Raw genomic sequence first — 56,718 nt, forward strand, 5'->3', positions numbered from 1 at the left:
GAGCTGCAGACACTCCTCGCGACCTGGACCGGCGCCTGCCCCACCTGCAACCGCGACATAACCAGCCCAACACCGACCTGACCAAGCACTACTAGTTGACGTCGACGGCGACGCCGCCCTTGGTCACCGGGGCGTACTTGGCGGTGAAGAAGGCGTTGGCGAAGCACAGCGACGAGCCGGACACCTTGGTGAACTGCTGGTTGGTGAAGGCGATGCTGTGGTCGGCGTTGCTCGCGGAACCGGTCAGGCCGGGGGCCTGGTAGACGCAGGTGACGCTGCCGAGCAGGGTGCGCAGCTTGACCGTGGACTGCACGGTGGAGCCCGCGGCCGGGGTCACGGAGACGGTGCCGCCGGAGGACACGCTGGTCGTGTAGGGCAGGTTGTCGACCGTGATGCCGCTGACCCCGAGCACGCCGACGACGTTGGTGGTGCAGCCGCTGGTGTCGAAGGTGTGCGAGGTCAGGGTTTCGGTGGCGGTGCCGGGGGCGGCCGGGTTGTCGGTGACGGTGGCGGAGAACGCCGACTTGGTGCAGGAGATGCCGCTGGTGCCGGTCGCGCTGGAGTAGAAGGTGGCGGCGGTGCCGCTCGCCAGGGACGCGTCGAGCACGTCGCCGACCGCGACGGCCGCGCCGTCGGTGGTGGTCAGCACGGGGGTGTCGGCCGCGGAGGCGGGGGCGGCGAGGCCCAGGGCGGCGACGGCGGCGGCGGCGGCGGTGAAGGCGAGCAGGGTGCGCGTACGCATGCGGGTGTACCTCTTTCGATAGCGGGGGGTGAGGGAGAGGGGGTGCGCCGGGCGACGGCAGGCCGGTCACCGGCCGGAGGCTCACACGGGAGGGGGCCTCCGGCCGGGCCGGGCGGGGGGTGGCTGGTGGCGCGGCACGAGGGAAGCGACCGTGCCGTGACAAGGGGACTCGGGCGAGGAAAGCCCGTGCGGACGCACCTGGCGACGGGATGCCCGTTCGGGGACGGGCGGGTCCGGGACACGCGGACGTGCCGGGCGACGGATCCGGCGCCACGGACCCGGTGGGACGAGGAGAGTTGTAGACCTGCGTATCCGCCAACGTCAAGGCCCCGCAAGGGAGTTGTCAGGAGTCTGAGTCTTTCGGAACAGCGGAGACTCACCCGTGCCGCACAATCACCACTCTTTGTCCACACTTCCCTTGACCCTTCATGTAACCCCCGGTAACTTCCTCATCGGCTACTGCGGCGTAACGAGAAAGCCCTTGCAACCGCCGGGAGTTGCGGGCCACGTGCGTACGCGGTCGATGTCCGCGCCAGGGCAACGTGCCACCGAGTCCGATCCGCACCCACATGCACCTGGAGCAGACATGACCTCCGCCGAGCAGACCCCCGAAAGACCGGACGGCGGCGCCGCCCCGGATGCCGGTGACACTCCCGCGCGACGCGGACGAGTCCGGGCCCGCCGGGCCGCGGTGATGGCGGTGCCGGCCACCCTGGCCGCCGCCGGCCTCGCGGTGCTCACCGCCCAGGGGGCGCTGGGCGTGCAGTTCGCCATCTCCGGCATGCCGTTCACCGTCACCGCGACCGAGCTGAACGGCACCGGCTTCGCGCAGTTCGGCGGCCTGGACGAGATGGCCGAAGGCAGCCCCAACGCCGGCGACACCGGCGGCCAGGTGCTGGTCGTCACGTCCGTGATCAAGAACGCGACCCTCACCAAGCTGTGCCAGAGCGTCGACCTGGGCGGCACGAACCTGGTCATCCGGGCCGGTGAGGGCGCGCAGAAGGTCACCGCCAGCGACCTCACGACCGACTCGACCGAGCTGTCCGGCGACGCCGCGTTCAACAACATCGAGATCGGCAACGACGCCAGCACGCTCGACAAGGCCGGCCCCAAGGGCCGGGGGCCGAAGGGCGTCTTCAGCCAGCAGTCCGACACGGTGCACATCGCCAACCTGCGGCAGACCAACTACGCCACGACCGCCGGTGTGTTCAAGCTGCCCGGTCTGAAGCTGGGCTTCAGCGGATCGGGGTGCTGATGTCGCGCGGTCCGCGCGAGGGTGTCCGGCCCGCCTTCCGGCAGTGGCGGGCCGACCGCCCGTTCTGGGGCGGGCTGCTGCTCGCCCTGGGCGGGGCGGAGGTGCTGCTCACGCTGAAGGCGTCGCTGGACGTCATCCTGCATGTCGGCATGCAGGGCCTGGCCGGCTACCTGCTCCCGGTCGTGATGCTGCTGTGCGGGGTGCTGATCCTCTTCAACCCCGCCCAGCGGCTGTTCTACTCGGTCATCGGGGTGCTGGTCTCCCTGGGCACCTGGCTGACCTCCAACCTCGGCGGCTTGTTCGTCGGACTGCTCCTGGGCGTGGCCGGCAGCTGCCTCGCCTTCGGCTGGCTCCCGGACCAGGAACCCCGCGTCAGCCGCAGGCGGCGCCGCAGGGAGGCCGAGGCCGCGCGAACCGCACCACAGCCCCTGGAGCGCAAGACCGGCCAGACCGCCTGAATCAGGTCAGCGATCCTCCCTCCCCTGGCGCCACCCGGCCACGGCCCACTTGGCTGGACCTGCCGCGCGCCCGCCCACCGGCTGGGTGCGCGCCCCGTGACCAGTCGTCAGTCCAGGGAGAGTCAGATGGAGTTCAGCCACCCGACGGTGATCGACCCGACCGGCCGCGACATCCACGGCGAGGCCGCCCGGATCCGCGCACGCGGCCCCGTCACGCCCGTCGAACTCCCCCACGGCGTCCCGGCCTGGGCGGTCAGCAGCGCGCCGCTGCTGAAGCGGCTGCTCACCGACCCGAGGGTGTCGAAGGACCCACGCCGGCACTGGCAGCGCTGGAACGACGGCGAGGTCTCCCCCGACTGGCCGCTGTACACCTGGGTGGCGGTCCGGAACATGTTCACGGCCTACGGCACCGAGCACAAACGGCTGCGCACCCTCGTCTCCAAGGCGTTCACCGCCCGCCGCACCGCCGCACTGCGGCCCCGGATCGAGGAGATCACCGAGGCGCTCCTCGACCGCGTCGCCGAGGCGGGGGCCGGCGGCCACGCGGTGGATCTGCGGGAGGAGTTCTGCTACCCGCTGCCCATCCAGGTCATCGGCGAGCTGCTCGGCCTGCCGGAGGAGCTGGGTGCCGAGCTGCGGGCCGTGGTGGACGGTGTCTTCCACACCTCGGCCGACGCGGCCGAAGTCGCCGACATCTACGCCCGGTTCTACGCCGTCCTCGGTGAACTGGTCGCAGCGAAACGGGCGGTGCCCGGCGACGACCTGACCTCCGCGCTGATCTCGGCCCACGAGGAGGAGAGCGGCACGCGGCTCAGCGAGCAGGAGCTGCTCGACACGCTGATGCTGATGATCAGCGCCGGTCACGAGACGACGGTGAACCTGCTCGACAACGCCGTCCACGCGCTGCTCACCCACCCCGCCCAGCTCGCGCACGTCCGCAAGGGGCGGGCCTCTTGGGACGACGTCATCGAGGAGACCCTGCGGGCCGAGGCACCGGTGGCCAGTCTGCCGCTGCGCTACGCCGTCGAGGACCTCTCCCTCGGTGAACTGGGCGGCCCGGACGGCGCGGTGATCCGCAAGGGGGAGGCGATCCTCGCCGCGTACGCCGCCGCCGGACGCGATCCGGAGCAGCACGGCCCGGACGCCGCCGTCTTCGACGTCACGCGCGCGTCCAAGGATCATCTGGCCTTCGGATACGGCGTCCACCACTGTCTGGGCGCCCCGCTGGGCCGGCTGGAGGCGCGCGTGGCCCTGCCAGCCCTGTTCGACCGGTTCCCCGGCCTCACTCTCGCGGCACCGGCGGACGGGCTGCCGCCGGTGGACTCGTTCATCTCGCACGGCCATCGGTCGCTGCCGGTTCTGACGGGCTGACGGGCTGACGGGCTGACACGCAGCACGGCGGGCGCCGGCGGGGCGGTCGGCCATGGCGACGGCCAGGACCCGCAGCCCGGCGTCCGTCTCCCGGGCGGCGAGGGCGAGCAGCCGCTCGTGCTCGCCGGGCGCGCTCGCGCAGCGTTCCCGGACGGCCTCCGCCGCGCCGGTGAGGACCACCATGTGGCCTCCGGGGCCGCTTCGCAGCTCCGCTGTCGAGGTCCGCCGCACGGGGTCGAACAGCACGGCGTCCACCCCGCCGTACCTTCGCCCGCCGGTCCGGCCGCCTCCCAGCAGGGCCTCGTCGAGGGCGTCGGGAGAGGGCGGTTTTCGCGAGCCGGAGGGTCCACCACGCGCCGATGGCGACCCGGTGCAGGACGTCGGGGCCGTCCCGCCCGGCCCGGTCGGGGGCCCGTTGGACGACCGGGCGGTCCAGGGTGCAGGACAGGCCCAGGAGGCGGCGGCGCGCCGGTGCGGCACGGGCGGTGGGCCGGTCCACCAGGAGCCGTACGACCTCCACGACGCCGGGGGCGTCGACGTCGTACACCTGGCGGGGCCGAAGACCCTCGGCGGCAAGCGTTTCCGTCCGGCGCCAGGCAGGTCCGCACGGGCCGGCCGAACCGCATGGACGGTACGGAAAGCCGAGGTGAGAGCATCCGCGGCCCCGCGTTGTTCGACCGGCCGGACAGATCATCACGATGCGGCAGCATCAACTCACGGCATGTGGCCGCTCACTTGACGACCAGTGGTCACACACGGTTGGCTCCGGGCCAGCGAGAGTCATCCGGGCGGTGCACACCTGCGGCCCCGCCTGCGCTCTCCCCCTGCTCTTGCTCGGCCGCACAGCGAGGTCCGCCCCCCCATGAACAGTCCCCGCCCGCCGCACACCTCCGCGAGAGGCCTGCGTGTCGCGGCCCTGGCGTCAATCCTGTGTCTGCTGGTGTCGGGCTGCTCCGTCCTCGGCGCGGCCGGGGACGGCCCGGACGGGGACGCGGCGGGCGGACGGGGCGGCGGGATGAAGATCGCCCTGGTCACGCACGGCGGCAAGGGCGACGCGTTCTGGGACCTGGTGCGCAAGGGCGCCGAAACGGCCGCCGCGAAGGACGGCGTCGACCTGACGTACACCAGCGACGCCGACCCGGCCGCACAGGCCGCGCTGGTGCGCGATGCGGTCGACGACAAGGTCGACGGCATCGCGGTGACCCTCGCCAAGCCGGCGGCGATGCGCGGGCCGATCGCCCGGGCCAAGGCGGCCGGCATCCCCGTCGTCGGGCTCAACTCCGGCATCGACGCCTGGCGGCCCGCGGGCCTGCTGGAGTACTTCGGCCAGGACGAGTCCGTCGCGGGCCGGGCCGTCGGCGACAAACTGGACGACGTCAAGGCCCGGCACGCCCTGTGCGTGGTGCACGAGCGGGGCAACGTCGCGCTGGAGGCCCGCTGCGCGGGGATGAAGAAGACGTTCCACGGCGACACCGACAACCTGTACGTCGACGGCAGCGACATGGACGCGGTGACCGCCGCGATCGCGTCCCGGCTGCGGCAGGACACGAGCATCGACGAGGTCGTCACCCTGGGTGCCCAGTACGGGCTCAGTGCCGTCGACGCCGTGCGGCAGTCCGGCAGCCGGGCGAAGATCGCCACCTTCGACCTCAACAAGGACCTGGTCGAGGCGGTGAAGAGCGGAAGGGTGCAGTTCGCCGTGGACCAGCAGCCCTACTTGCAGGGCTACCTGGCGGTGGACGCCCTGTGGCTGTACCGGACCAACGGCAACGTCAGCGGCGGCGGGACGTCACCGGTGCTCACCGGGCCCGCCTTCGTGACCAGGTCGAACGTGTCCGCCGTCGCGCGGTTCGCGGCCGCCGGGACCCGGTGACCGGGCATGTCCTGTGACCAACTCGCCAAAGATTCGGTCAGGCCCGGCCCCCATGTCCACTTGTACGGATAACATCCTGCGCATCCCATGTGCCGCACCCGGGACGGCACCACCCCCGCGCCCGTCCCCCACACCCCCCTACCGCTCCCCCTTCCCGCTCCTCTCTCCCCGCTGATCGCCCTAGGACGACGATGTCTCGACGGACAGGTGCCCGGCGCCGCCTCGGTTCCATACGCCTCTCCCTGGTGCTCCTGGCCCTCGTACCCAGCGTCACCCTCGCCGCCATGTGGGGCGTGACGACGATCCAGATGTTCTCGGAGGGCCTCAGGCTGCGCGACCAGACGGAACTCAGCCGGTCGACCGGCGCCATGGGCACCGACGCGACGCTCGCGCTGCAGCGGGAACGCAGCCTGTCGGCCGCCTTCCTGGCCTCACCGAAGAGCTCACGGGCGGCGCTCGACGCCCAGCGCGAGAAGACCGACGAGGCGGTGGCCAAGCTGGTCGGGCAGGCGGACGCCATCGAGAAGGCGCCCGCGCGCGTATCCGACCGGCTGTACTCGGTCCTGGGCTCGGTGGGCAGCCTGGAGTACTACCGGGACCAGGTGGACAACCCGACCGACATCACCGCGCAGCAGGTGCTCGACCAGTACTCGTCGATCATCGACGACCAGATCCACGCGTTCCAGGAACTGTCCCAGGTCGACGACGGCGACCTCACCTCGCAGGCCGGCCCGCTGGTCGGTCTCGAACACGCGGCGGAGCTGGTCTCCCGGGAGGACGCGCAGCTGACCCTGGCCTGGCCGACGGGGCACCTGGACGACAGGACGTGGACCCAGTTCACGGAAATGGTGAACACCCGGCGCTGGCTGGTCCAGGACCAGGTTCTGCCGCAGCTGACCGGCAGCGCCAAGGCGCAGACCGAGCGGATCCTGGCGAGCCCGGAGTGGCGGACGCTGCAGTCCGTCGAGGACCGGGTGCTGGCGTCGCGCAACGCGAGCGCCACCGCCGACCGGATCGCCCTGCCGGACGCGCACCGGCAGTGGTCCGCCGCCATGGACAAGCTGTCCGACCAGTACGCGGGCCTCATCGAGCAGCAGACGTCGGGGCTGCTGCAGCGCAGCGCCGACAAGGCGGACGCCCTGCTGCTCAAGGCGGCCCTGCTGAGCGCCGGCGGGCTGCTGGCGCTGCTGGTGTGCGTCGGCATGTCGTGGCGGATCACCCGCTCGCTGTCCCGGCGGCTGCGCGGTCTGCGCCGGGCCGCGGTCAGCCTCGCGCAGGAGCGGCTGCCCGACGTGGTGGCGCGGCTGGAGCGCGGCGAGACGGTCGACCCGGAGTCGGCGACGACGCCCCTGGACTACGGGCACGACGAACTCGGCCAGGTGGCCAGGGCGTTCAACACCGCCCAGCGCACCGCCGTGCACACCGCCGTCGAACTCGCCGACACCCGGCGCGGCTTCCAGAAGATCATCCTGGGCATCGCGCGGCAGAGCCAGAACCTGGTCAACCTCCAGCTGAGCAAGCTCGACACGCTGGAACGCGAGCACACCGACCCCGACATCCTCAAGGGCCTGTACGAACTGGACTCCACCGCAAGCCAGTTGCGCCGTTACGAGGAGAACCTCGTCATCGTCAGCGGCGAACGGCCCGGCCGCAGCTGGACCGAGCCGGTGGCGCTGATCGACATCCTGCGCAGCGCGGTCGGGGAGGTCGCCGAGTACCAGCGGGTGGAGGTGCTCACCGAGGAGGAGGTGTTCGTCGCGCCGCCCGCCGTCGCGGACGTCATCCATCTGCTGGCCGAACTCATCGACAACGCGACCGCCTACTCCCCCGCCCCGAGCGCCGTCACGGTGCGGGCCGACATGGTGGCCAAGGGCCTGGCCGTCGAGGTGGAGGACCGGGGCCTCGGCATGTCGGAGGAGGACTACACGTCCTTCAACGAACAGCTCGCGGTGCCACCGCAGTTCGACGTGGTGGCCCTCGCCGACGACCTGCGCCTCGGCATGTTCGTGATCGCCCAGCTGGCGCACCGGCACGGCATCGCCGTCACCCTGCGCTCCTCGCCGTACGGCGGGACCACGGCGATCGTGCTGATACCGCACGAGATCGTGGTGCGGGAGCTCGCGGACAGCGGGCCGACGGACGGCGACGCCCCGGACGAAGGGCCGGCGGCCGTGGACGGACGGGGTACGGCGGACACCGAGCCGAGTGCGGAGCCGCAGCGCGGCGGGGCGTCGCGCGCAAGCGACAGCACCGCCGGGGCAGCCCGCGAGCCCAGACCCCTCGTCACGGCCCGTACCGCCTCCGCCGCCCCGTCGGCGGCCCGCGAGGCCCTCCCCCGCCGGGACGGTCTCGCCCCGCTCCCCCGCAGGGTGCCGCAGACCAGCCTGGTGGAGGAGTTGCGCGAGGAGGCCGCGCCCGCCGGCGACGACGGCTCCCTCGACGACTTCACCGCGGAGGCCGCCGCGTCCTCCCTGGCCGGTTTCCAGCGCGGCACACTCCGGGCCCGTGACGACGCGGCCACGCCGCCCCACTCCGACGAGACGCCTGTCGTACCCGGGCAGGCCGCCGCCGGACCCGTCCCCTCGACTCCGCCCGCCGACCGCTGACGAAGGACACCGCAATGACACGCCCCATCCCCGCCACGCACACCCAGCTCGACCAGCTGCTGACCGGACTCGTGGAGCGGGTCGCCGACGTGAACCAGGCCGTGGTGCTCTCCGAGGACGGCCTGGTGGTCAGCAAGTCCACCGGCTTCCTGCGCGACGACGCCGAGCGGCTCGCGGCGACCGCGTCCGGCCTGATGAGCCTCAGCAAGGGCGTCAGCATGGACTTCCGGGGCGGTCCGGTGCGCCAGGCGCTCATCGAGATGGCCAACAGCTATCTGATCCTGACCTCCGCCGGGCCCGGCGCGCACCTGGTCGTGCTGACCGGGCCGGGCGCGGACGTCGGGGTGGTGGCGTACCAGATGAACATGCTGGTGAAGAAGATCGGCGAGCACCTCAGCGCGGCGCCCCGGGGCGTGGCCGGCCCCGTCGTCGGTCCCGGCGTGTGAGGTGGACGTAGGTGATGCGGCGGCCCGGCTCGTCAGACCGTTCGCCCTGACCCGTGGCCGGACCCGCCCGAGCCGCGCCGACTTCACCCTCATCTCGACGGTCACGGCGGTCGATCCGCCGCCCGCCACGGCGGCCCGGTGCCAGCCCGAGCACACCCGGATCCTGCGGCTGTGCGCCGAGCCGGTCGCCGTGGCGGAGCTGGCCGCCCGGCTCGACCTGCCGGTGAGCGTGGTCGTCATCCTGCTGTGCGACCTGCTGGAGGCGGGCCGGATCACCGTCCGCCCGCCCCGCCCGGTCTCCCGTACCGCTCCGGACCTGGACCTGCTGCAGAAAGTGAGGGACGGCCTTGGCCGGCTCTGAGCTTGCCACTGACGCGTCTTCGGCACCCGACACGGTCAAGATCCTGATCGCCGGTGGCTTCGGCGTCGGCAAGACCACCATGGTCGGGTCGGTCAGCGAGATCGTCCCGCTGCGTACCGAGGAACCCCTGACCATGGCCGGTCTGGGCGTCGACGACCTCGACGGGATCGAGGAGAAGCGGGCCACCACCGTGGCCCTGGACTTCGGGCGGATCACCATCAGCCCGGAACTGGTGCTGTACCTGTTCGGTACGCCGGGGCAGCAGCGGTTCTGGTTCATGTGGAACGACCTGGCGCTCGGCGCGCTCGGGGCCGTGGTCCTGGTCGACGTGCGCAGGCCCCGGGCCAGCTTCGCCGCGATCGACTTCTTCGAGCGCCGGGGCATTCCGTTCGTCGTCGGTGTCAACGGCTTCCACGGCGAACACCCGTATCCCGCCGAGGAGATCAAGGAGGCACTGGCGGTGCCGGACCACGTCCGGGTGCTGCTGTGCGACGCGCGGGACCGGGAGTCGTGCCGGGACGTGCTGATCGCGCTGATCGACCAGTTGATCGCGTCGGCGGTACAGGCGTAGGGGCGGCTGCCGGAAGGGTCCGGCCCGGGCGGTCGTGGGAACCGCCCGGGCCGGACCGGTGGCCGCGAGGCCGTCGGACCGCCATGTCCGCCGGGCGTCAGGCCGTCAGGCCGTCAGGCCGTCAAGCCGTCAAGCCGTCAAGCCGTCAGGCCGTCAGGCCGTCAGTTCAGGCCCGCCGACTTCAGCCATGTCGTCGCCACGTCCAGCGGGTCCTTCTTCTCGAGCTGCACCTGCGCGTCGAGTTCCAGCAGGGTCTTCGTGTCCAGCTCGGCGGAGACGGCGTCGAGGGCGTCGACGCCCTTCTGGGGGAGGCCGCTCTTGTTGACCAGCGGGGTGACGTTGGCGAACCCGAAGAGGTTCTGCGGGTCCTTGAGGACGACGAACTTCTTCTTCACGATGGTCGGGTCCGTGGTGAAGATGTCCGCGGCCTGGATGGTGTTCCGGGCCAGGGCCGCCTGGGTCAGCGGGCCGCCCGCGTCGAGCGCCTTGAAGGACTTGAACTCCAGGCCGTACACGGACTTCAGGCCCTTCAGACCCTGCTGCCGGGTCTGGAACTCGGGGGAACCGCCGATCACCAGGTCCGGGGCGGCGTCCTTGAGGTCCGCGAGAGTGGAGGATGCGGTGAGGTCGTACTTCTTCGCCGTCTCGGCGTTGACGGTGACCGAGTCCTTGTTCTCGGCGGGCGACGACTGAAGCAGCGTCAGCTTCTTGTCCAGCTTGGCCTTGACGGCCGCGTTCACCGCGTCGGCGGACTTCTGCCCGGCCTTGGGGTCCAGGTAGGCCAGCAGCGAGCCGTTGTACTCCGGCAGTACGGTGACGGAGCCGTTCTTCATCAGCCCGTACGTCGTCTCACGGCTGCCGATGTTGTGCTTGTAGGTGACCTTGAGGCCCTTGGCCTTGAGCGCCTCACCGTAGATGTCGGCGAGCAGGGTGCTCTCGGCGAAGTTGTTGGAGCCGACGACGACGGTCCCGGCCTTCGCCTTCTCGCCTGCCAGGGGGTTGTCGCCGGAGTCGCCGGACGAACAGCCCGCGAGCAGCGCCGCAGCGGCGGTGAGCGCGACGGCCGCCACGCTGGTGTGCCTCGTCCTGGACCTGCTGCTGTTCGCGGTGAAAGTCATCCACCGATCCAATCCAGCCGCTTTGTGATCAGTCAAGAGCGCCCTGGTCACGGTTTGTTACAGACTCCGCGCAGACTCCGCGCCGGGTCTCACCGTCGGCGCACCCCCGGCGACACGGCCACCCGGCCCGCCGCCCAGAACAGCGCCAGCGTGACGAGGGCCAGGACGGCCACCAGGGTGGCGCCCCCGACCACTTTCTCGTAGTCGCGCTGGTAGAGCCCGTCGACGATGTACCGGCCGAGGCCGCCCAGGCTGACGTACGCCGCGATGGTGGCCGTGGACACGATCTGGATGGCCGCCGAGCGCAGACCGCTCAGGATCAGCGGCAGCGCGACCGGCAGTTCGACCTGGAACAGGATCCGCGACTCGTGCATGCCCATGCCGCGGGCGGCGTCCACCGGAGCGGGGTCGACGGTGCGGACCGCCTCGTAGGTGGTCACCAGGATCGGCGGCACGGCGAGGACGACCAGGGGGATCATCACGGGCAGCAGGCCGAAGCCCATCACGATGACGATCAGCACGAGCAGGCCGAAGCTGGGCAGTGCGCGGGCCGCGGTGGCGATGAAGGCGAGGGCGTTGCCGCCCCGTCCGGTGTGCCCGGTCAGCAGGCCGACGGGCAGGCCGATCGCGGCGGCGAGAGCCAGGGCGAGCAGGGAGTACTGGACGTGTTCCAGCAGGCGTTGCGGGATTCCGTCGTAGCCGTGCCAGTGGGCGCTGTCGCTGAAGAAGGCGTTGACGAAGTTCAGTACGTTCACCGGGTCACGTCCTGCGGGCGGGCGGGCAGCGGCTGCCGCGCTCCGGTCTTGGGGCGTCTGCGGGTGCCGCTCGGCATCCACGGGGTCAGTACGACGCGCAGCAGCACCAGCAGCGCGTCGCAGAGGATGGCCAGGACCGCCGTCGTGATCACGGAGTTGACGGCCAGTTCGGGCCGGTCGTACTTCTGCGCGTCGGCGAGCAGGTTGCCGAGGGCGCCCTGGTTGCCGATGAGGGTGCCGACGCTGACCAGGGAGATGCTGGAGACGGTGGCGACCCGCAGTCCGGCGATGATGGCGGGCACGGCGATCGGCAACTGCACCTGCACGTAACGCCGTACGGGTCCGAAGCCCATGGCGGTGGCCGCGGCCAGGGTCTCCTGGGGCACGGAGCGCACCCCGTCGACGATGGCCGGGACGAGCACCACGAGGCTGTAGACGGCCAGCGGGATCATGACGGTCAGCTCGGTCTGGCCGGTGTAGTCGATGAGGACCACGAAGAAGGCCAGCGACGGGACGGCGTAGAGGATGGTGGTGGCGCCGAGCACGGGCGGGTACAGCCAGCGGAACCGGACGCAGAGCTGGGCGAGCGGCAGCGCGAGGACCAGCCCGGCCAGGACGGGCAGCAGGGCCTCGCGCAGATGCAGTCCGATCAGGCCGGCGTAGCTGTGCTGGAGGTCGCTCGGGATGTCGAAGAAGCCGTTCACGAGGCGACCTCGGCCTCTTCGGCGTGGCCTGCGGCGTGGGCGCTGCGGATCGCCTCGCCGATGGCCGCCTGCGAGACCACGCCGGTCACCCGCCCGGCGTCGTCCACGGCGACGGCCCAGCCGGCCGGGGAGAGCACCGCGCAGTCGAGGGCGGCCCGCAGGGAGTCGGTGCCGGGGACGAACGGCCGTCCGTGCGGCAGGAGCCGGCCGGGGTCGATGTCACCGGCCGACAGGTCGCGCGGCTCGGCCCAGCCGAGGGGTCGGCCCTCGGCGTCGGTGACCAGCAGCCAGGGGGCGTCGGCGGCGGCGATCCGCTCGGCGCCGGCGTCGGCCGGGATGACCGGGCCGGTCGTCAGCGGGAGTTCGGCCGAAGGGAAGAACGACAGCCGCCGGATGCCGCGGTCGGCCCCGAGGAAGTCCTCGACGAAGGCGTCGGCGGGGCTGGACAGCAGCTCGGCGGGCGGGGCGTACTGGGCGAGGTGACCGCCCTCGCGCAGCACGGCGACCATCGTGCCGAGTTTGATCGCCTCGTCGATGTCATGGGTGACGAAGACGATGGTCTTGCCCAACTCGTCTTGGATGCGCAGCAGTTCGTCCTGGAGTCCCTTGCGCACGACCGGGTCGACCGCCGAGAACGGTTCGTCCATGAGCAGGACGGGCGGGTCGGCGGCGAGTGCCCGCGCCACACCGACACGCTGCTGCTGGCCGCCGGACAGCTGGTACGGGTACCGCTTGGCGAGCGCGGCGTCGAGACCCACGCGCTCCATCAGCTCCGCCGCCCGCGCCCGGGCCTTCTGCTTGCCCCAGCCCAGCACGCGGGGCACGGTGGCGATGTTGTCGAGGATCGTGCGGTGCTGGAAGAGACCGGCGTTCTGGATGACGTACCCCATGGACCGGCGCAGGGTGGTGACGGGCCGGCGCTGGATGTCCTCGCCGTCGAGGAGGATCGTTCCCTCACTCGGTTCGACCATCCTGTTGATCATTCGCAGGGTGGTCGTCTTGCCGCAGCCGGAGGGCCCGACGAGAACGGTGATCGAGCGGTCGGGAATCTCCAGGGAGAGCCGGTCGACAGCCACCGTGCCGTCCGGATAGCGCTTGGTGACTGATTCGATCCGTATCAAGGCGCCGGGGCCCTTCGGGTTGGCGGAAGCGTTGGCCGATGGTCGTACGGGCTGTTTCCGGACGAGTCTAGAGGGCGGCTATCACCGGTCCGCAGGGCGTACGCCGCTCCTGGGCAGGCGCACGGTGAACACCGTCGCTCCCGGTGCGCTGTTCACGTCGATGCGGCCGCCGTGGGCGCGGACCAGGGACTGGGCGACCGCCAGCCCCAGGCCGCTGCCCCCTCGGTCGCGGCTGCGGGCCTTGTCGACGCGGTAGAAGCGGTCGAAGACGCGCGCCCGGTCGTCGGGCGGGATGCCCGGCCCGGTGTCGGCTACCCGCACCTCGGCCTCGCCGGGTGTGACGGCCACCGCCACCGACACCTCCGTGCCCGCGGGGGTGTGCACGGCGGCGTTGGTCAGAAGGTTGTCGACGACCTGCCGGACACGCAACGCGTCCATCGGCAGGGACAACGGGCCCGGCCCGGTGAGGACGGTCAGCGGATGGCCGGGGTGGCCGGCGCGGAAGGCGTCGGCGGCCTGCGCCACCAGCTCCACGAGGTCGGCTTCCTCCAGGCGCAGCGGCGTCTCCACCTCCGCCGCGTCCAGCCGGGCGAGCAGCAGCAGGTCGTCCAGGAGGATGCCCATGCGGGCGGCCTCGGCGCGCAACCGGGCCAGGTGCCGGTCGCGTTCCCCGGGGGCGTTGGCGGCGGCGTACTGGAAGAGGTCGGCGTACCCGCGCACCGACATCAGCGGGGTGCGCAGCTCGTGCGAGGCGTCGGCGACGAAGCGGCGCAGCCGCTGCTCGGCCTCGGCACGCACGGCGAGGGAGTCGTCGATGTGCTCCAGCATCGTGTTGAAGGCGGTGCGCAGTTCGTCCACCTCGGGCCCGCCGTCCCGGCCGTCGACCCGCAGCGGGAGCCGGGCCGCCGACTCGGTCAGGTCGTGCGAGGCGATGCCGTGCGCGGTGGACGCCATGTCGCTGAGCGGCTTCAGACCGCGGCGCAGCATCCGGCGGCCGAAGACGACCAGGGCGAGCAGCGCGAGCGCGAAGGTGACGACCTGGATGGTGATCAGCTGCTCGACCGTGTCCTCGATCTCGTCCATGGGCGCGGCGCTGACCAGGACCACCCCGGGCTCGACCTCGCAGGCGCGCAGCCGGTAGGTGCCGGCGCCTCTCAGGTGCTCGGTGCGCAGCAATTCCGTGTGCGCGGCGGTCTGCGCCGAGGCCAGCGCGGTGAAGTCGTCGACGTCCTTGGGCACGTCGACCGGGTCCTCGGGCCTGCGCAGTTCGGGTCTGCCCCCGGAGACGTCGTACACCGCGTAGAACCAGCTGTAGTACTTCTTGCCCGAGAGGGTGCCGTAGTCCGCGATGCTCTTGGACTGGGCGATCTGGGCCTGCGCCAGCTGGGTGTCGAGCTGGGCCGACAGGTAGTCCCGCATGTAGGTGGTCAGGGCCGTGCCGACGACGGCGAACACGACCAGGGACAGGGCGCCGAGGCCCAGGGCCAGCCGGGTGCCCAGCCGCATGGCGCGGTAGGCCCGTCGCAGCCGGGCGATCACTCGGCGGCCTGCCGCAGCACGTACCCGAAGCCGCGCACGGTGTGGATGAGCGGCGAGCCGCTCCCGTCGCCCTCACCGGTCTCGTCGAGCTTGCGGCGCAGCCGGCTGACGACCAGCTCGACGACGTTGGAGCGGCCGCCGAAGCCGTACTCCCACACATGGTCGAGGATCTGCGCCTTGGTCAGCACGGTGGGCGACTTGCGCATCAGGTAGCGCAGCACCTCGTACTCGGTCGGGGTCAGCGACAGCAGCCGCGCGCCGCGCCGGACCTCGCGGGTGTCCTCGTCCATCGTCAGGTCGCCGACCCGGAGCACGGACCGCTGGAAGGCGGGCCCGGCGCTGCGCCGCAGCACGGTCCGCAGCCGGGCCATCAGTTCCTCCACGGCGAACGGCTTGACCAGGTAGTCGTCGCCGCCACGGGTGAGGCCCGCGACCCGGTCGGCGACGCCGTCGCGGGCGGTGAGGAAGACCACCGGCACCATCGTGCCGGAGGCGCGCAGCCGGTCCAGGACGCCGAAGCCGTCCACGCCGGGCAGCATCAGGTCGAGCACCACGATGTCCGGGTGGAACTCGGCGGCCCGCCGCAGGGCGTCCTCGCCGGTGTACGCCGTGACCGCCTCCCAGCCCTCGTAGCGGGCGACGGTCGCGACGAGGTCGGCGATGGGCGGGTCGTCGTCGACGACGAGAAGCCGTACTTTCTCCACGCGCTCATAGTGCTGCACGGGTCCCGGGCCGCCATAGCCGCCCGCCCTCCCGCTGCCGGATCGATAAACACTTGAAAGTCGAGTGACAGCTTCCCGACAGTTCCCGCGCGCCAAGCTCGGTGTACCAGGAGCCGATCAAGGAGCTGCCGATCGTGACGACCCTCCATCAACCTCCCGCGGCGACCCGCCCGGGTCCGCGACCCCGAGTGGTGGGGCGCACCGGCCTGTACGCGGTGCTGCTGGCGAACGCGGTCGCGGTGGCCGTGTTCTTCGTGCAGGCCGGTTTCGCCTCGAACGCGCTGATCGTGCTGGGCCGGCTGACCGGCCTGTACGCGGCGCTGCTCATGGCGTTCCAGCTGCTGTTGGTGGCCCGGCTGCCGTGGTTCGACCGGCGGATCGGCATGGACCGGCTGACGTCCTGGCACCGCTGGACGGGCTTCTCGGTGCTGTGGCTGCTGCTCTCGCACGCCGTGTTCATCGTCCTCGGCTACGCCCAGGCCTCGTCGCTGGACCCGGTGAACCAGCTGGTGGATCTCGCCGAGACGGTCGAGGGCGTGCTGCGGGCGATCGCCGCGCTGGCGATCATCCTCGTGGTCGGCGTGGTGTCGGCCCGGTACGCCCGGCGCCGGCTGGCCTACGAGACCTGGCACTTCATCCACCTGTACACCTACGTGGCGGTGGTGCTGGCGTTCACGCACCAGGTCGCGGCGGGGACGACGTTCGCCTCGTCGCCGGTGGCGACGGCTTACTGGTACGGCCTGTGGGGCGCGGCCCTGGCCTCGGTTGCTGCCGGCCGGCTGCTGCTGCCGCTGTGGCGGAACGTCCGCCACCGGCTCCGGGTGACGGCGGTCGTCCCGGAGAACGACCAGGTCGTGTCGGTGTACATCACGGGCCGCGACCTGGACCGGCTGCCGGCCCGGGCGGGGCAGTTCTTCCTGTGGCGGTTCCTGACCAAGGACCGCTGGTGGCAGGCGAACCCGTTCTCCCTGTCGGCCGCCCCGGACGGCCGTACGCTCCGTCTCACCGTCAAGCGGGCCGGGGACGGCAGCGCGGCCCTGCGGCATCTGAGGCCCGGCACGCGCGTGTTCGCCGAGGGCCCCTACGGCGCCTTCACCGCCCTGCACCGCACCCGGCCCGACGCCGTGCTCATCGCGGGTGGCGTCGGTGTCACACCGATCCGGGCGCTGCTGGAGGAACTGGACGGGCACGCCGTCGTGATCCACCGGGTCGCGACGGACCGGGACGCCGTCCTCCACGACGAACTGCGTGACCTCGCGTCGGCCAAGGGCGCCGAGCTGCACCTGGTGACCGGCCCGCCCGTGCCCGACCGGCTGGCGCCGCGGGAACTCGCCGAGCTGGTGCCGGACCTAGCCGAGCGGGACGTCTTCCTGTGCGGCCCGCCGCCGATGATGAAGGCGGTGCTGGGCAGCCTGCGCGAGCTCGGCGTGCCGGGGCCCCAGATCCACTTCGAACGCTTCAGCCTGGCCGGATGACGAGGAGAGAATCGTGAAACGAGCCCTGCCCGTCCTCGTCCTCAGTGTCGCGGGCCTGATCCCGCTCTGGCGCTACTCCCCCGCGCACGACACCGGATCGTCGTCCACCCCCGCCGAGGTGGCGGCGCCGGCGTCCACTCCCTCCGCCGCCTCCTCGGGCGGCACCACGACCACCGTCGTGTCGGGGTCCCTCGTCGACACCGAGAAGGGCCCGGTGCGCGTCGAGGTCACCTTCGACGGCGACCGGATCGCCTCGGTGCGGATGCTCCGGCAGCCGGACCACCCGCAGACCACGGCCGCCGTGCCCCAGCTGATCGAGGAGACGCTCCGGGCGCAGAGCGCCGACATCGACACGGTGTCCGGCGCGACGGTCACCAGCGACGGCTACAAGGAGTCGCTCCAGGCCGCCATCGACGCGAGGGGCTGAGGGGATGCGCCGCGTCGAGCACGTCATGGGGTTCCCCGTGTCGGTACGGATCGACGACGAGGACATCCCCGAGGCGGCGGTGGACGGCTTGTTCGCCTGGCTCCGCGAGGTGGACGCGCGGTTCAGTCCGTTCCGCCCGGACAGCGAGGTGTCACGGCTCGACCGGGGTGAGGTGCGCGAGCCCGGCCCGGAGCTGCGTGAGGTCCTTGACCTGTCCGAGGAGTACCGGATCGCCACCGGGGGCGCCTTCGACGTGCGGCTGCCCGGCCGTGGCCTGGACCCCTGCGCCGTGGTGAAGGGGTGGTCGGTGCAGCGGGGGGCCGAACTGCTGCGGGCAGCGGGCGCACACCGCTTCTGCGTCAACGCCGGCGGCGACGTGGTGGCCTTCGGCGGTCCCTGGCGCGTCGGCGTGCGGCACCCCGAACGCGCCGACCGGCTCTGCACGGTCCTGGACGTCACGGACCGGGCCGTGGCGACCTCGGCGCGCTACGAACGGGGCGACCACATCCTCGACGGCCGCACCGGCCGCCCGGCGACCGGGCTGATCAGCGTGACCGTCGTCGCCCCGACCCTGACCGAGGCGGACACGGTCGCGACGGCGGCGTTCGCGCTCGGCCGGGAGGGCGCCGAGTGGGCCGCGGCCCGGGAGAACTGCGAGGTGTTCGCGGTGGACACGGAGCGACGGGTGCTGCGCAGTGCGGGATTTCCGGTGCCACAGGACGCCATGACGGGACGTCAACTACCGGACAGGTCCTCGAGGAAGCCGGCCGGCGGTATGAAGAACAGGCTGCCGGTGACGGCGCGCGAGTAGTCCAGCAGCGGGTCGGGGCCCGCGCCCGGCCCGCCGAGGAACATCTTGCGCAGCATCGTCTCGGGTATCCCGGGCGTGCGCGCGTAGGCGACGAAGTACGTGCCGAACTCCCCGTGCCCGGGCCTGCCGAACGGCATCGCCGAGCGCAGGATCCGCAACTCCGCACCGTCCGGGCCGAGGAGGGTGTTGACGTCCTTGTGCGAACCGGGTGCGTCGAGTTCCAGGTTGGTGAGCTTGGTGCGTCCTATGACCTTCTCCTGCGCCTCGACGGCGAGGGCGTCCCAGGCGTCCACGTCGTGCAGGTACTTCTGCACCAGCGCGTAACTGCCGCCCCGGAAGCCGGGATCCTCGTCGCCGACCAGGGCCGCGTCGGCCGCGGCCTGCCCGACCGGGTTCTCGGTGCCGTCGACGAAGCCGAGCAGGTTGCGCGAGTCGAAGTAGGAGAAGGCCTGGGTCTCGTCCCGTACCGTGACGGCGCCGCGCAGCCGTCGCAGCAGCTCGGCGGCCAGCGCGAAACACAGGTCGGTGCGGGCGGCCCTGATGTGGAAGAAGAGGTCCCCCGGGGTGGACGGCGCGTGATGCCGGGGCCCGGCCAGTTCGCGGAACGGATGCAGTTCCGCGGGCCGCGGACCGCCGAACAGCCGGCTCCACGCCCGGGATCCGACCCCGGCAACACAGCCGAGACCGCCGTCGGGGCTGGGGAAGCCGACGGACCGCACCAGGCCCGCGACCGCGCCCAGCGCCTCCCGCACGGCGCCTTCCCCGCCGGGTTCGATCGTGGCGACCAGAAACACCGCGACCGAGGCCGGCGGGTTCAGCACCGGCTGCGGCAGCATCTCGCCCGAGGGCAGCGGTGACGTCATGGGTTCCCATCCCTTCGCCCGGACGGCACGGCACGTCCGCTCCCCCTCCGGGACGGTACGGCCCACGCCCCTGACACGATGCCCAGCGAACGGGCGGCCGGAACTCCCGGGCCCTCACGAGCGGTTGCCGCGCCCACCCCTCCCCCGGCACCTCGGCGTCCCGCGGCCCTGGCGGCACCGCGTTCGCGGTGCGGAGCGGTGACGGCCCGTCCGCCCGTTGCGGGGCGTGCGCGCCGGGCGACGGGCGGAGGGAGCAGGCGCCGCTGACGGGCAGCGGGTCGCGCGGACTGCCGAACCCGTCGTACGTCACCCGGCGGCCCCGGCGAGCCGGCCCGGCTGTCACCCGGCGCGGGAGCGGACCTCCACCGACTTCGTACGTCACCCACTCGTACCTCATCGGCACCGGTTACTGTCGTAAGTCACCGAAGGTTGACGGGGGGTTGCCCATGGTGAAGGACGCTCGCACGCCGCCGGACTGCCCTGGGGGCCACGACGGCATGCCGGAGAGCGACGCCGCGCGCCACCTCCAGAACCAGCTCGAGATCCTCATCCAGGACTTCCGCAGGAGCACCGAGCCACCGATGCCGGTGTTCGTCGTGCACGCGCAGGAGAGCGGGGACGACGACGCGGTGGCCGGGCTGGTCCGCCAGCTGCACACCGGCCAGGAGGCGCACGGCACGCGCTGCGCGGTGACGCAGGACTCCTACGAGGGGTCCACGGAGGTGCGCCGGGCCGCCGCCCTGGTACGGGCGTTGAGCGACCCGCGCAAGTGGGGCGGCCCCAAGGCGGTCTACCGGCGCTACGCGTTCCCGCGACTGCGGCTGGTGCACGCCATCGACGACGCCGTCGCCGCGCTCGGCGACAGCTGGCCGTCCCCCGCCCCGGGCAGCCCCGAGGCGGGGCAGGACCAGCGACAGCGGCTGCTGAACGAGCTGGCGCAGCAGCGCTGGCGGCCGAAGAACACGGCCCGCTGGCGTTCCGGCCTGCCGCTGTTCGACATGGCGCACATCCTCCCGGCGAGCCTCGTGACCGTCCTCGCCGCGCTCCTGGCCCGCAGCGAGTGGTACGTCGCGGTGGGCGCCGGTCTGGTCTTCCTGCTGCTGCTGACCGTCCTCAACTACGTCCTGCCGGGCCGGGCCCCGATCTTCCTGTGGCTGCGCCGGGAGAGCCGCTGGTTCATGACGACGACGTTCCTGAGGGCGGCGGACCAGGAGGAGCCCACCGAGGCGTCGCTGCTGCGGCCGGTCCGCTCCTGGAGGGCGATCGCGGCCCGGGCCTACGACGTGGCGGAGGCGCTGGCGGCGGGCGGTGACTTCCACCTCCAGCTGTGCGTGCTGGCGCTGCGCGAGGACCTGCGGGACAACCACCGCCGCTGGAGCTGGGACCTGCGCGGCTTCAAACGCCCGCGCCCGCCGATGCTGTTCCTGCCGCACGCGGACGACCGCAACGGCGGCATCGAGCTGATCCGGGCCATCAGCGACGTCCGCAGCCGGCGCAGCGAGCTCGACCCGCTGCTCGTGGTGGCCGCGATGCGCGCGCACGACGTACAGCGTCTGGAGCGCAGCGTCGTCCAGACGGCTCCCGCCCCGGACACGGCGCCGCCCACGTTCGGGGTCCGGCTGCGCACCTGGTACCAGGAGTGGGGCCGCAACCTGCGCGCCGAGCAGTCACCCAGCCGGGAACGGTCCGTGCTCCCGTGGGTGATGAAGGTCCCGCTGCCGCACGACCAGCTGGGCCCCGTCGAGGAGGGCCGCCACCACCTGCGGGCCTCCACCCGGCCGACCCCCGCCCGGCTGGTGTGGGCGCTGCACAGCCTGGTCCTGGTCGTCGCCCTGGTCACCGCGGCGGCCGTCATGCGGGCCGACGCCCTGCACGACCGGTACTGCTCGGCGTCCGTGCTGACCGCCAACCGGGACACCCGGCGCGAGCAGGGGTCCGACGGCCGTACGGAGTGCATCGGCATCGCGACGGCCGACGTCCGCTTCGCCGACTGGCTGCCCGCACCCCAGGCCGGCGACGACGTCAAAGCGCTCACGGCCGACGACGACTCGCCCTGGACGGTGGCCGACCTGGAGGAGCTCATAGCCCGGCAGAACGCGAACGTCCTCAGACGGCATGCCGGCAAGTACGTCACCGTCGTCTACGCCGGACCGCTCAGCGCCGACACCGCGGCCGGCTCTTCCCTGGTGAAGGGCGCCGAGGAGCTGGCGGGCGTGTATCTGGCGCAGGCCGTCATCAACGAGAACTCCAGCGTGAAGCTGCGCGTCCTGATCGCCAACGGCGGCGTGGACCTGGGCCGGCAGGTGGAGATGGCGGAGGCGATCGCCGCGTACGCCGCCCACGACCCGACCGTGGTGGGGGTCGTCGGTACCGGCCGCGACCTGAAGTCGAGCCGGGCGACGACCCGCACCCTGATGGAGGCCGGCCTGCCGGTCGTCTCCGGCACGAACTCCGCCACGTATCTGCCCCGCGAGTTCGCCAACTGGTTCAGCCTGGCCGCCACCGACGAGTGGCAGACCCGTCAGCTCGGCCTGATCGCAGCCCAGTTGCGCACGCCGGACCGGCGTCAGTACTCCCTCGTCCTGGCCCGCGACACGGCGAGGACCGACGACCTCTACACCGACGAGCAGGCCCGCTACGGCCAGCGGATGCTGCGCCGGCAGGGCTTCACCCCGCTCGACCAGCGGCGCTACACCCTGAGCGGCGGCAAGCCGGAACTGCGCTCGCACGCCCAGGAGATCTGCCGCGGCGGCCGGGTCCCGTCGGTGATCTACTTCGCGGGCCGGGTGGAGGACATCGACCCGCTGATGAACCAGCTGGGCACCGAGCCGGGCTGCGCCGGAAAGCCCCTGGCCATCCTCACCGGCGACGACCTGTCCAAGGCCGACTTCGCGGGCGGCGGCCAGTCCGTCGCCCCGAAGGTCACGCTGTACCACGCGGCCCTCGCGGAACTGGAGAAGGCCGCCACCAGGACGGGTTTCTACCTGGACGCCGCCAAGCACCTGCCCGGGCTGCGCGGCCACAGCCTGCGGTACGACAGCCCCGCCCTGGCCAGCGGCCAGACCGCGCTGGCCCATGACGCGACCCGGGCCCTGTTCTGGGCGGCCACCCGCGGGGACCGGCCGCAGAGCCGGGCCTCGACCTGGGTGAATCTGCGCAGCGTCAAGATCGAGGGCATGGCGACCGGCACCATCGACTTCACGGGGGCCCCGCTGTACGGCGACCGCAGGGGGCACAGCATCGTCCTCAAGGAGGTCAGCCGCGCCGACGACGGCACCTCCGAACCCCATGTGGTGTGCCGCCGCACGGCGGGGAACACGGCACCCCTCACACAGCAGGAGTGCCGGATCCGCTGAGCGCCGCCTCAGTCCTGCTCGGGGGTGAGGCGCAGCGCGATCGAGTTGATGCAGTAGCGCTGGTCCGTGGGCGTCGGATACCCCTCACCCTCGAACACGTGCCCGAGGTGCGAGCCGCAGCGTGCGCAGCGCACCTCGGTCCGCACCATGCCGTGCGACCGGTCCTCGATCAGCTCGACCGCGTCGGTGTCCTTGGGGTCGAAGAAGGACGGCCAGCCGCAGTGCGACTCGAACTTGGTGTCCGAGGTGAACAGGTCCGCTCCGCAGGCACGACAGGAGTAGACGCCCCGGGTCTTGGTGTCGGTGTACTCACCGGTGAAGGCGGGCTCCGTGGCCGCCTGGCGCAGCACCGCGTACTCGCCCGGGCTCAGCTCCACGCGCCACTGCTCGTCCGGCTTCTCGACGTCGTACGGCATGAGCCTCCAGCCCCTCAGTTCGACAGACGGTCCAGGATGAGCGGGCCGAGGTCGGTGACGTCGCCCGCTCCCATGGTGAGAACGAGATCCCCCGGCTTCGCCATTCCCGCGACGACCGAGGGGGCGTCCGCCTTGTCGTGCACCGGCGTCACGTCCGCTCCCGCCGCCCGGGCCGCGTCGATGATCAGCTCGCTGGTCACGCCGGGGATCGGGTCCTCACGGGCCGGGTAGATGTCCAGCACCACGGAGGCGTCCGCGAGGGCGAGGGACTGGCCCATCTCCTTGCCGAGCTCCTGGGTCCGCGAGAACAGGTGCGGCTGGAAGACGACCAGGATCCGGGCGTCGCCCGCCGCCGCGCGCATGGCCTCCAGGTCGGCGGTCATCTCGGTGGGGTGGTGCGCGTAGGAGTCGATGACCTGCACGCCCGCGGCCTCGCCCTTCAGCTGGAGCCGCCGCTTGACCCCCGTGTAGGCGGCGATCGCCGGGGCCAGCTCGGCCGCCGGGACGCCGAGGGCCGCGCCGGCCGCCAGCGCGGCGACCGCGTTGTGCGCGTAGTGCCGGCCGGGGACGGAGACCGCGAAGGTCAGCTCCGCGCCCTCCAGCACCACGGTGACCTCGCTCCTCAGCCCCTGCGGCACGACCGACAGGATGCGCACGTCGGCGTCCTCGGACTCGCCGTAGGTCACCACGCGCACGCCGCGCCCGGCGACCCGGCGCGTCAGTTCCCGCGCGCCCTCGTGGTCGGCCGCGATCACCAGCGTGCCGCCCTCGGTGATCCGGTCCACGAACGTCTCGAACGACGCGTAGATCTCGTCCATCGACGCGTAGTTGGCGTGGTGGTCGAGCTCGACGTTGAGGACGATCGCGACCTCGGGGGCGTACTTGTGGAAGCTGCGGTCCGACTCGTCCGCCTCGGCGACGAAGATCTCGCCCTCGCCGTGCAGCGCGTTGGAGCCGGGCGCGTCCAGGTCCCCGCCGATCGCGTAGGAGGGCTTCAGGCCCAGCTCGCTCAGCGACACGGCCAGCATCGACGTCGTGGTCGTCTTGCCGTGCGTCCCGGCGACGGCGATCGGCCGCAGCCCGTCCATCAGGGCGGCGAGCGCGTCGGACCGGTGCACGACGGGGACACCCAGCTCGGCCGCGCGGGCCAGCTCGGGGTTGTCCTGCCGGATCGCCGACGACACGACCACACAGCTCGCGTCGTCGGCGAGGTGCTCCGCGGCGTGCCCGATGTGCACGGTCGCGCCCAGCGCGCGCAGCGCCTCGGCCGTCGCCGACTCCTTGGCGTCACTGCCCGCCACGACGGCCCCGCGCTGCGCGAGGATCTTCGCGATCCCCGACATCCCGGCGCCACCGATCCCGATGAAGTGCGGTCGGTCCATGGCGGGAGGAAGGCCGGCTGCCATGCGTGTCTCCAAGTTCGGGTGACGGGGGTTAGCGGAGCCAAGCCTATGCGTGCGCAGGGCCGACATGCCCATCAGGGGCGCGGGGAACCACGCGAACGGCCACGAACGACCCGCACCCGGCAAACCCCGCGATCCACCCCTACGCCTTGCTGTGCGAGAACAGCTTCAGCACCGGCACCCCCACCTTGTGCCGGGCCCGGGAGGCCCAGTCCCGGTGGAAGAACTCCTCCACGTAGTGGGGGTCGGTCAGCACGATGACCTCGTCCGCCCCGACCTCCTCCACCAGCGACTTCAGCGCATCCAGCGGATGGTCCTCGATCAGCCGCCCCTGCGCCCCGCTGCCCGAGGCGCGCAACGCCGCGAGGGACACCTCCAGCGCCCGCTGCCCGACGCTCAGCGCTTCCTCCCCCTCGGGGGTCTCCCCTTCGCGGACGGCCTCGTCGAGCTCGCCGAGCGCCACGTCGTCGATGGCCCGCAGCAGGCGGTCCGCCTGCTCTCCGCGCGGCTGCAACAGCACTTCGAAGGAGACCTGCTCCTCGCCGTGCAAGGTGGTGACGAACTCCACGTCGGCCGACGTGAGCGCCTTCTCGATCATCAATACGCTTGTGAACACCAGGCGCCCCTTCTGCTCCGGGGGCCCATGGCCCCGTTTCGCCGCAGGCCGGCCGCGCCGGACCCTGCGGAAACCATCCTGCCCCGTCTTCGCACGGTTACTGCCGGATCCAGTGTGCCCTCCGAAAACCAAACAGAACGGCATATTCCACCGATTAACGGACTCACGGCGGATCGCCGCGCTTCCGGACGTACTGGCCTTCCGCGCTCCCCGCCGCCGACACCTTGTACCCGGAGCCCGGCGTTTCAGTACGCGCTCAGGCCCGCCCGTACCGGGTGAACAGGAAGCCGTCCTCCTCCAGCATCGACACCAGCCCGAAGCGGTGCGGGACCGTGACCGCCGGCCCCCCGGCGATGCGCTGCGCGTCGCCCGCCGTGAGCATCGGGGAGACGGTCAGGCACAGCTCGTCCAGCACACCGGCCGCGACCATCTGCCCGAGCAGCCGCGGGCCGCCCTCGGTGAGGAGCCGGGTGTGGCCGAGGTCGGCGAGGGCCCGGACGGCACGGGCGGGGTCGACGCCGATGCCGTCCCCGGCGGTCACCACCCTGGCGCCCGCCTTCTCGGCGGCGGCGACGCGGTCCGGGGCGGCCGCGGCGCCCGTGAGGACCAGGGTGGGCACCAGGGGCGAGGTGAACAGCGGGAGCGAGAAGTCCAGGTCGAGACTGGCGGTGACCACCGCGATCGCGGGCGCGGGCTGCTGCCCGGCCGCCTCCCGCATCGCCGCGAAGTCCTCCCGCGCGCGGGCCGGCCGGTACCCCTCCTTGCGTACCGTCTCCGCGCCGACGACCACGACGTCCGCGAGCGCCCGCAGCGTGCCGAAGATCCGCATGTCGGTGGCGCTGGAGATGGGCTGCGAACGGCCGCCGTGCTGGGCGGCGCCGTCCAGCGTGGACACCATGTTGGCGCGCAGCCACGGAACCGGCCCCCCGGGCCCCGGCTCGGGATAGGCGTACGCGGCGGCCAGCTCGTCCAGGCTCCACTCCCGCCCGGCGGCGTCACCGGACGTACCGCCCGGCGCCGGAGCTGCTGTTTCATCGGTCACAGGGAACAGACGTCGCATGCCGTGCAGTGTTCCACGCGCCGTAGCATGGTGAACCGTGTCTTCTCCCCTGGCCCCCTCCGGAAGCGGCCCCATAACCGACCCGGCCCCGCTGTCGCTGTGCGCCCGTGAGCCGCGGGTGCCCGCGGACCGGCTGGTCGCCGAGATGGTGCCGCCGCCGCGGTTCGACTCCGTCCGCTTCAGCACGTACATCCCCGACCCGAACCAGCCCAGCCAGACGGAGGCCGTCCGGGTCCTGGAGGGTTTCGCGGCGGGCCTGGACTCGGGAGGGTCCCCGGGCTCGGGCAAGCGGCGGCTGTTCGGCTTCGGCAAGTCACCGAAGAAGGCCCCGGCCGGCCCGCGAGGCGTCTACCTCGACGGCGGCTACGGCGTCGGCAAGACGCACCTGCTGGCGTCCCTGTGGCACGCCACCCCGGCCGAGCCCGCGCACAAGGCGTTCGGCACGTTCGTGGAGCTGACCAACCTGGTCGGCGCCCTCGGCTTCCAGCAGACGGTCCAGACCCTGTCCGGCCACCGCCTGCTGTGCATCGACGAGTTCGAACTGGACGACCCGGGCGACACCGTGCTGGTGTCCACCCTGCTCGGCAAGCTCGTCGACGCGGGTGTGGCGCTGGCCGCCACCTCCAACACGCTACCCGGCAAGCTCGGCGAGGGCCGGTTCGCCGCGGCCGACTTCCTGCGGGAGATCCAGGGCCTGTCGGCCCACTTCCGCGCCCTGCGCATCGACGGCGAGGACTACCGCCACCGCGGTCTGCCCGAGGCTCCGCCGCCGTACTCCGACGAACAGGTGACCCGCGCGGCGCATGCCACCGAGGGCGCCTCCCTCGACGCGTTCTCGCCCCTCCTGGAACACCTGGCCCGCGTCCACCCCAGCCGGTACGGCGCCCTGACCGACGGGATCAAGGCCGTGTGCCTCACCGGTGTGCACCCGGTTCCCGACCAGTCGACGGCCCTCAGGCTGGTCGTCCTCGCGGACCGGCTCTACGACCGTGAGGTGCCGGTGCTCGCCTCGGGCCTGCCCTTCGACCGGTTGTTCAGCGAGGAGATGCTGAACGGCGGCTACCGCAAGAAGTACTTCCGGGCCATCTCCCGGCTCACCGCCCTGGCCCGCGACGCGGGGACACTGGCCGACCCCCGGTAACCGGTCCCCGATACCCCGTCAACAGTCCGACAGAAAGGGCTTGTTCAAGCCACCCCACCTGTGACTTTCAGGCTCTCTTCAGCTTGAAACGTTAAGTTAACCCTGCAAACGACTTTGCAGGGTTAACGTGTTTCTTGACCGGCCGTTGACCAACTGTTGGTCCGCACTAGACGTGCGAAGCACCGGAAGGGGGGCGCATGTACCGAGGTACGACGGCACGGGCCGTGGTTTCGATCCTCGCGGCCGCCCTGCTCGCCCTCCAGTTCTTCGCACCGACGGCGTCCTTCGCATCCGCGCATACGCACAGTCAATCCGAGGCCAAGGCTCAGCCCGGAACAAAGCCCTCCGGCAAGTCCTCCCGCCCCGGGCCCACATCCCCGGGGAAGCCTCTGCGCGACGAGACGGCCACCTGCCGCGCCGGACACCACGGGAACCCGACCGGTCCCCTGCGGACCCGCGACCGGTCCCACACCGCGGACCTCGCACCCCCGGGCCCGGAGCGGCCGCTGCAACGGCACATCCGGCCGACGGCGCCCGAACCGGTCGGACCCGGCGCCGCGCACGACCACACGTCGAGATCCTCGACGTCGCACACTCCGGCGGCACTTCAGGTCTTCCGCTGCTGATCGGCGGAGCAGTTCCCCCCACCCCTTGCCATGCCCGTCCGACGCGCCCCCACTGCGCGCCAGGAGGAGTCACCACACTCATGCAACCCCTCATCGACAACGCCCGCATCTTCGGACAGCGCCCTGAGGAGTTCGCCCACCTCGCCGAGGGCCAGTCCCCCGACGTCCTGTTCATCACCTGCTCCGACTCCAGGGTCGTACCGGCCCTGATCACGGGCGCCCGTCCCGGCGAGCTCTTCGAGCTGCGCACCGCCGGCAACGTCGTTCCCCCGCACTCCATCGAGCACCCCACCTCGGAGGCGGCCACCATCGAGTACGCCGTGGAGGTCCTCGGCGTCAAGGAGATCGTGGTCTGCGGCCACTCGCACTGCGGCGCCGTGGGCGCGGTGGTGCGCGGCGACGACCTCTCCGGCGTCCCCGCCGTGCGCGACTGGCTCGCGCACGCCTGCGACGAGCCCAAGTGCGCGGACCCTGCCGACACGACGGTCACCGAGGCCGTGCAGCACCACGTCCTGACCCAGGTGTTGCGGCTGCGCTCCTACCCCTGCGTGGAGAGCAGCCTGACGGACGGCCGGCTCCGGCTGCGCGCCTGGTTCTACGAAGTGCACACCGGCACCGTGCGCGAACACCGCGCGGACACCGACTCCTTCGAGAAGCTGTGAGGGCGACCATGACCAAGTTCCCTTACCTGAAGCAGGACTTCCTCGCCTCGATCGTCGTCTTCCTGGTCGCGGTCCCGCTGTGCGTCGGCGTGGCGGTCGCCTCCGGCGTCCCCGCGGAGCTGGGCCTCATCACCGGCATCGTGGGCGGGCTCGTCACCGGGCTGATGCGCGGCAGCAGCCTGCAGGTGTCCGGGCCCGCCGCCGGACTCACCGTGCTGGTCTTCGAGGCCGTCAGCCAGTTCGGAGTGGCCACGCTCGGCGTGATCGTGCTGCTCGCCGGGTTGCTCCAGCTCGCCATGGGGTTCCTCGGCATAGGCCGCTGGTTCCGGGCGATATCCGTCTCCGTCGTCGAGGGCATGCTCTGCGGCATCGGCCTGGTGATCATCGCCGGGCAGATCTACGCGGCGGCAGGCCTGAAGGCGCCGGAGTCCGGGCTCGGCAAGATCGCCGGCCTGCCCGGGATGTTCGCCGACACGCTCGGCAGCACCGAGGCCATGACCTCCCTCGCGATCGGCGCGGGCACCATCGCCGTCATCGTGCTCTGGAAGAAGACGCCGAAGGCGGTCCAGACCATGCCCGGCGCCCTCGCAGCGGTCGTCCTGGCCACGGCCGCCACGCTCACCTTCGGCCTGCCGGTCGCCACCGTCCAGGTGGAGGGCCTGCTCGGCGTCATCCAGCCGCCCGGGGCCGAGGCCTTCGGTGAACTGGCGAACCCGGCCATCTGGGGCACCATCATCGCCTTCGCACTGATCGCCTCCGCGGAGAGCCTGTTCAGCGCGGCCGCCGTGGACCGGCTGCACAACGGTCCGCGCACCGAGTACAACAAGGAGATGATCGCCCAGGGCGCGGGCAACACCCTGTGCGGTCTGCTCGGCGCGCTGCCCATGACCGCCGTCATCGTGCGCAGCTCCGCCAACGTCAGCGCGGGCGCCAAGACCAAGGCCTCCCGGGTGCTGCACGGCGTGTGGCTGCTGCTGTTCGCCGCCGCGATGCCGTGGGCCCTGGCCCTGATCCCGATCCCCGCCCTCGCCGGCATCCTCGTGCACGCCGGCTGGAAGCTGATCCCGTTCCGCCAGATCACGGCGCTGTGGGGGACGCACAAGGGTGAGGCGCTCATCCTGATCGTCACGGCCGTGTCGATCGTCGCGGTGAACATGTTCGAGGGTGTGCTCATCGGTCTGGCCCTGTCGGTCGTCAAGACCGCCTGGGAGGCCTCGCACATCAAGCTCGACATCATCGACAAGGGCGCCGGCCCGATCCAGGCGTACCTGTCCGGCAACGCGACCTTCCTGCGGCTGCCGAAGATCCTCGACAGCCTGGAGAGCCTGCCGCAGGACCGCCCGGTCGAGCTGGACCTGTCGGGCCTGCACCACCTCGACCACGCCTGCCGCACGGCCCTGGAGAACTGGGCCGCACGCCACAGTGCGACGGGCACGGAGCCGGTGAAGGTCACCGAGCCCGAGGAGGCCCCGGCGGAGAAGGTCACCGTCGCCTGACCTGCGGGACAGCTCACCCGGCCGGGTCCGGGGCGCGCCGGCTGCGCGCCCCGGACCACGTGTGTCCGCCCCCGTTCCGGCCTGATCGCCGGGCATGGCCCCACACCCCGTTTCGGGCATATCGTTACAGGAGCGGACGGATCGGGACCTCTGAACCGGGAGGTCGGCATGGTCGAAGAGCTGGTCGGTGTGGTGGCCGCGGTCGGGGCCGGTGCGCTGGTGTACCTGGCCGCCGCGGCCCGGGTCGTCAAGCAGTACGAGCGCGGGGTCGTCTTCCGGCTCGGGCGCCTGCACGGGGACGTGCGGCGGCCCGGGTTCAACCTCGTGATCCCCGCGGTGGACCGGATGCGCAAGGTCAACCTGCAGATCGTGACCATGCCCGTCCCCGCCCAGGAGGGCATCACCCGTGACAACGTGACCGTGCGGGTCGACGCCGTCGTGTACTTCAAGGTGGTGGACCCGACGGCTGCGGTCGTCAATGTCGAGGACTACCGCTTCGCCGTCTCGCAGATGGCACAGACCTCGCTGCGCTCGATCATCGGCAAGAGCGAGCTGGACGACCTGCTGTCCAACCGGGAGAAGCTGAACCAGGGCCTGGAGCTGATGATCGACAGTCCGGCCGTGGAGTGGGGCGTGACGATCGACCGCGTGGAGATCAAGGACGTCTCCCTGCCGGACACCATGAAGCGCTCCATGGCACGGCAGGCGGAGGCCGACCGGGAGCGGCGGGCCCGGCTGATCAACGCCGACGCCGAGTACCAGGCCTCCAAGAAGCTGGCCCAGGCCGCCCGCCAGATGGCCGACACGCCCTCGGCACTCCAGCTCCGGCTGCTGCAGACCGTCATGGCGGTGGCGGCGGAGAAGAACTCCACGCTCGTCCTGCCGATTCCCGTGGAACTGCTGCGGTTCCTGGAGCGGGGCGCGCAGCCCGCGGAGAGCGCGGGACAGCCGAGGAACACGGCGCAGGCGGCGGACGCGGCGCAGGCGGCGGACGCGGGGACCGCGGACCGTGCGCAGCCGGCGGACCGGGCGGAGATCGAGGAGCGCGCCGTCGACCTCACGGAGCAACGCGCCCTCGACCTCACGGAGCAGGCCGGGGAGGCCATGGAGCGGGTGCGGCGCGCGGTCGAGCAGTGACGCGCGCTACGCGCGTGGTTCCCGCAGCCCGCACCAGGTGATAGACACAGCGGGATCACAGTTCCTGTCCGCCAGCAGGAAGGTTTCCCCATGACCGAATCCGGTCGCTTCACCACCCGACGCCGGATGCTCGCCGGAACCGGCGCCCTGGGTGTCGGGATCGCGTTCTCCGGCGCCCTCTCCGAACTCTTCGCCGGCACCGCCGCCGCTCAGGGCCTCGGCCACACCGGCTACGGCCCACTCGTCCCCGACCCGAAGGGCGTCCTCGACCTGCCGGAGGGGTTCCGCTACCGGATCCTCTCCCGCGAGGGCGACGAACTCCGCTCCGGCGAGGGCAAGGTCCCCTCCAACCACGACGGCATGTCCGCCTTCGGCGGCAGAGGCGGCCGGGTCCACCTGGTCCGCAACCACGAGAACCGCGTGAACGGCAAGGTCCCGGTCCCGGCCGTCGAGGGCCTCACCTACGACCCGGCCGGCAAGGGCGGCTGTACGGCCCTGACGCTCGACTCCCGCAACAGAGTGCAGTCGGAGCGCGTCGCGATCGCCGGCACGGCCGTGAACTGCGCGGGCGGGCCCACCCCTTGGGACACCTGGCTGACCTGCGAGGAGACCGAGGACAAGGCCGGCACCAACGGCTACACCAAGGACCACGGCTTCATCTTCGAGGTCGACCCGGCCGATCCGCACCGCACCGGGGCCGTGCCACTGACCGCGATGGGCCGCTTCGCGCACGAGGCGATCGCCGTCGACCCCCGGCGGGGCGTGGTGTACGAGACCGAGGACGCGTTCGAGAAGCCCTTCGGCCTCTTCTACCGCTTCCTGCCGAACCGGCCGCTGGGCGGCAGGGGTTCGCTGCGCGCGGGCGGCCGGCTCCAGGCCATGCGCGTGCCCGGCGTGCCGGACCTGTCCTCCATTCAGGACGTCGGCGCCGAGTTCGACCACATCGAGTGGGTGGACGTACCGGACCCGCAGGCCGCGCAGACCCCGATCCGGTTCCAGGACTTCGGCCGCGGGGGCATCACGCACGCGCAGAAGCTGGAGGGCTGCTACTGGGGCGGCCGTTCGGTGTACTTCGTGTCCTCCTTCGCGCGCCGGTCCGACGGTTCGGCCGCCGACCACTTCGGGCAGGTCTGGCGCTACGACCCGGAGCGCCGCCGGCTCACCCTGGTGATCGTCTTCGGCCCGGACACCGATGTGCAGCTGCCGGGCGAGTCGCCGGACAACATCTGCCTGGCGCCCAGCGGCGGCCTCATGGTCTGCGAGGACGGCAACGGCGCCCAGCACGTCTTCGGTGTCACCCGGCGCGGCGAGGTCTACGCGATGGCCCGCAACCGGCAGAACATCGGCACCGAGCAGGAGCCCGAGTGGGGCGAGTTCGCCGGGGTGACCTTCTCCCCGGACGGCGACACGATGTACGTCAACTGCTACACGCCCGGCACCACGTTCGCGGTGACGGGCCCCTGGCGCCGCTGACCGGCGCCCCGCTGCCGACCGGGCGCCGGGTGCCAAGCCCGGCGCCCCGCCGGACCATCGAGGTACCAGACCGCGAAGGGGGCCCGGTGACACATGAGAACAGCTCCTCGTTTGCGGGAGCGGCTGCGTCTGCCCCCGGGCCTTCCGGTCGACCTGAGCGGGTACGACGCCGCCGCCACCTCGGGCGGGCCGCACGGCAAGGCGGAGGGCAAGGCGGCCACGGGCCGGATCGGCGAGCGGCTGGCCGTCCTCCAGAAACGACGCACTATGAAGACGTCCTGGTCGCCCGCGTCCGGGAGCGCGCGCCCGCGCCCGAGATCGCCCGGCGCCACGAGCAGATCAAACGCTTCGAGAGGTCCCTCACCGACGACGGCGTGCCCCTGGTCAAGTGCTTCCTGCACCTCTCCTACGACGAGCAGCGCCGCCGGCTGCTCAAACGCCTCGACAAGCCGGAGAAGCGCTGGAAGTTCGCCGCTTCCGACGTCGACGACCGCGCCCTGTGGCCCGCGTTCCGGGAGGCGTACGAGATCGCCCTGGAGCGCTGCGGCACCTCGACGCGCCCTGGTACCTCATTCCGACGGACCACAAGTGGTACCGCAACTGGGCGGTCAGCACCCTGCTCCTGGAGCACTTCGAGGAGCTGGACCCGCGGTATCCGGAGGCGGACTTCGACGTGGCCGAGTGCCGGAGACGGCTGCTGGAGCAGCCCTGACCCGAGCCGGTTCAAGCGGCGAGCAGGGCGTCGATCTGGCCGACGGCCTCCTTCAGGCCCTCCTCCATGCCCATGGCGGCCATCTGCTCCAGCTGCTCACGGGAGTCGAACAGGGAGCGCATCTCCATCCGGGTGCCGCCACCGTGCTCGCTGAGCCGCACGGTCACGGACATGGTCGGCATGTCGTCCTTGGGCTTGCCGTCGTCGTCGGCGAAGCCGTCGGTGAACTCCAGGGCCGTCGGCTCGCTGACCGAGGTGACGCGCCACCAGCCGCGGTGCCGGTCACCCTCGGGGCCGGTCATGAAATAGGTGACCTCTCCGCCGGGGGTGAGGTCGTGCTCCTCCACGGTCGCCGGGTAGGCCGGCGGGCCCCACCAGCGCTCCAGCTGCCGGGGGTCGGCCCACAGCCGCCACACCCGCTCGACCGGGGCGGCGAAGTCGGCGACCAGGGTGAGGGTGAGGGTGTCGAGGTCCTTGTCGACGCTGGTGACACTCATCGCTCGGGTCCTTCCATCGGGTCGTTCTCTTCGGGTCCGGGGTCCTCGGCGAGCAGCCGGGCCATCCGGTCAACCCGCCCGCGCCACGCCGATTCGAGTTCGTCCAGGGCCTGGCGTGCGCGGCCCACCGCGTCGGGGTCGGTGCGCACGAGCTGCTCCCGTCCGCTGCGCTGCTTGGTGACCAGACCCGCCCGCTCCAGCACCGCCACGTGCTTCTGCACCGCCGCGAAGCTCATCGGGTAGGCCTCGGCCAGCCGGGAGACCGACAGCTCCCCGCGCACGCAGCGGCGCACTATGTCCCGGCGCGTGGTGTCGGCCAGGGCGTGGAACAGCCGGTCGACCGTCTCGTCACTCCACTCATCTACAACCATTTGGTTGTACGTTAGCGCGATCCGCCCCCGCGGTAAAGCGAAGCGCCGGACACTGAAGCGGACAGACCGGGGTACTCGGCGACTCATGAGCGAGAAGCAGCAGGTCAGCAGCTCGTACTGGCTCGAGACGGCACCGGACGGCCGCCACCCGGCGCTGACGGAGGACCTGGACGTCGACGTGGCGGTGATCGGCGCCGGGATCGCCGGGCTGAGCACCGCGTGGGAGCTGACGCGGGCCGGGCGGAGCGTGGCCGTGCTGGAGGCCGGGCGGGTCGCGGCCGGCGTCACCGGACACACCACCGCCAAGGTCACCGCCCTGCACACGCTCGTCTACGACAAGCTGCGGCGCACCCGCGGCCCCGAGGGCGCCCGGCTGTACGCGCGTTCCCAGTCGGAGGCGATCGGGCACGCGGCCCGGATCGCGGAGGAACTCGGCGTCGACTGCGAGTGGGAGACGAGGAGCGCCTGCACCTACGCGCGGGACCCGGGCCGCGTGGCCGAACTGCGCGCCGAGGCGGAGGCCGCGGCCCAGGCCGGGCTGCCCGCCTCGTTCGTGACGGAGACCGGGCTGCCCTTCGCGGTGGCGGGTGCGGTCGAGGTCACCGGGCAGGCCCAGTTCCACCCGCGCAAGTACCTGCTGGCACTCGCCGCCGACCTGGCCGGGCGTGGCGGGCGGATCTTCGAGGACACCACCGTCCTCGGCCTGGACGAGGGCGAGCCCTGCAGGCTGTCCACCGCGACCGGGGCGACGGTCCGGGCCCGGGACGTCGTCGTCGCGACGCACTACCCGATCTTCGACCGTGCCCTGCTGTTCGCCCGCCTCTCCACGCGTCGCGAGCTGGTCGTCGCCGGGACGATTCCCGCGGACCAGGACCCCGGCGGCATGTTCATCACGCCCGAGGAGGACACTCGCTCGGTGCGCACCGCGCCCCACGAGGACGGCCGGCGGCTGCTCATCGTCACCGGTGAGCACTTCACCCCGGGCACGGACGACCCGCGGGCCCGCTTCGAACGCCTCACCGCCTGGGCCACCGGCCACTTCCCGGACCTGGAGGTCACGCACCGCTGGGCCACCCAGGACACCGAGCCCACCGACACGGTCCCGATGGTCGGCCCGCTGCACGCGGGCGCCCGGCACGCCTACGTGGCCACCGGCTTCGGCGGCTGGGGCATGACCGGGGGCATCATGGCGGGCCGGCTGCTGACCGCGCAGATCCTGGGCGAGGAGTGCGAGTGGAGCGCGCTGTACGACCCGCGCCGGGTCAAGCCCGCGCTGCGTGAGGCGCCGGCGTTCCTCAAGACGCAGGCCAAGGTCGCCGGGCACTTCGTGGGGGACCGGCTGCGGCCCTCACCGCCGGTGGAGTCCCTGCCGCCCGGCGAGGGCGCCGTGGTCCGCGCCGACGGACACCGCCTCGCGGTGTACCGCGACGACGACGGCGGGCTGCACGCCGTCTCCGCCCGCTGCACCCACCTGGGCTGCCTGGTCGACTTCAACGCCGCCGAGCGCGCCTGGGAGTGCCCCTGCCACGGCTCCCGGTTCGACACGGACGGCAAGGTGATCCAGGGCCCGGCGACCAAGCCGCTGGAACAGCGGGACCTCTGACCGCCCGCCCCGGACCTACGCTGGACGTATGAGTGAGGACGACTACTGCCTGATCGACGCGACCAGGCCACCCCTGGCGGAGGGGCCGCCGTACGCGGAGTGCGTGCTCTGCCGGGAGCCGACGGAGTACCCCGAGTCGTACAAGGGCATCACCCTGTGCCCCGTCTGCGAGTGGCAGGAAGCGCAGCGCACGGCCTGTTCGGGGTGACCTCCGGGAGGCCTGCGCACCGGCCACGGCCGGCACCGCAGCCGTGACCGGGTCCGCCGCGGCCGGGGGCAGCAGCGGCGGCTGAGCCCGCGGCCGCGTCGCGCGGGTACGGGCCGGGCGCATGCGGTCATCCTGCACGATCTTCCGGCTGGCACACTGGGGCTCGTGAGCGAGAACCCGACGCCCGAGAGCGAGAGCGGCAGTCCTTTCCGGTCCGAGCCCTCGGCGCGCGACGAGGCACCGCAGTTCGTGCTGCCGCTGGTGGTACGGATCGAGCGGGCGGACCCGCCGGCGCGCACCGACGCGCTGGAGACGGCCGCGCGGGCCGTGCTGACGATCCTGGCCGACAAGCGGTCGGCCGGTGAGGGCGAGTGGGCCGAGGCGATGCGGGACTGGCAGGACGCCAGGATCCGCAAGGTGGTGCGGCGGGCGCGCGGCGCGGAGTGGCGGCGGGCCGAGGCTCTGCCCGGCATCACGGTCACCGGCAAGTCGGCCGAGGTCCGGGTCTTCCCCCCCGTCCCACTGGACGGCTGGCCCAAGGACCTGGCCCGGCTCCAGGTCTCCGGCACCGACCTCGACGACCCGGAGTCGCCGGCGGACGCCGACCCGTCGGCCCCGGTGCTGTGGCTCAACCCGGACCTCGGCATGTCGGCCGGCAAGGCGATGGCGCAGGCGGGCCACGCCGCCCAACTGGCCTGGTGGGAGCTGTGCGACGAGGATCGGACCGCGTGGCGCGAGGCGGGCTTCCCGCTCGCCGTGCGGACGGCCGGGACGGACCGCTGGTCCGAACTGACCGGCCTCGGGCTGCCGTTGGTCCGCGACGCGGGGTTCACGGAGATCGCGCCCGGCTCGTGCACGGTGGTCGCCGACCACCCGGCGCTGCGCCGGGGACCGCACGGGCCCAGCCGCGCGGCGTCCACTCGTTCGGAGTAGCCGCAGGCGCGCCCGTCCCGGACGAGTGCTCCAGTGGGGTTACCAGCCGACGCCCCCTGGAGGCAGCCATGACCAGCGCCGCGCCCCCTCCCCCCGCCCCGCCCGCCCCCGACGACCGGACGCCCGGCGGCTCCGGTCCGGACGGCTCCGGCGACCCGTGGGCGGCCGGGGGTCTCGCTCTCGGCGGCATCCTGATGGTTGTCTACGGCCTCTTCGCGGTGCTCCAGGGCATCGCGGCGATCGCCGGCGACGAGGTGTACACGAGCTTCGGGCAGTACTCCTTCGAATTCGACCTGACCGCGTGGGGCTGGATCCACCTGATCGTCGGTGTGCTCGTGGTGGCGGCCGGACTCGGCCTGTTCGCCGGGGCCACTTGGGCCCGGGTCGTGAGCGCGGTCGTGGTCGGACTGACCCTCATCGCGAACTTCCTGTGGCTGCCGTACCAGCCCTTCTGGTCGATCATCATGATCGTGACCGGTCTGTTCGTCCTCTGGTCCCTGTTCAACTACCGCTCCTCCCGCCCGCTGTAGAGCGCCGGTCAGGGCGGCGGCGGGCGCCGATCGCGCTCGGTGACCACCGCGTGCATCCGCCGTGTCAGCGCGGTGGCCGCCGCCGTGAGGAAGACGAACGTGTAGACGATCTGGACGACGGTCACCAGGCGGGCCTCCTGCCCGCGCGGGGTGATGTCGCCGTAGCCGACGGTCGCGAGCGTGACGACGGTGAAGTACAGCGCGTCGACGCGGGTGCGCAGGCCGGTGAACTGTCCCGGTTGCTGCGCCAGGGCGTAGTACCCGGACGAGAACACCAGCACGGCCAGGCACATCAGCAGCGAGATCATGATGCCCGACCGGGCCTGCGGTTTCTCCAGCACGATGTCGCGCACGTGGCGCAGCAGCAGCGCGGCGACGAGTGCCAGGCACAGCACGAACAGCGGCCAGCCCAGCCAGGGGCGGTCGGCCCCCAGCCCCTCCAGGGGCAGCAGGAAGTAGGCCGTACCACAGGCCAGGAGCAGGGCCCCGGCCCCGATCCGCAACCGGTGGACGGCGGTCGCCGCCGACTTCGCCTCCCGGTCCCGCGCGGGGCTGTGGGGCTGCTCGCTGCCTTCGGGCATAGGTCCGGTGTACGACGTATCGGGGCGGTACGCGACCCTTGTGCCCCCGTCGGTGGGGACGGCACGCCGGGTCCCCGAACCTCAAATGTTGCTCTGAAGGCGGTCCTGGCGCGGTTGGGGGACGTGCGGCTGGGCCATACCCCCCTCACGTTCGAGGAACGGGCCGGGCGGAGGAGGGGACGATGGAGCGACTGGGGACGGGCATCGGATGGCGACCGGAGATCGCGGACGCCGTGGAGCGGATGCCGGGGATCGACTGGGTCGAAGCGGTGGCCGAGAACGTCTGCCCCGGGCACCTTCCCGACTCCCTGCGGCGGCTGCGCGAGCGCGGCGTCACCGTGGTGCCGCACGGCGTCTCGCTCGGCCTCGGCGGAGCTGACCGGCCCGACGCCGGACGGCTGACCGCGCTGGCCGAGCGCGCCGAGGCGCTGGGCTCCCCGCTGGTCACCGAGCACATCGCGTTCGTACGGGCGGGTGGGTCGCTGACCGCCTCCCCGCGCCTGGAGGCGGGCCACCTGCTGCCCGTCCCCCGCACCAGGGACGCCCTGGACGTCCTGTGCGAGAACGTGCGCATCGCGCAGGACTCCCTTCCGGTGCCGCTGGCCGTGGAGAACATCGCCGCGCTGGTCTGCTGGCCGGCCGAGGAGATGACGGAGGGCCAGTTCCTCTACGACCTCGCCGACCGTACGGGTGTCCGCCTCCTCGTCGACGTGGCCAACCTGCACACCAACCACGTCAACCGCGGCGAGGACCCGTCCAAGGCCCTCGCCGAACTGCCCCTGGAGGCCATCGCCTACGTCCACGTCGCAGGCGGTTTCGAACGCGACGGCGTCTGGCACGACAGCCACGCCCACCCCGTCCCCCGGCCGGTCCTGGATGTTCTGACGGACCTCGCCTCCCGCGTCAGCCCGCCGGGTGTCCTGCTGGAACGGGACGAGAACTTCCCGGAACCGGCGGAGCTGGAGGGCGAGTTGACCACGATCCGCCGGGCGCTGGAGGCAGGGGCGGTCGAACGTGTGAAGACCGAACTCCGCTCGGCCGCCGGCGCGGTGCGGGAGGGGCATGAGACCGGGGCGGCCGGGGCGACACGGGGCGCCTCCGGCCCGCCCCCACCAGAGGGGGCCGGCGCCGCCCGGCAGCGGCTCGGGCTGGCGCAGGCCGCGCTGCTGTCGGCGCTGGTCGCGGGGACGCCCGTGCCCGAGGGGTTCGACCGGGTCCGGCTCAGTGTGCAGGCCCGGGCGCTCGCCGCGAAGCGGGCGGACGTCGTGGCGAAGGTCGCCCCCGAACTGCCGGTCATCCTCGGGGACGGGTACCGCACGGCGTTCCTCGGCTACGCCCAGACCCACCCGATGACCGCCGGATACCGGCGGGACGCCCTCGACTTCGCCGAGCATCTGCTGGCCGCCGGGCGGCCCGGGGACGCGCAGGCGCGGCGGGAGTTGCGGGAGTGGTGGCGGGAGCGGTCGGGCCCGAAGCCGCGCTCCCGCCGTCCGGCCGGCCGGCTGGCTCGCGCCACGCGCAGGGTCCTGCTGCGGCGTTGAGGGGTCGCTCGCCCGCTCCCGGCCCGGCCGCGGTCGGCACACCGGCCGGTCACTTCGGCTCTGACCCTCCGAAGGCGGCAGGCTCCTTCCGCGGTACGGCGTCGCCGGCCGGCGCGTCGCCCCGGCCGTAGTGGTGCGTCGTGAACATGTAGATGAGGCCCGTGCCGACCACCACGCCCCCGCACAACAGGACGATCCAGTTCTCCCACCAGGACTTCTCCGGGGTGCGGGCCCAGCAGATGTTGATGATGGCGAGGATGCCGTAGGCCAGCGCGGCGATGTTCACCGTGAAGCCCCAGCGGCCCAGGGTGAACTCCCCCGCCGGTTTCCAGCCCTTGAGGCGGGCACGCAGTGCGGCGAGGACCACCATCTGGAACGAGCCGTAGATGCCGAGGATCGCGAACGAGACGATGTTGGTGAGGGCGTCCTCGGAGAGCAGTGAGGCGAAGGCGATGAGCAGCGGCACCGCCGCGGACACGAACAGCGCCCAGCTCGGCACCGCTCGGGCGTGGACGAACCGCCGCAGCAGCCGGTGTCCGACGATCATCTCGTCCCGGGCGTAGGAGTAGATGAGCCGCCCGGCCGCGGCCTGGAGGCTGACCGTGCAGGACAGGAAGGAGATCAGCACCACGGCCATCACCATCCGCGCCCCGGTCTCGCCCATCGCGTCGAACAGCACGTCCACCACCGGGTCGGCCTGCTCGCCCGAGATGATCGCGTTGAAGTCCGTGACCGACAGCAGCAGCGACATGCAGGTGAACGTGGCCGCCGAGCCGCCGATGTAGATGGTGCGGCGCATCGCGCGGGGGATGACCCGGCCCGGGTGGGCGACTTCCTCGGCGGTGTCGCCGCACGCCTCGAAGCCGTAGTACTGGTAGAGGCCGATGATGCCGGCCGCCAGGAACGCCGGCAGGTAGGAGCCGTCTCCCTCGACGCCGTAGGTGTCGAAGATGACGCCGAGGCCGTGGTGACGGTGGGTGGCCAGCAGGTAGACGCCGACGACGAGGGCGCCGATGAGCTCGCCGGCGAAACCGATGAGCGCCGCCGCCGACAGTGCCTTGGTGCCCATGTAGTTGATGAGGATGGCGACGACGATGAGCACGGCGGTGCACAGCACGGTGGTGTGCACGGTGGCTCTGAAGCCGAAGAGGATGGCGATGTAGGGGCCGGCGCCGTAGGCGACGGAGGTGATGGTCACCAGCAGCGCCCACATGTACACCCAGCCGGTCATCCACGCCCAGCGCTTGCCCCACAGCCGCCGGGCCCAGGGGTAGACGCCGCCCGCGATCGGGTACTGGGCGACGACCTCTCCGAAGATCAGCGCGACGAGGAACTGGCCGCAGCCGGCGACCAGGAACGCCCAGATCATCGGCGGTCCGCCGTCGGCGATCGCGATGCCGAAGAGGGTGTAGGTGCCCACCACCGGGGAGAGGTAGGTGAAGCCGAGGGCGAAGTTGGCCCAGGGGCCCATGTCCTTGCGGAACTCGGATCCCGGCTCACCGCCGGGGCCTCCGGATACCGGCGCGGGAGGCTGTGTACCGGTCATCGCTGCGCCTTCCGTCCCTCGGTGATCAGATCGGCGGCCCGCTCGGCGGCGAGCAGCACGGTCACCATCGGGTTGATGGTGGGCATCGTCGGGAACACCGACGCGTCGACGATCCGCACGCCCTCGAAGCCGCGCAGTCTCAACTCGGGGTCGCAGACGGCCAGGGGGTCGTCCGCGGCGCCCATCCGGCAGGTGCCGGCCGGGTGGTACACGGTGTGCGCCGCGCGGCGGCCGTACTCCGACAGGTCGGCGTCGGAGACGACGTCCGGACCGGGGGCGACCTCGCGGACGAGCCAGTCGCGCAGCGGGTCGGTCGCGGCCACCTCGCGCGCCACCTTCAGACCGTCCACGATGGTGCGCTCGTCATGGCCCTCGGGGTCGGTGAAGTACCGGAAGTCCAGGGCGGGGTGCTCGGCGGGGTTGTTGCTGCGCAGCCACATGCGGCCGGTGGAGCGGGCCCGCGGCACGTTCGGTGTCATGCACACCCCGTGCCGCGGCACGGGGTAGCCCAGCCGTTCGGTGTTGACGGTGAACGGCACCTGGTAGAAGTGGAACATCAGGTCGGGACGCGGCTGGCTCTTGTCGCGGCGCAGGAACAGGCCGGCGTCGGAATCCATCGCGGAGTTGGGCGGCAGCGGCCCTGCGGTCTCCCAGACGATCACGGACTCGGGGTGGTCCAGCAGGTTCTCCCCGACACCCGGCAGGTCGGCCCGGACCGCGATGCCCAGGGCGCGCAGGTCGTCGGCCGGTCCGATGCCGGAGAGCATCAGCAGCCGCGGAGTGTCGATGGCACCCGCGCAGAGCAGCAGTTCGCGCTCGGCACGCACGGTGGCGGGTTCGCCGTCGGCGCCCCGGACGGCGACCCGGGTGAGCCGGCCCGACGGCTCGGGGATCAGCCGGTGAGCCCAGGTCTCCAGCAGGAGCGTGAGGTTGGGCCGGTCCAGCACCGGGTGGAGGTAGGCGACGGACGCGGAGGAGCGCAGGTTGCCCTCCGGCTGGTAGGCCAGCGAGAAGAAGCCGGTGCCGTCGGCGAAGGGTTCGGCGTTGAAGTCGTCGACGACGGGGACGCCGAGGGCGCGGGAGGCGGCGGTGACGAAGTCCTTGGCGATGGGATTGCGGTCGGCCTCGGCCACTGGCACGATCCGGGTGAGCAGCCGGTCGCGGTAGGGCAGGATCGTCGCCGGGTCCCAGCCGGAGCAGCCCCGGCTCACCCAGTCGTCGAGGTCCTGCGGCAGCGGCAGGAAGCTGATCAGCGTGTTGTGCGAGGAGCAGCCGCCGAGCACCCGGGCCCGGGAGTGCAGGATGTGCGAGTTGCCGCGCGGCTGTTCGACGGTGGTGTATCCGTAGTCGAACTCCGAGCCGAGCAGGTTGATCCAGTTGCGCAGGCGCAGGATGCGCTCGTCGCCGACGTCACTGGGGCCGCCCTCGATGACGCAGACGCGGCAGTCGGGGTCCTCGCTCAGCCGGGCGGCGAGCACGCAGCCGGCTGTGCCGCCGCCGACGATGACGTAGTCGTAGGCGGACTCGGCGCCGTGTGCGGGAGTGGTTGCCATGCGCTGCTCTGCTTTCTTTGTCGTTCGGTGCGCCACGGGCGGGCCGCTTCCGGAGGGTCAGCCCTTGAACCAGCCGGAGGGAGCGGGCGCGAGGTTCTGGTAGATGTGCTTGGCCTCCTGGTACTCGCGCAGCCCCGTGGGGCCGAGCTCGCGTCCGACGCCGGAGCGGCCGAAGCCGCCCCACTCGGCCTGCGGTACGTAGGGGTGGAAATCGTTGATCCACACGGTGCCGTGCCGCAGCCGCCGGGCGACGCGCTGGGCACGGCTCGCGTCCGAGGTCCACACACCGCCGGCCAGGCCGTAGCGGGTGTCGTTGGCCAGTTCCACCGCCTCGTCCTCGGTGCGGAAGCGCTCGACGGTGACGACCGGGCCGAAGACCTCCTCCTGGACGATGCGCATGGACCGGTCGCAGTCGGCGAAGATCGTCGGCAGCAGGAAGAATCCGCGGCTGAGGGCCGGGTCGTCGGGGCGGGTGCCGCCGGTGACGAGCCGGGCGCCCTCCTCCTTGCCGAGGGCGATGTAACCCTCGACCTTCTCGCGGTGCTCGGCGGAGCTGAGCGGGCCGCTCTCGGTGCCCTCCTCCAGGCCGTTGCCGAGCCTGATCGCCCGGGCGCGCCCGGCGTAGGCCTCGACGAAACGGTCGTGCAGGGAGTCCTCGACGAGCAGGCGTGATCCGGCCGAGCAGACCTGCCCGGAGTGCAGGAAGGCGGCGTCGAGGGCGTAGTCGACGGCGGCGTCGAAATCGGCGTCGGCGAAGACGATGTTGGGGTTCTTGCCGCCCAGTTCCAGCGCGATGTTCCGCGGCCCCTCGGCGGCGGCGGCCATGATGGCCCGGCCGGTGTTCAGGCCGCCGGTGAAGGAGACCAGGTCGACGTCGGGGTGGCCGGTCAGTGCGGCGCCGACGGTCGCCCCGGATCCCAGCACCAGGTTGGCGACGCCGGGCGGTGCGCCGGCCTCCTCGATGAGCCGGATCATGATGATCGTGGTGAGGGGTGTGGTCTCGCTGGGCTTCAGGACGAAGGTGTTGCCGGCGGCCAGGGCCGGGGCGACCTTCCAGGAGGCCTGCAGCAGCGGGTAGTTCCAGGGGGCGATGAGCGCGCACACGCCGACCGGCTGGTAGACGACGCGGCTGAGGACGTCCGGGCCGACGTCGACGACCCGGCCGCCGTCCTTGCCCACGAGTTCGGCGAAGTAGCGGAAGGCGTTCGCCACGTCCTCCACGTCGATCCGCGCCTCGGCGAGCGTCTTGCCGGTGTCGAGCGTCTCGGTGCGGGCGATGTCCTCGCGGTCGCGCAGCAGCAGGTCGTGGACGCGCATCAGCAGGTCGGCACGGTGGCGGGAGGGGGCGTCCGCCCAGTCCTCCTCGGCGAAGGCGCGCCGGGCTGCGCGCACGGCGCGGTCGACATCGGCGGCGTCGGCCTCGTCGACGGTGGTGACGACCGAGGCGTCGTAGGGGTTGACCACCTCGCGCCGGCCACCGGCCGCCGCCTGCGTCCACTCGCCGTCGATGTACAGATCACCCACCGCGGGGCCTCCTTCGCGTCCGGCCGGAGCCCGATCGGCTCGACGACCAGCAACATGGCCCATCGGGCGTGCGGCGGCCACGGGGCACACCGCCGCGCCGGTGTCCGGGCGCCCCAGAGGACCCGGCTGGGCTAGTCGCGCGGGCCCGGGCGTACGCGCCGAAGTGTGCCGGGACCGACACCCCGCACCTGGACGAGGAAGCATCCGAGGGGATTCACCCCTGTTCGCACCGGTATGACGCCCCGCACATGTCCCGCATTCGTCCCCGACCAGCACCGAAACAACGATTCATCCCCGTACGGCACTTGACGTAGACCCAGAAGTAACATGTCACCTCCGCACCCGAAGCGCACTACCGTGCGGTGCCGTACCAGGAGGCACCACCATGCGACCGCGACCCCCGATCAAGGGCCGAGGCATCTTCAGCGGCACCGGGCTCATCGTCACGTGCCTGACGGCGACGCTCGCCGCGCTGGTCTTCCCGATCTGGTCGTACCCGGACCAGCCGGGGACGGCCCCGAACGTGCTGAGCGCCCAGACCCTGCAGACGAGCTACGGCCCGCTGTCCGCGCTCGACCAGGACTTCCTCTCGAAGGTCAGGCTGGCCGGGCTGTGGGAGCTGCCCGCGGGGCGGCAGGCGCAGTCGAAGGGGACCACACCCGCCGTCCGGACGGCGGGCCGGCATCTCGTCGAGGGGCACCGGTTCCTGGACGAGCGGGTCCGCGGCGTGGCGGCCCGGCTGGACCTCGGCCTGCCCGACGAGCCCAGCACACAGCAGAGGCAGTGGCTGGACCGGCTCGACCGGGCGCGGGGCGCGGCGTACGACCGCGAGTTCGCCACCATCCTGCGGGTGGCCCACGGCACGGTGTTCCCGGTCGTCGCCCAGGTCCGTGCGAGCACCCGGAACTCCCTGGTGCGCGAACTCGCCGACGACGCCAACACGACCGTCCTCGACCACATCAAGGTCCTGGAGGCCACGGGTGTGGTCGACTTCGACGCCGTGGCCCGTGACCTGACCGTCGGCAGCACTCCCCCCGCGGCCGCGCCCGGACTCGCCGTTCCCCCGTCTTCACCGCCCTCGTCGCCGCCGTCTCCGTCGCCGTCCTCGTCGGACTACACGCTTCCGCCACCCGCCTACAGGCCGCCCCCGGACTGAAACGGAACGTCACATACCGACAACACTCCGTCCGGATCGTGAACGAGGCATGGTGTTCCCGGGACCGTGTCACATACAAACAACATATGCTCTGGGTTCTTTTCCTGCTGGCGGCCTGGGCCGTGGCCGGCACGGCGTGCACGCGTCTGTGCCTGGCAGCCGTCCGCGCCGCGGCCGTGGCGGCGGAGACCGGCCGGGGTCGTGAACTCACCCTGTACGAGGCGGCGTTCCTCTCCGGCGGCCCCCGCCGGGTCGCCGACGTGACGCTGGTCGCCATGGCCCGTCAGCATCGGCTGCTCCTCGCCCACACCGGCTGGGCGACGGTCGTCGACCCGCGCGGGCGGGACGACATGGAGCGGTCGGTGCTAGGAGCCATCGGCCCCGAGGGGCAGTCCCGGATCGCGCCGGTACGGTCCACGGCCGCCACGGCGGACGCGGTGCGCGGGATCGCCGAGGGGCTGGTGCGCGCGGGGCTCGCGGTGCCGGACAGCGCCCGTACGACGGTCGCGACGGCGGTCCGCCAGGTCCGTGCCGCCACGGTCGCCGTCCTCGGGCTGGGCGTGGCCGCCCTGCTGACGCCCGTACCGCCGGACATGCCGCGGCATCTGGTCGCCCTGTGGTTCGCGCTGCCGCTCACCCTGGCCCTGAGCTGCCTGGCCGTAGCGCGGATCGAGATCCACCCCTACTCGCGCTGGGCCTCCCCGGCCGGCCAGCGGTTGCTCGGTGCGCTGACCCGCACCGCGGACGGCACCGCCGACGACCGCACGTTCCTCACCTCGGTGGCCGTGCGCGGGGTCGGCGCGATCGGCGAACCGGACCTGCGCGCCGCGTTCGCGCACCGCGAGTCGCACGACTGACGGACGCCGGGGGCGCACCGGGGGCACGGCGCCGACACCGGCGGACGGTGCTTGCCTTCCCCCCTCACCGTACGAAACATCCCTTTGGTCGCCATCGTGCACCGAAGGGATACGCATGAGAGCCGCTCTCCTCTACTCGGCCGCCGGGTCCTTGCTGCTGAGCACCCTCGCCGGGGCACCGGACACCGCAGACCCGACGGGAGCGGCGGAGCGGCGCGGCACGGCCGTGGCGGCCGCCCGGGCGAAGGCGGCCGGCGTCGACTTCGGCCCCTGCCCCGACGCGCAGGACCTGCCCGGCAGCATGCGGTGCGGCACGGTGCGCGTCCCGCTGGACTACGCCCGGCCGGACGGCGAACAGATCGGACTCTCCGTCAGCAGGGCCAGGGCCACACAGAAGGACCCCCGGGGCGGCGGCCGCAAGGTCCTCCGGCAGGGCGCCCTCGTCCACAACCCGGGCGGTCCCGGTGCCACCGGCCTGTACTTCCCGCTCATCGGCCTGCTGCCCGAGTGGAAGCGCATCGCGGCGGCGTACGACCTCGTCGGCTACGCGCCGCGCGGCGTCGGCCGCTCGGCGCCGCTCTCCTGCGAGGACCCGGAGCAGTTCTTCAAGGGGCCCTCGCAGGCGCCCGCCCGGCCCTCCGTCTCGTACAAGAGGGAACGCATCGCGCGGGCGAAGGCGTACGCGCGCGGCTGCGCCGAGCGGGCCGGCGACGCGCTACGGCACTACCACTCCCTCAACAACGCCCGCGACCTCGACGTCCTGCGCGCCGCGCTCGGCGAGGAGCGGCTGACCTTCATGGGCTCGTCGTACGGAACGTACTTCGGGGCCCTGTACGCGACGCTGTTCCCGGCGCACGTGCGGCGGATGGTGTTCGACTCGGTCGTCCACCCCGGCCCCGGGCGGATCTGGTACCGCAACAACCTCGACCAGTCGGCGGCGTTCGAACGGCGCTGGGCGGACTTCCGGGCCTGGATCGCCCGCCACGACGACGTGTACGGGCTGGGTGCCACCGCGCGCGAGGTGCTGCGCGGCTACGAGCGCGTGAGCGCGCGACTGGCCGTCGAACCCGCGGGCGGAAAGGTCGGGCCGGGCCAGTTGCAGCGGGCGCTGCTGCAGGCCGCGTACTACGACGACCTGTGGCCGCACCGCGCGCACGCGCTGTCGGCGTACCTCGCGGGCGACCCGAAGCCCCTGATCGAGCAGGCGGAGCAGCATCCGCAGGCGGCGGCCGAGGCGGAGAACTCACGCGCGGTGTACCTGGCCGTCGAGTGCAACGACGCCCCCTGGCCCACGGACTGGAGGGTGTGGGACCGGGACAACACCCGGCTCGCACGGGTGGCGCCCTTCGCGACCTGGGACAACGTGTGGACGAACCTGCCGTGCGCCTACTGGCCGGCGCCCCGGCAGCGGCCGCTCGACGTCGGCGCCGGGCCGGGTGAGCTGCCGCCGACGCTGATCCTGGCCGCCGAGCGGGACGCCGCCACCCCGTACGACGGCGCCCTCGCCCTCCACATCCGCCTCGCGGGCTCGGCCCTGGTGACGGAGCGGGACGCCGGCGCCCACGGGCTTGCGGGCGGCCCGAACGCCTGCGTCAACGCCCATGTGGAGGCATATCTGCTGGAGGGGCGCCTGCCGGGACGGCGCGCGGAGTGCGCCCCCCACGCCGAGCCGAGACCCGCGGCCCCGCGCACCGAGCCGGCACCGACCGCCCCGGACGAGGCCGGGGCCGCGGCTCACAGAAGCGTCCGCTGAATCAGGCCAGCGAGGCGACCAGCTCGGCGATGTCCTTGCGGCGGCCGGTGTAGAACGGCACCTCTTCGCGGACGTGCATGCGGGCCTCCGAGGCGCGCAGGTGACGCATGAGGTCGACGATGCGGTACAGCTCGTCGGCCTCGAAGGCGAGGATCCACTCGTAGTCGCCGAGGGAGAACGAGGCGACGGTGTTGGCGCGCACGTCCGGGTAGCCGCGGGCCATCTTGCCGTGGTCGGCGAGCATGCGGCGGCGGTCCTCGTCGGGCAGCAGGTACCAGTCGTAGGAACGCACGAAGGGGTAGACGCTCACGTAGTCGCGGGGTGTCTCGTCGGCGAGGAACGCCGGGATGTGCGAGCGGTTGAACTCGGCGGGGCGGTGCAGCGCCATGTTCGACCAGACGGGCTCCAGGGCGCGGCCCAGCTTCGTCCGGCGGAAGAGGTTGTACGCGTCCTGCAGCGCGTCGCTGGTCTCCGCGTGCCACCAGATCATGAGGTCGGCGTCGGCGCGCAGGCCCGAGACGTCGTAGGTGCCGCGGATGGTCACGTCCTTGGCGGCGAGCTGGTCGAACAGCTCCTGGACCTCGTCGGCGTACCCGGCGCGTTCCTCGGGGAGGACGTCCTTCAGCTTGAAGACGGACCAGAGCGTGTAGCGGATGACCTCGTTGAGGTCCTTGGCCAGCTTGCCCTTGTTCGCGATGCGGTCGGGTGCGGCGCTGGAGGCCGTGGTGGAGGCGTCGTCACTCATGCCTCTCATTCTCCCGCTCCGCCGTGCAGGCTCTGCACCGGGTGGGCGGTGAGCTCCTGCACACCCCGCAGGTCACCGTGGATCTGGTCGACGGCGGCGTAGGCGCTGGCGATGCAGGCGGGGATGCCGACGCCGTCGTACGCGGCGCCGCACACGGCGAGGCCGGGCAGGCGGGCGACGTGCTCCCGGATGCGGGCCACGCGCGCGTGGTGGCCGACCGGGTACTGGGGCAGACCGTCGTCCCAGCGGGTGACGCGGGTGGCGACGGGGGCGGCGTCGAGGCCGGTCGCCGCCTTCAGGTCGTGCCGGGAGACGTCCACCAGGTCGCTGTCGTCGCGCCGGAGGATCTCCGTCTCGCCGTACCGCCCGACGGAGGTACGCAGGACGACCAGGTCGGGGTTCTCGTCGGCGATCCAGCCCCACTTCTGCGAGGCGAACGTGGACGCCTTGATGGTGTGTCCGTCGACCGGCGGCACGAGGAAGCCGCTGCCGTCGGGCAGGTCCGTCTCGCCGCGGCGGTAGGCGAGGGTGACCAGGGCCATGGACGCGTACTCGACGCCGTCGAGCTCGGCGGCGGCCCCGGGGCACTCGGCGCGCAGCAGCCGGGCGGCGGCGGGCGCGGGGGCGGCGACGACCACGGCGTCCGCGAGCCACTCGCGGTCACCGGAGGCGACCTGCCAGCCGCCCTCCGGGGTGCGGCGCAGTCCCGTCCCCGGTGTCTGGGGGAGGATCTCGCCCCCGCGGGCGAGGACCGAGTCCGCCACCGCGAGGGGCAGGGTGCCGACGCCGCCCCGGATGCCCATGAACACCGGGCCGGTCTGCCCGGCCGCCGCCGCCTTGGCCTGGAGCTCCCGGACCCCTTCGGTCAGGGAGGTGTGGATCCGGGCCACCTGGAAGAGCTGCGGGACGGCCGAGCGCATGGAGATGCGGTACGCGTCGCCCGCGTACACCCCGCCCAGCATGGGCTCCAGGAGACGGTCGACGACCTCGCGGCCGAGGCGCCGCGCCACGTACTCCCCGACCGCCACGTCGTCGCCGACCTCGGTGCGGGGCAGTTCGGCGTCCCGCTCGATGCGGGCGAGGCCCTCCTCGGACACCACGCCGGCCAGAGCGGACGCGGTGCCGGGCACACCCATCACATGCCCCTTGGGGAAGGGGCGCAGGGCGCCGCGGGTCCACAGCGAGGCCGTCGCCGTGGCCGGGGGCTGGAGACGGTCGGCGAGGCCCACCTCGCGGGCGAGTGCCACCGCCTCGGGGCGGCGGGCCAGCATCGACTCGGCGCCGAGGTCCACACGGGCGCCCGCGACCTCCCCGGGCAGCAGCTTGCCGCCGGCCCGGCCGGACGCCTCCAGCACGGTCACCCGCGCCCCGCGGTCCAGCAGCCGGTGCGCGGCGGCCAGCCCCGCGATACCCGCTCCGATGACGACGACCCGCCCTTGAACTTCGCGCATGCCCCCAGCCTCTCAGACCCCACCGACAGCGCCGCCGCGCCCCGGTGTCCTTCACGAGTCCCGACCGTGACCGCATCGGAACCGTCCCGGGCCAAACGATCGGCACCGTCCGGGCGTCGAAGAAGCGTGAGCAGAATCGACCTCCGGGGGGATGCCCGCATGCGCACACGACGATCCCGACGATCCGTACGACACACCGCCCCGGCCCTGGCCGCGCTGCTGCTGGCCGGCGCCCTCGCCCTCACGGGGTGCGGCTCCGGGGACGACGCGTCGGGCGGCAGCGGCTCGGCCGCGGACCACGGGGCGGACGACAGGGCCGTCTCGGGCGAGGCCGCCCCCGGCGGCACCGGGAACGGCTCCAAAGCGACGGCGCCGCCGAAGCTCACCCCGGGCCACATCATCCGCGCGGCCTCCCTGACCGTGCAGGTCAAGGACGTTCCGAAGGCCCTGGAGCAGGCCCGCACCGGTGTGGAGAACGCGGGCGGCTACGTCGGCGACGAGACCACCACCCGGGACGCCGAGGGCCATGAGCGCACGCGGGTCGTGCTGCGCGTGCCCGTCGAGAAGTACGACGAGGTCCTCGACGGACTGGAGGGTGCCGGCAAGCTCCTCGACCGCAGCGCGAAGGCCGAGGACGTCACCGACCAGGTCGTGGACGTGGAGAGCCGGATCAAGACGCAGCGCGCCAGCGTGGCCCGGATCCGCGAGCTGATGGACCAGGCCACCAAGCTCAGTGACGTGGTCACCCTGGAGGGCGAACTGAGCACCCGCCAGGCCGACCTGGAGGCGCTGCTCGCCCGGCAGAAGTCCCTGAAGGACCGCACCAGCCTGGCCACCGTCACCCTTTCGCTGTCCGAGACCCCGGTGAAGAAGGAGACGAAGGACGACGACCCGGGGTTCGTGGACGCGCTCGCGGGCGGCTGGAACGCCTTCGTGACGATGCTGCGCTGGCTCACCGTGGCCTTCGGCGCCGTCCTGCCGTTCGCGGCGGTGGCCGCGCTGATCGTCTGGCTCTGGCTGCGCGTCGTACGCCCCCGGCTGCCGCGCCGCCCCGCGACCGCGGCGGCCGTGCCGGGCCCGCTGCCCACGGCCCGGCCGGCGCCGGAGTCCGCGCAGCCGGGAACGCCGGGTGAGCGGGACTGAAATGCCCTGCTCCCGTAGCGTGTTCACATGAACATGAGCCGTACACGGGAGCGACTGGTCGTCATCGGCGGTGACGCCGCGGGCATGTCCGCGGCGTCCCAGGCGCGCCGCCTGAAGGGCCCCGACGAGCTGGAGATCGTGGCGTTCGAACGGGGCCACTTCACGTCGTACTCGGCGTGCGGCATCCCCTACTGGGTCGGCGGTGACGTCACCGACCGGGACCAGCTCGTCGCCCGCACCCCGAAGGAGCACCGCGCCCGCGACATCGACCTGCGGCTGCGCACCGAGGTGGTGGAACTCGACCTCGGCGGGCAGCGGGTACGCGCCCGGGACGTCGGCTCCGGCGAGGAGTCCTGGACGTCGTACGACAAGCTCGTGATCGCGACCGGCGCCCGCCCGATCCGGCCGGACATGCCGGGGGCCGACGCGCCCGGGGTGCACGGGGTGCAGACCCTGGACGACGGCCAGGCACTTCTCGACACGCTGGAACACACACGGGGCCGCCGCGCGGTGGTCGTCGGGGCCGGTTACATCGGCGTGGAGATGGCCGAGGCGCTCATCAAGCGCGGCTACGAGGTGACGGTCGTCAACCGCGGCAGCGAACCCATGTCGACCCTCGACCCCGACATGGGCCGCCTGGTGCACGAAGCCATGGAGGGCCTGGGCATCACGATGGTGAACGACGCCGAGGTCACGAAGATCCTCACGGGCGACGACGGGCGGGTGCGGGCGGTGGTCACCCAGGACCGCGAGTTCCCCGCGGACGTCGTGGTGCTCGGCATCGGCGTGCGCCCCGAGACGGCCCTCGCGCGGGACGCCGGCCTCCCCCTCGGCCCGTACGGCGGTCTCCTCACCGACCGCTCGATGCGAGTGCGCGGCCGGGAGAACATCTGGGCCGGCGGCGACTGCGTCGAGGTCCTGGACCTGGTCTCGGGCCAGGAGCGGCACATCCCGCTCGGCACCCACGCCAACAAGCACGGCCAGGTCATCGGCACCAACGCCGGCGGCGGTTACGCCACCTTCCCGGGCGTGGTCGGCACGGCGGTCAGCAAGGTCTGCGACCTGGAGATCGCCCGCACGGGCCTGCGCGAGAAGGACGCCCACCGGGTGGGCCTGCGCTTCGAGTCGGTCACCATCGAGTCGACCAGCCGGGCAGGCTACTACCCGAACGCCTCCCCGATGACGGTCAAGATGCTCGCCGAGCACCGCACGGGCCGCGTCCTCGGCGTCCAGATCGTCGGCCGGGAGGGCGCGGGCAAGCGGGTCGACATCGCGGCGGTCGCCCTCACCGCGGGCATGACGGCGGAACAGATGACGGCCCTGGACCTCGGCTACGCCCCACCGTTCTCACCGGTCTGGGACCCGGTCCTGGTGGCGGCCCGCAAGGCGGCGGCGAAAGTGCGCGGTTCCTTGTGAGGTGGGGCGGGGCCGCGCCTCCAGGGGCGCGGGGCCCTGTCCATGCGCGGGCTCCGCCGCGTGGGCGCGGCAAGCCGCAACCAGCCCGCACCCGGCGACGCCCCCGCACCCCCACGGCGAATCCTTACGCCGTCCCCGCCGTACCGTTGATCCGGTCGATCGCCTGCCGCGCCTGCTCCGCCGGCGGCCGCGACGGCAACGACGACACCGACGCCGAAGCCGCCGTCACCGCCGGCGGCTGCTCCCCCGCCGGCTTCGCGTGCGTGGCCACCCGGGTCGACCGCAACCGGTGGTTCACCGCCTCCTCCAGCGTCACGGGCCGCCGCAACTGGGTCGCCAGCCGCCCCGCCTCCTGGCCGAGGCGGGCCACGTCCTCCCAGGGCAGCCGCACCACCAGCGTCAGCTCTGCCTCACCGTCGGGCAGTGCCTGCATGGCGGGATTAGCTCGGTCGTTCATCGCCTGTTCCTCACGTCGGCCCCGCGACCCGCCTTCCCCGCGCCGCGGGCGGTTGCCGACACATACGCACGCCCGTGCGGCCGCGTTCACCGAACCCGCCGATCGGGCCCCGCGTCAGCGCGCGGTCAGCGTGTGCACGTGCTCGACCAGCCGCGTGAGGGCGTCCGGGTCCGTGGACGGCATGACGCCGTGGCCCAGGTTGAAGACGTGGCCTTCGAGGTCCTTCGCCGAGTCCAGGACCTCACGGGTCTTGGCCTCGACGGCCTCCGTCGGGGCGAACAGCACCGTCGGGTCGAGGTTGCCCTGGAGCGCCTTGCCGGGGCCGACCCGGCGTGCGGCCTCGTCCATCGGGACGCGCCAGTCGACGCCGACGACGTCCGCGCCGGCCTCGCCCATGAGGCCCAGCAGCTCGCCGGTGCCGACGCCGAAGTGGATGCGCGGGACGCCGTACCCGGCGACCGCCTCGAAGACCTTCGCCGAGGCCGGCAGCACCGAGCGGCGGTAGTCGACGGGGGCCAGCGCACCGGCCCAGGAGTCGAACAGCTGGACCGCCGAGGCACCCGCCTCGATCTGCACCTTCAGGAAAGCGGCGGTGATGTCCGAGAGGCGGTCCAGCAGGTCGGCCCAGAGCTCCGGGTCGCCGTACATCATGGCCTTGGCGTTCTCGTACGTGCGGGACGGGCCGCCCTCGACGAGGTAGCTGGCGAGGGTGAAGGGGGCGCCGGCGAAGCCGATGAGGGGTGTGGCGCCGAGCTCGCGGGTGAGCAGGCCGATGGCCTCCGTGACGTAGGAGACGTCCTCGGGGGTCAGGTCGCGCAGCTGCGCGAGGTCCGCGCGGGTGCGGATGGGGCGCTCGACGACCGGGCCGACGCCGGGCTTGATGTCGAGGTCGATGCCGATGGCCTTGAGCGGGACGACGATGTCGCTGAAGTAGATCGCCGCGTCCACGCCGTGCCGGCGCACCGGCTGGAGCGTGATCTCGGTGACCAGCTCGGGCCGCATGCAGGACTCGAGCATCGGGATGCCCTCGCGCACCTTGCGGTACTCCGGCAGTGAGCGCCCGGCCTGTCGCATGAACCACACCGGTGTGTGCGGTACGGGCTCGCGCCGGCAGGCCTTGAGGAAGGCGGAGTCGTACGGGGCGGACGGCTGCTGGGCCCGAGGGGCGTCGTTGGCACTCACGGGGCCAAGTTTCGCACGGCGCGGAACGGCGTGATTCAGCCCCTGGAGAGGCGCGGGGTGTCTAGCCCGGCACCCGGGCCCGGGTCCCCGTAATCTTCCCGCATGGCTGCGGCTCAGGGACGACTGTCGGACGGCGCTGGCGGAATGGACGAAGCGAAGGACACCGAGAACGACCGGCGGGAGGCGGACTCCGCCCCGCTGCCCTTCCGGGCCGCCGTCGACGCGCTCAAGGCGGCGCGGCTGCGGCCCCAGATCGAGGTCGAGCCGACGCCCGCGCCGAGGCGTCTCGCTCCTCACAGCTACGCGCTGGAGGCCGCGGTCGTCGACGGCGACCAGGACCTGGCCGACGGCCGGCTGGTGCTGCTGCACGACCCGGCCGGGCACGACGCCTGGCGGGGCACGTTCCGGCTGGTGACGCTGGTGCGCGCGGAGCTGGAGCCGGAGATGGCGGCGGATCCCCTGCTGCCGGAGGTGTGCTGGACCTGGCTGACGGGCGCGCTCCAGGCGCGGGGGCTGACCGGTGGCGAGCCGAGCGGCACCGTCACGCGGGCGAGCTCCCACTACTTCGGCGGGCTGTCGGCGCGCCCGGCCGCCTCGCAGATCGAGATCCGTGCGTCGTGGACGCCGCGGGAGGGTCTGGGCGGCGTTCCCGACACGGCGGCGCACCTGGCGGCCTGGTGCGATCTGCTCGCCCAGATCGCGGGGCTGCCCCCGGCCGTTCCCGGAGACGCGTCGGTGGTGACGCTGCCGCAGCGACGGGGCCCGCAGTCCCGCTGACCGCCCCCTGACCTGCCCGATCGACCTCTGACCGCCCCGCACTGATCGACCTTGTGCGGGGCGGTCAACCATGTCCGGTCGACGATCACACCTCAGTACCCCTCTTGGCCGAATCACTTTGTCGATACGGCCACTTTCGACCGCGTACCGACGCAGACCGAAACCGTCCGACCTTCGAATGATCGACCGCGTGTCCGAATTGCACGGATTGTTATCACTGAATCGTGATCATTCTCTAAAGGCGGACGGATTCGGTGCCGAAGACGACTGTGACCTTGAAAGCACGGTTCGTCCCGGCTTCACCCCCCACGAGCCGGCCCCGTCCCGCACCCCAGGAGGCCTGGTGTCCGTTCTCCTCGAGCAGCCCGCAAGCCTGGTCGCCTACCGCCCGAACAAGCCGACCGCCATGGTGGTCGTGGCCGACCCGCGCGTCCGCTCCACCGTCACCCGCCACCTGTGGGCCCTCGGTGTGCGCGACGTCATCGAGGCCTCGTCCATCGCGGAGGCTCGTCCCCGCATCGGCAACCCCCGCGACATCTGTGTCGCAGACGTCCACCTGCCGGATGGCTCCGGCCTCACGCTGCTGTCGGAGACCCGCGCCGCGGGCTGGCCCAACGGGCTCGCCCTCTCCGCCGCCGACGACATCGGTGCCGTGCGCAACGCACTCGCCGGCGGCGTGAAGGGTTACGTCGTCACCGGCACCCGCACCAACGTCGGGCTCCCCACCCGGCCGGGCGCCGCCCCCATCGGCGCCGCCGCCGCACGACTGCACCGCCGCCCCCCGGGTGCCCCGAGCCACCCGGGCGGCTACCGCGAACTGTCCGGCCGCGAGGTCGAGGTGCTGCGACTGGTCGCGGAAGGCCAGTCGAACAAGGCGATCGGCGTCTCGATGGGCCTGTCCGCCCTGACCGTCAAGAGCCACCTCGCCCGCATCGCCCGCAAGCTCGGCACGGGTGACCGCGCCGGCATGGTCGCGGTGGCGCTGCGGACCGGGATCATCCACTGACCCACGCCCACGACCCTTCGTGATCCTTCCCTCACGTGACGCGGGACCGGACGCCGGCCCCGTTCACATCACTCACGGTTCGTGAACCCGCCGCTTCCCCGACATGACTGGTTTGCGACCCTCGGGCGCCCGCCGACGGAACGTTCCGTCGGCGGGCGCTGTCCATACATGGATACCCTTGACAGGTGACCGACGCCCACGACACCGCAGCAGACAGCTCACTGCGAACCACCGGAGGCGCCCCTCCGGACGACGGCGGATCTTCTGTTACGGAGGCGCCGATCCCTCTGCTGGAGCCGCGTGAGGGCATTCCGCCCGTCATCGCGGACCAGACCGCCCTGGCCCGGGTGATCGCCGCCTTCGAGGCGGGGTCCGGGCCCGTCGCCGTGGATGCCGAGCGTGCGTCCGGCTACCGCTACGGGCAGCGCGCCTACCTCGTCCAGCTGCGCCGCGAGGGCGCCGGGACGGCCCTGATCGACCCCGTGGCCTGCCCCGACCTGTCCGCCCTCGGTGACGCCCTGTCGGGCGTCGAGTGGGTGCTGCACGCCGCCACCCAGGACCTGCCCTGCCTG

Annotated in this window: 52 protein-coding genes and 1 pseudogene (1 of these 53 only partly in view); 31 read left to right on the forward strand and 22 right to left on the reverse strand. The window is 72.4% G+C overall.

Translation table 11 applies throughout. From position 1 onward, the window contains the following. Positions 1-91: 91 nt before the first annotated feature. A complete protein-coding gene (locus tag AB0937_RS24910) occupies positions 92-742 on the reverse strand; it encodes a Tat pathway signal sequence domain protein (protein WP_366714394.1) in 651 nt (216 codons plus the stop codon). Positions 743-1,328: 586 nt separating this feature from the next. Between AB0937_RS24910 and AB0937_RS24915 the strand changes: the two genes are divergently transcribed. From AB0937_RS24915 to AB0937_RS24950, 8 genes are all read left to right on the forward strand, one after another. Continuing rightward, complete coding sequence (locus AB0937_RS24915) at positions 1,329-1,997, forward strand: DUF6230 family protein (RefSeq protein ID WP_366714395.1); 669 nt, start codon at positions 1,329-1,331, stop codon at positions 1,995-1,997. Next, a complete protein-coding gene (locus AB0937_RS24920) occupies positions 1,997-2,455 on the forward strand; it encodes a DUF6114 domain-containing protein (protein ID WP_366714396.1) in 459 nt (152 codons plus the stop codon). Before AB0937_RS24915 ends, AB0937_RS24920 begins: the two co-directional genes overlap by 1 nt. Before the next feature lie 126 nt (positions 2,456-2,581). Further along, entirely contained in the window at positions 2,582-3,826 is a 1,245-nt protein-coding gene (locus tag AB0937_RS24925) for a cytochrome P450 (RefSeq protein ID WP_366714397.1), read from the forward strand. An 862-nt stretch (positions 3,827-4,688) separates the two neighbouring features. Beyond that, on the forward strand, positions 4,689-5,699 hold the full coding sequence (locus AB0937_RS24930; RefSeq protein WP_366714398.1) for a substrate-binding domain-containing protein: 1,011 nt from the start codon (positions 4,689-4,691) through the stop codon (positions 5,697-5,699). A gap of 191 nt (positions 5,700-5,890) precedes the next feature. Beyond that, positions 5,891-8,305, forward strand: a complete 2,415-nt coding sequence (locus AB0937_RS24935) for a nitrate- and nitrite sensing domain-containing protein (RefSeq protein ID WP_366714399.1) — start codon at positions 5,891-5,893, stop codon at positions 8,303-8,305. Positions 8,306-8,319: 14 nt separating this feature from the next. Next, positions 8,320-8,751: a roadblock/LC7 domain-containing protein gene (locus tag AB0937_RS24940; RefSeq protein ID WP_366714400.1), complete on the forward strand. Its 432-nt coding sequence runs from the start codon at positions 8,320-8,322 to the stop codon at positions 8,749-8,751. Position 8,752: 1 nt separating this feature from the next. Next, entirely contained in the window at positions 8,753-9,112 is a 360-nt protein-coding gene (locus AB0937_RS24945) for a DUF742 domain-containing protein (protein ID WP_366714401.1), read from the forward strand. After that, complete coding sequence (locus AB0937_RS24950) at positions 9,099-9,683, forward strand: ATP/GTP-binding protein (RefSeq protein WP_366714402.1); 585 nt, start codon at positions 9,099-9,101, stop codon at positions 9,681-9,683. The genes AB0937_RS24945 and AB0937_RS24950 overlap by 14 nt, the downstream gene beginning before the upstream one ends. Positions 9,684-9,844: 161 nt before the next feature. Here AB0937_RS24950 and AB0937_RS24955 read toward each other — a convergent pair whose 3' ends face one another. The 6 genes from AB0937_RS24955 to AB0937_RS24980 all read right to left on the reverse strand — a co-directional run bounded on the left by AB0937_RS24955 (position 9,845) and on the right by AB0937_RS24980 (position 15,624). Beyond that, entirely contained in the window at positions 9,845-10,801 is a 957-nt protein-coding gene (locus tag AB0937_RS24955) for an ABC transporter substrate-binding protein (RefSeq protein ID WP_366714403.1), read from the reverse strand. 89 nt (positions 10,802-10,890) lie between these two features. Next, on the reverse strand, positions 10,891-11,556 hold the full coding sequence (locus AB0937_RS24960; RefSeq protein ID WP_366714404.1) for an ABC transporter permease: 666 nt from the start codon (positions 11,554-11,556) through the stop codon (positions 10,891-10,893). Beyond that, positions 11,553-12,260 carry an ABC transporter permease subunit gene (locus tag AB0937_RS24965; RefSeq protein ID WP_366714405.1) on the reverse strand — a complete coding sequence of 236 codons (708 nt, stop codon included), beginning with the start codon at positions 12,258-12,260 and terminating at the stop codon, positions 11,553-11,555. Before AB0937_RS24965 ends, AB0937_RS24960 begins: the two co-directional genes overlap by 4 nt. Continuing rightward, on the reverse strand, positions 12,257-13,381 hold the full coding sequence (locus tag AB0937_RS24970; RefSeq protein WP_366714406.1) for an ABC transporter ATP-binding protein: 1,125 nt from the start codon (positions 13,379-13,381) through the stop codon (positions 12,257-12,259). Before AB0937_RS24970 ends, AB0937_RS24965 begins: the two co-directional genes overlap by 4 nt. Before the next feature lie 81 nt (positions 13,382-13,462). Next, on the reverse strand, positions 13,463-14,920 hold the full coding sequence (locus AB0937_RS24975) for a HAMP domain-containing sensor histidine kinase (RefSeq protein WP_366714407.1): 1,458 nt from the start codon (positions 14,918-14,920) through the stop codon (positions 13,463-13,465). Next, entirely contained in the window at positions 14,917-15,624 is a 708-nt protein-coding gene (locus tag AB0937_RS24980; RefSeq protein WP_366714408.1) for a response regulator transcription factor, read from the reverse strand. The genes AB0937_RS24975 and AB0937_RS24980 overlap by 4 nt, the downstream gene beginning before the upstream one ends. Before the next feature lie 206 nt (positions 15,625-15,830). Here AB0937_RS24980 and AB0937_RS24985 point away from each other — a divergent pair, with 206 nt between their 5' ends. The 3 genes from AB0937_RS24985 to AB0937_RS24995 are packed head-to-tail and all read left to right on the forward strand — an operon-like array spanning position 15,831 to position 18,355. Continuing rightward, positions 15,831-17,117, forward strand: coding sequence for a ferredoxin reductase family protein (locus AB0937_RS24985; RefSeq protein ID WP_366714533.1), 1,287 nt, complete (start codon positions 15,831-15,833; stop codon positions 17,115-17,117). Between the two features lie 13 nt (positions 17,118-17,130). After that, on the forward strand, positions 17,131-17,544 hold the full coding sequence (locus tag AB0937_RS24990; protein ID WP_366714409.1) for an FMN-binding protein: 414 nt from the start codon (positions 17,131-17,133) through the stop codon (positions 17,542-17,544). A 4-nt stretch (positions 17,545-17,548) separates the two neighbouring features. Then, entirely contained in the window at positions 17,549-18,355 is an 807-nt protein-coding gene (locus AB0937_RS24995; RefSeq protein ID WP_366714410.1) for an FAD:protein FMN transferase, read from the forward strand. Here the strand turns inward: AB0937_RS24995 and AB0937_RS25000 are convergent. Continuing rightward, positions 18,280-19,218 carry a Dyp-type peroxidase gene (locus AB0937_RS25000; protein ID WP_366714411.1) on the reverse strand — a complete coding sequence of 313 codons (939 nt, stop codon included), beginning with the start codon at positions 19,216-19,218 and terminating at the stop codon, positions 18,280-18,282. The genes AB0937_RS24995 and AB0937_RS25000 overlap by 76 nt on opposite strands. Positions 19,219-19,664: 446 nt before the next feature. Between AB0937_RS25000 and AB0937_RS25005 the strand changes: the two genes are divergently transcribed. Then, entirely contained in the window at positions 19,665-22,574 is a 2,910-nt protein-coding gene (locus AB0937_RS25005; RefSeq protein ID WP_366714412.1) for an ABC transporter substrate-binding protein, read from the forward strand. An 8-nt stretch (positions 22,575-22,582) separates the two neighbouring features. On the opposite strand, the gene msrB is transcribed toward AB0937_RS25005, so the two are convergent. From msrB to AB0937_RS25025, 4 genes are all read right to left on the reverse strand, one after another. Then, a complete protein-coding gene (gene msrB / locus AB0937_RS25010; RefSeq protein WP_234846453.1) occupies positions 22,583-22,990 on the reverse strand; it encodes a peptide-methionine (R)-S-oxide reductase MsrB in 408 nt (135 codons plus the stop codon). A 14-nt stretch (positions 22,991-23,004) separates the two neighbouring features. Continuing rightward, positions 23,005-24,396 carry a UDP-N-acetylmuramate--L-alanine ligase gene (gene murC, locus AB0937_RS25015; RefSeq protein WP_366714413.1) on the reverse strand — a complete coding sequence of 464 codons (1,392 nt, stop codon included), beginning with the start codon at positions 24,394-24,396 and terminating at the stop codon, positions 23,005-23,007. Positions 24,397-24,535: 139 nt separating this feature from the next. Continuing rightward, positions 24,536-25,009 carry an indole-3-glycerol phosphate synthase gene (locus tag AB0937_RS25020; RefSeq protein WP_366714414.1) on the reverse strand — a complete coding sequence of 158 codons (474 nt, stop codon included), beginning with the start codon at positions 25,007-25,009 and terminating at the stop codon, positions 24,536-24,538. 256 nt (positions 25,010-25,265) lie between these two features. Next, entirely contained in the window at positions 25,266-26,069 is an 804-nt protein-coding gene (locus AB0937_RS25025) for a pyrimidine reductase family protein (protein WP_366714415.1), read from the reverse strand. A gap of 37 nt (positions 26,070-26,106) precedes the next feature. Between AB0937_RS25025 and zapE the strand changes: the two genes are divergently transcribed. The 6 genes and pseudogenes from zapE (at position 26,107) to AB0937_RS25055 (ending at position 33,316) form a co-directional block, all read left to right on the forward strand. Next, positions 26,107-27,210, forward strand: a complete 1,104-nt coding sequence (zapE, locus tag AB0937_RS25030) for a cell division protein ZapE (protein ID WP_366714416.1) — start codon at positions 26,107-26,109, stop codon at positions 27,208-27,210. 706 nt (positions 27,211-27,916) lie between these two features. Beyond that, positions 27,917-28,498 carry a carbonic anhydrase gene (locus AB0937_RS25035; protein ID WP_366714417.1) on the forward strand — a complete coding sequence of 194 codons (582 nt, stop codon included), beginning with the start codon at positions 27,917-27,919 and terminating at the stop codon, positions 28,496-28,498. Positions 28,499-28,506: 8 nt separating this feature from the next. Further along, the gene (locus tag AB0937_RS25040) at positions 28,507-29,994 is read left to right on the forward strand and encodes a SulP family inorganic anion transporter (protein WP_366714418.1); all 1,488 of its coding nucleotides are present in this window, start codon (positions 28,507-28,509) and stop codon (positions 29,992-29,994) included. Positions 29,995-30,162: 168 nt separating this feature from the next. Beyond that, a complete protein-coding gene (locus AB0937_RS25045; RefSeq protein ID WP_366714419.1) occupies positions 30,163-31,131 on the forward strand; it encodes a slipin family protein in 969 nt (322 codons plus the stop codon). Between the two features lie 90 nt (positions 31,132-31,221). After that, positions 31,222-32,604: a PhoX family protein gene (locus AB0937_RS25050; RefSeq protein ID WP_366714420.1), complete on the forward strand. Its 1,383-nt coding sequence runs from the start codon at positions 31,222-31,224 to the stop codon at positions 32,602-32,604. A gap of 93 nt (positions 32,605-32,697) precedes the next feature. After that, positions 32,698-33,316, forward strand: a pseudogene (locus AB0937_RS25055) (hypothetical protein). An 11-nt stretch (positions 33,317-33,327) separates the two neighbouring features. On the opposite strand, the gene AB0937_RS25060 reads toward AB0937_RS25055, so the two are convergent. After that, positions 33,328-33,813, reverse strand: a complete 486-nt coding sequence (locus tag AB0937_RS25060) for an SRPBCC domain-containing protein (RefSeq protein WP_366714421.1) — start codon at positions 33,811-33,813, stop codon at positions 33,328-33,330. Continuing rightward, positions 33,810-34,184: a metalloregulator ArsR/SmtB family transcription factor gene (locus tag AB0937_RS25065; protein WP_366714422.1), complete on the reverse strand. Its 375-nt coding sequence runs from the start codon at positions 34,182-34,184 to the stop codon at positions 33,810-33,812. The genes AB0937_RS25060 and AB0937_RS25065 overlap by 4 nt, the downstream gene beginning before the upstream one ends. An 85-nt stretch (positions 34,185-34,269) precedes the next feature. Between AB0937_RS25065 and AB0937_RS25070 the strand changes: the two genes are divergently transcribed. The 4 genes from AB0937_RS25070 to AB0937_RS25085 all read left to right on the forward strand — a co-directional run bounded on the left by AB0937_RS25070 (position 34,270) and on the right by AB0937_RS25085 (position 37,458). Then, entirely contained in the window at positions 34,270-35,787 is a 1,518-nt protein-coding gene (locus tag AB0937_RS25070) for an FAD-dependent oxidoreductase (protein WP_366714423.1), read from the forward strand. Positions 35,788-35,815: 28 nt separating this feature from the next. After that, positions 35,816-35,995 carry a hypothetical protein gene (locus AB0937_RS25075; protein ID WP_366714424.1) on the forward strand — a complete coding sequence of 60 codons (180 nt, stop codon included), beginning with the start codon at positions 35,816-35,818 and terminating at the stop codon, positions 35,993-35,995. Positions 35,996-36,160: 165 nt separating this feature from the next. Beyond that, a complete protein-coding gene (locus AB0937_RS25080) occupies positions 36,161-36,928 on the forward strand; it encodes a peptidyl-tRNA hydrolase (protein WP_366714425.1) in 768 nt (255 codons plus the stop codon). Positions 36,929-36,996: 68 nt separating this feature from the next. Beyond that, on the forward strand, positions 36,997-37,458 hold the full coding sequence (locus AB0937_RS25085; RefSeq protein WP_366714426.1) for a hypothetical protein: 462 nt from the start codon (positions 36,997-36,999) through the stop codon (positions 37,456-37,458). 8 nt (positions 37,459-37,466) lie between these two features. Here the strand turns inward: AB0937_RS25085 and AB0937_RS25090 are convergent, their stop codons facing one another. Beyond that, positions 37,467-38,039, reverse strand: coding sequence for a potassium channel family protein (locus tag AB0937_RS25090; protein ID WP_366714427.1), 573 nt, complete (start codon positions 38,037-38,039; stop codon positions 37,467-37,469). A gap of 182 nt (positions 38,040-38,221) precedes the next feature. On the opposite strand from AB0937_RS25090, the gene AB0937_RS25095 reads away from it, so the two are divergent. Then, complete coding sequence (locus tag AB0937_RS25095; protein WP_366714428.1) at positions 38,222-39,580, forward strand: DUF692 domain-containing protein; 1,359 nt, start codon at positions 38,222-38,224, stop codon at positions 39,578-39,580. Positions 39,581-39,629: 49 nt separating this feature from the next. Here AB0937_RS25095 and AB0937_RS25100 read toward each other — a convergent pair whose 3' ends face one another. From AB0937_RS25100 to AB0937_RS25110, 3 genes are read right to left on the reverse strand one after another with little or no spacing between them, the layout of a single operon-like run. Beyond that, a complete protein-coding gene (locus AB0937_RS25100; protein ID WP_366714429.1) occupies positions 39,630-41,126 on the reverse strand; it encodes an APC family permease in 1,497 nt (498 codons plus the stop codon). Next, positions 41,123-42,679 carry a GMC oxidoreductase gene (locus AB0937_RS25105; RefSeq protein WP_366714430.1) on the reverse strand — a complete coding sequence of 519 codons (1,557 nt, stop codon included), beginning with the start codon at positions 42,677-42,679 and terminating at the stop codon, positions 41,123-41,125. Before AB0937_RS25105 ends, AB0937_RS25100 begins: the two co-directional genes overlap by 4 nt. A gap of 57 nt (positions 42,680-42,736) precedes the next feature. Then, positions 42,737-44,203: an aldehyde dehydrogenase family protein gene (locus AB0937_RS25110; RefSeq protein ID WP_366714431.1), complete on the reverse strand. Its 1,467-nt coding sequence runs from the start codon at positions 44,201-44,203 to the stop codon at positions 42,737-42,739. Positions 44,204-44,588: 385 nt separating this feature from the next. Here AB0937_RS25110 and AB0937_RS25115 point away from each other — a divergent pair, with 385 nt between their 5' ends. The 3 genes from AB0937_RS25115 to AB0937_RS25125 all read left to right on the forward strand — a co-directional run bounded on the left by AB0937_RS25115 (position 44,589) and on the right by AB0937_RS25125 (position 47,969). Next, positions 44,589-45,359 carry a DUF4142 domain-containing protein gene (locus AB0937_RS25115; RefSeq protein ID WP_366714432.1) on the forward strand — a complete coding sequence of 257 codons (771 nt, stop codon included), beginning with the start codon at positions 44,589-44,591 and terminating at the stop codon, positions 45,357-45,359. An 86-nt stretch (positions 45,360-45,445) separates the two neighbouring features. Next, a complete protein-coding gene (locus AB0937_RS25120) occupies positions 45,446-46,216 on the forward strand; it encodes a TIGR04222 domain-containing membrane protein (RefSeq protein ID WP_366714433.1) in 771 nt (256 codons plus the stop codon). 115 nt (positions 46,217-46,331) lie between these two features. Beyond that, on the forward strand, positions 46,332-47,969 hold the full coding sequence (locus AB0937_RS25125; RefSeq protein ID WP_366714434.1) for an alpha/beta hydrolase: 1,638 nt from the start codon (positions 46,332-46,334) through the stop codon (positions 47,967-47,969). 1 nt (position 47,970) lies between these two features. On the opposite strand, the gene hemQ is transcribed toward AB0937_RS25125, so the two are convergent. Continuing rightward, positions 47,971-48,714, reverse strand: a complete 744-nt coding sequence (gene hemQ, locus AB0937_RS25130) for a hydrogen peroxide-dependent heme synthase (protein WP_366714435.1) — start codon at positions 48,712-48,714, stop codon at positions 47,971-47,973. Positions 48,715-48,719: 5 nt separating this feature from the next. Continuing rightward, positions 48,720-50,165 (reverse strand): protoporphyrinogen oxidase, encoded by a 1,446-nt coding sequence (gene hemG, locus AB0937_RS25135; protein WP_366714436.1) that lies wholly within the window; start codon positions 50,163-50,165, stop codon positions 48,720-48,722. Between the two features lie 159 nt (positions 50,166-50,324). On the opposite strand from hemG, the gene AB0937_RS25140 reads away from it, so the two are divergent. Continuing rightward, the gene (locus AB0937_RS25140) at positions 50,325-51,308 is read left to right on the forward strand and encodes a DUF4349 domain-containing protein (RefSeq protein ID WP_366714437.1); all 984 of its coding nucleotides are present in this window, start codon (positions 50,325-50,327) and stop codon (positions 51,306-51,308) included. Positions 51,309-51,335: 27 nt separating this feature from the next. Then, positions 51,336-52,724, forward strand: coding sequence for an FAD-dependent oxidoreductase (locus AB0937_RS25145; protein WP_366714438.1), 1,389 nt, complete (start codon positions 51,336-51,338; stop codon positions 52,722-52,724). Between the two features lie 124 nt (positions 52,725-52,848). Here AB0937_RS25145 and AB0937_RS25150 read toward each other — a convergent pair whose 3' ends face one another. Both AB0937_RS25150 and hemE read right to left on the reverse strand, forming a co-directional pair. After that, positions 52,849-53,181 carry a hypothetical protein gene (locus AB0937_RS25150; protein ID WP_366714439.1) on the reverse strand — a complete coding sequence of 111 codons (333 nt, stop codon included), beginning with the start codon at positions 53,179-53,181 and terminating at the stop codon, positions 52,849-52,851. A 114-nt stretch (positions 53,182-53,295) separates the two neighbouring features. After that, complete coding sequence (gene hemE / locus AB0937_RS25155) at positions 53,296-54,363, reverse strand: uroporphyrinogen decarboxylase (RefSeq protein WP_366714440.1); 1,068 nt, start codon at positions 54,361-54,363, stop codon at positions 53,296-53,298. Positions 54,364-54,465: 102 nt separating this feature from the next. On the opposite strand from hemE, the gene AB0937_RS25160 reads away from it, so the two are divergent. The 3 genes from AB0937_RS25160 to AB0937_RS25170 form a co-directional block, all read left to right on the forward strand. Further along, complete coding sequence (locus tag AB0937_RS25160) at positions 54,466-55,140, forward strand: DUF3000 domain-containing protein (protein ID WP_366714441.1); 675 nt, start codon at positions 54,466-54,468, stop codon at positions 55,138-55,140. Between the two features lie 343 nt (positions 55,141-55,483). After that, the gene (locus tag AB0937_RS25165) at positions 55,484-56,146 is read left to right on the forward strand and encodes a response regulator transcription factor (RefSeq protein WP_003993737.1); all 663 of its coding nucleotides are present in this window, start codon (positions 55,484-55,486) and stop codon (positions 56,144-56,146) included. Between the two features lie 185 nt (positions 56,147-56,331). Next, a protein-coding gene (locus AB0937_RS25170) for a ribonuclease D (protein WP_366714442.1) crosses the window boundary here: on the forward strand, positions 56,332-56,718 show its start. The gene runs 903 nt beyond the window's last position; only the first 387 of its 1,290 coding nucleotides appear in the window; it begins with the start codon at positions 56,332-56,334; its stop codon lies beyond the right edge, outside the window.

The sequence above is a fragment of the Streptomyces sp. NPDC047880 genome (assembly GCF_040706515.1).
Taxonomy (GTDB): domain Bacteria; phylum Actinomycetota; class Actinomycetes; order Streptomycetales; family Streptomycetaceae; genus Streptomyces.

What these genes read in the sequence shown, in the direction of transcription:
- AB0937_RS24930 (WP_366714398.1), top strand. Translation starts at nt 4,689, where the DNA reads ATGAACAGTCCCCGCCCGCCGCACACCTCCGCGAGAGGCCTGCGTGTC.
- AB0937_RS25050 (WP_366714420.1), top strand. Translation starts at nt 31,222, where the DNA reads ATGACCGAATCCGGTCGCTTCACCACCCGACGCCGGATGCTCGCCGGA.
- AB0937_RS25095 (WP_366714428.1), top strand. Translation starts at nt 38,222, where the DNA reads ATGGAGCGACTGGGGACGGGCATCGGATGGCGACCGGAGATCGCGGAC.
- AB0937_RS25040 (WP_366714418.1), top strand. Translation starts at nt 28,507, where the DNA reads ATGACCAAGTTCCCTTACCTGAAGCAGGACTTCCTCGCCTCGATCGTC.
- AB0937_RS25025 (WP_366714415.1), bottom strand. Translation starts at nt 26,069, where the DNA reads ATGCGACGTCTGTTCCCTGTGACCGATGAAACAGCAGCTCCGGCGCCG.
- hemG (WP_366714436.1), bottom strand. Translation starts at nt 50,165, where the DNA reads ATGCGCGAAGTTCAAGGGCGGGTCGTCGTCATCGGAGCGGGTATCGCG.
- AB0937_RS25160 (WP_366714441.1), top strand. Translation starts at nt 54,466, where the DNA reads ATGGCTGCGGCTCAGGGACGACTGTCGGACGGCGCTGGCGGAATGGAC.
- AB0937_RS24955 (WP_366714403.1), bottom strand. Translation starts at nt 10,801, where the DNA reads ATGACTTTCACCGCGAACAGCAGCAGGTCCAGGACGAGGCACACCAGC.
- AB0937_RS25145 (WP_366714438.1), top strand. Translation starts at nt 51,336, where the DNA reads ATGAACATGAGCCGTACACGGGAGCGACTGGTCGTCATCGGCGGTGAC.
- AB0937_RS25100 (WP_366714429.1), bottom strand. Translation starts at nt 41,126, where the DNA reads ATGACCGGTACACAGCCTCCCGCGCCGGTATCCGGAGGCCCCGGCGGT.
- AB0937_RS25085 (WP_366714426.1), top strand. Translation starts at nt 36,997, where the DNA reads ATGACCAGCGCCGCGCCCCCTCCCCCCGCCCCGCCCGCCCCCGACGAC.
- AB0937_RS25065 (WP_366714422.1), bottom strand. Translation starts at nt 34,184, where the DNA reads ATGGTTGTAGATGAGTGGAGTGACGAGACGGTCGACCGGCTGTTCCAC.
- AB0937_RS25150 (WP_366714439.1), bottom strand. Translation starts at nt 53,181, where the DNA reads ATGAACGACCGAGCTAATCCCGCCATGCAGGCACTGCCCGACGGTGAG.
- AB0937_RS25105 (WP_366714430.1), bottom strand. Translation starts at nt 42,679, where the DNA reads ATGGCAACCACTCCCGCACACGGCGCCGAGTCCGCCTACGACTACGTC.
- AB0937_RS24935 (WP_366714399.1), top strand. Translation starts at nt 5,891, where the DNA reads ATGTCTCGACGGACAGGTGCCCGGCGCCGCCTCGGTTCCATACGCCTC.
- AB0937_RS25005 (WP_366714412.1), top strand. Translation starts at nt 19,665, where the DNA reads ATGGTGAAGGACGCTCGCACGCCGCCGGACTGCCCTGGGGGCCACGAC.
- AB0937_RS24920 (WP_366714396.1), top strand. Translation starts at nt 1,997, where the DNA reads ATGTCGCGCGGTCCGCGCGAGGGTGTCCGGCCCGCCTTCCGGCAGTGG.
- AB0937_RS25115 (WP_366714432.1), top strand. Translation starts at nt 44,589, where the DNA reads ATGCGACCGCGACCCCCGATCAAGGGCCGAGGCATCTTCAGCGGCACC.
- msrB (WP_234846453.1), bottom strand. Translation starts at nt 22,990, where the DNA reads ATGCCGTACGACGTCGAGAAGCCGGACGAGCAGTGGCGCGTGGAGCTG.
- AB0937_RS25060 (WP_366714421.1), bottom strand. Translation starts at nt 33,813, where the DNA reads ATGAGTGTCACCAGCGTCGACAAGGACCTCGACACCCTCACCCTCACC.
- AB0937_RS25075 (WP_366714424.1), top strand. Translation starts at nt 35,816, where the DNA reads ATGAGTGAGGACGACTACTGCCTGATCGACGCGACCAGGCCACCCCTG.
- AB0937_RS25045 (WP_366714419.1), top strand. Translation starts at nt 30,163, where the DNA reads ATGGTCGAAGAGCTGGTCGGTGTGGTGGCCGCGGTCGGGGCCGGTGCG.
- AB0937_RS24995 (WP_366714410.1), top strand. Translation starts at nt 17,549, where the DNA reads ATGCGCCGCGTCGAGCACGTCATGGGGTTCCCCGTGTCGGTACGGATC.
- AB0937_RS25070 (WP_366714423.1), top strand. Translation starts at nt 34,270, where the DNA reads ATGAGCGAGAAGCAGCAGGTCAGCAGCTCGTACTGGCTCGAGACGGCA.
- AB0937_RS25120 (WP_366714433.1), top strand. Translation starts at nt 45,446, where the DNA reads ATGCTCTGGGTTCTTTTCCTGCTGGCGGCCTGGGCCGTGGCCGGCACG.
- AB0937_RS24940 (WP_366714400.1), top strand. Translation starts at nt 8,320, where the DNA reads ATGACACGCCCCATCCCCGCCACGCACACCCAGCTCGACCAGCTGCTG.
- AB0937_RS25090 (WP_366714427.1), bottom strand. Translation starts at nt 38,039, where the DNA reads ATGCCCGAAGGCAGCGAGCAGCCCCACAGCCCCGCGCGGGACCGGGAG.
- AB0937_RS24925 (WP_366714397.1), top strand. Translation starts at nt 2,582, where the DNA reads ATGGAGTTCAGCCACCCGACGGTGATCGACCCGACCGGCCGCGACATC.
- AB0937_RS25000 (WP_366714411.1), bottom strand. Translation starts at nt 19,218, where the DNA reads ATGACGTCACCGCTGCCCTCGGGCGAGATGCTGCCGCAGCCGGTGCTG.
- AB0937_RS24910 (WP_366714394.1), bottom strand. Translation starts at nt 742, where the DNA reads ATGCGTACGCGCACCCTGCTCGCCTTCACCGCCGCCGCCGCCGCCGTC.
- murC (WP_366714413.1), bottom strand. Translation starts at nt 24,396, where the DNA reads ATGGCAGCCGGCCTTCCTCCCGCCATGGACCGACCGCACTTCATCGGG.
- AB0937_RS24915 (WP_366714395.1), top strand. Translation starts at nt 1,329, where the DNA reads ATGACCTCCGCCGAGCAGACCCCCGAAAGACCGGACGGCGGCGCCGCC.
- AB0937_RS25140 (WP_366714437.1), top strand. Translation starts at nt 50,325, where the DNA reads ATGCGCACACGACGATCCCGACGATCCGTACGACACACCGCCCCGGCC.
- AB0937_RS25125 (WP_366714434.1), top strand. Translation starts at nt 46,332, where the DNA reads ATGAGAGCCGCTCTCCTCTACTCGGCCGCCGGGTCCTTGCTGCTGAGC.
- hemQ (WP_366714435.1), bottom strand. Translation starts at nt 48,714, where the DNA reads ATGAGTGACGACGCCTCCACCACGGCCTCCAGCGCCGCACCCGACCGC.
- AB0937_RS25035 (WP_366714417.1), top strand. Translation starts at nt 27,917, where the DNA reads ATGCAACCCCTCATCGACAACGCCCGCATCTTCGGACAGCGCCCTGAG.